Source organism: Psychrobacillus sp. OK032, assembly GCF_900111345.1.
Lineage (GTDB): Bacteria > Bacillota > Bacilli > Bacillales_A > Planococcaceae > Psychrobacillus.
This window is the reverse complement of sequence record NZ_FOGY01000005.1, coordinates 173,015-230,685: the sequence shown is the minus strand read 5'-3', so window position 1 is coordinate 230,685 and position 57,671 is coordinate 173,015. Positions and strand designations below refer to the sequence as shown.

General features: G+C 36.1%; 57 protein-coding genes and 2 pseudogenes (1 of these 59 cut by a window edge). 41 read left to right on the top strand and 18 right to left on the bottom strand.

Annotation, left to right across the window (positions count from 1 at the left end):
* Window positions 1-10: 10 nt before the first annotated feature.
* From BMZ04_RS11790 to BMZ04_RS22015, 5 genes and pseudogenes are all read left to right on the top strand, one after another.
* Window positions 11-1,492 (top strand): alanine/glycine:cation symporter family protein, encoded by a 1,482-nt coding sequence (locus tag BMZ04_RS11790; protein WP_093270353.1) that lies wholly within the window; start codon window positions 11-13, stop codon window positions 1,490-1,492.
* Between the two features lie 211 nt (window positions 1,493-1,703).
* Entirely contained in the window at window positions 1,704-2,222 is a 519-nt protein-coding gene (locus BMZ04_RS11785; RefSeq protein WP_093270350.1) for a TRAP transporter small permease, read from the top strand.
* Window positions 2,223-2,246: 24 nt separating this feature from the next.
* A complete protein-coding gene (locus BMZ04_RS11780) occupies window positions 2,247-3,530 on the top strand; it encodes a TRAP transporter large permease (protein WP_093270346.1) in 1,284 nt (427 codons plus the stop codon).
* Between the two features lie 27 nt (window positions 3,531-3,557).
* Window positions 3,558-4,580, top strand: a complete 1,023-nt coding sequence (locus BMZ04_RS11775; RefSeq protein WP_093270340.1) for a TRAP transporter substrate-binding protein — start codon at window positions 3,558-3,560, stop codon at window positions 4,578-4,580.
* A gap of 198 nt (window positions 4,581-4,778) precedes the next feature.
* Window positions 4,779-4,948 (top strand): annotated as a pseudogene (locus BMZ04_RS22015) (aldehyde dehydrogenase family protein); the annotation flags it as partial.
* A 126-nt stretch (window positions 4,949-5,074) separates the two neighbouring features.
* Here BMZ04_RS22015 and BMZ04_RS11770 read toward each other — a convergent pair.
* The gene (locus BMZ04_RS11770; protein WP_093270338.1) at window positions 5,075-6,178 is read right to left on the bottom strand and encodes a M24 family metallopeptidase; all 1,104 of its coding nucleotides are present in this window, start codon (window positions 6,176-6,178) and stop codon (window positions 5,075-5,077) included.
* 135 nt (window positions 6,179-6,313) lie between these two features.
* Here BMZ04_RS11770 and BMZ04_RS11765 point away from each other — a divergent pair, with 135 nt between their 5' ends.
* The 6 genes from BMZ04_RS11765 (at window position 6,314) to opp4C (ending at window position 13,454) form a co-directional block, all read left to right on the top strand.
* On the top strand, window positions 6,314-7,390 hold the full coding sequence (locus BMZ04_RS11765) for a M24 family metallopeptidase (RefSeq protein WP_093270710.1): 1,077 nt from the start codon (window positions 6,314-6,316) through the stop codon (window positions 7,388-7,390).
* A 277-nt stretch (window positions 7,391-7,667) separates the two neighbouring features.
* Window positions 7,668-8,648 carry an ABC transporter ATP-binding protein gene (locus BMZ04_RS11760; protein ID WP_093270708.1) on the top strand — a complete coding sequence of 327 codons (981 nt, stop codon included), beginning with the start codon at window positions 7,668-7,670 and terminating at the stop codon, window positions 8,646-8,648.
* A gap of 41 nt (window positions 8,649-8,689) precedes the next feature.
* Window positions 8,690-9,709 (top strand): ABC transporter ATP-binding protein, encoded by a 1,020-nt coding sequence (locus BMZ04_RS11755; RefSeq protein WP_093270706.1) that lies wholly within the window; start codon window positions 8,690-8,692, stop codon window positions 9,707-9,709.
* An 87-nt stretch (window positions 9,710-9,796) separates the two neighbouring features.
* Window positions 9,797-11,446: a peptide-binding protein gene (locus BMZ04_RS11750; RefSeq protein WP_093270335.1), complete on the top strand. Its 1,650-nt coding sequence runs from the start codon at window positions 9,797-9,799 to the stop codon at window positions 11,444-11,446.
* Window positions 11,447-11,574: 128 nt separating this feature from the next.
* A complete protein-coding gene (locus BMZ04_RS11745; RefSeq protein WP_093270332.1) occupies window positions 11,575-12,525 on the top strand; it encodes an ABC transporter permease in 951 nt (316 codons plus the stop codon).
* A gap of 11 nt (window positions 12,526-12,536) precedes the next feature.
* Window positions 12,537-13,454: an oligopeptide ABC transporter permease gene (opp4C, locus tag BMZ04_RS11740; protein ID WP_093270328.1), complete on the top strand. Its 918-nt coding sequence runs from the start codon at window positions 12,537-12,539 to the stop codon at window positions 13,452-13,454.
* Between the two features lie 56 nt (window positions 13,455-13,510).
* On the opposite strand, the gene BMZ04_RS11735 is transcribed toward opp4C, so the two are convergent.
* Window positions 13,511-15,553, bottom strand: coding sequence for a prolyl oligopeptidase family serine peptidase (locus BMZ04_RS11735; RefSeq protein WP_093270325.1), 2,043 nt, complete (start codon window positions 15,551-15,553; stop codon window positions 13,511-13,513).
* A 162-nt stretch (window positions 15,554-15,715) separates the two neighbouring features.
* Window positions 15,716-15,958 carry a hypothetical protein gene (locus tag BMZ04_RS11730; RefSeq protein WP_093270322.1) on the bottom strand — a complete coding sequence of 81 codons (243 nt, stop codon included), beginning with the start codon at window positions 15,956-15,958 and terminating at the stop codon, window positions 15,716-15,718.
* Window positions 15,959-16,135: 177 nt separating this feature from the next.
* On the opposite strand from BMZ04_RS11730, the gene BMZ04_RS11725 reads away from it, so the two are divergent.
* Window positions 16,136-16,990 carry a DUF2268 domain-containing putative Zn-dependent protease gene (locus tag BMZ04_RS11725; RefSeq protein WP_093270318.1) on the top strand — a complete coding sequence of 285 codons (855 nt, stop codon included), beginning with the start codon at window positions 16,136-16,138 and terminating at the stop codon, window positions 16,988-16,990.
* Here the strand turns inward: BMZ04_RS11725 and BMZ04_RS11720 are convergent.
* The gene (locus BMZ04_RS11720; RefSeq protein WP_255367904.1) at window positions 16,971-17,594 is read right to left on the bottom strand and encodes a class I SAM-dependent methyltransferase; all 624 of its coding nucleotides are present in this window, start codon (window positions 17,592-17,594) and stop codon (window positions 16,971-16,973) included. The two genes, BMZ04_RS11725 and BMZ04_RS11720, sit on opposite strands and share 20 nt — an antisense overlap.
* A 591-nt stretch (window positions 17,595-18,185) precedes the next feature.
* The gene (locus BMZ04_RS11715) at window positions 18,186-18,293 is read right to left on the bottom strand and encodes a YjcZ family sporulation protein (protein ID WP_093270311.1); all 108 of its coding nucleotides are present in this window, start codon (window positions 18,291-18,293) and stop codon (window positions 18,186-18,188) included.
* A gap of 494 nt (window positions 18,294-18,787) precedes the next feature.
* Between BMZ04_RS11715 and BMZ04_RS11710 the strand changes: the two genes are divergently transcribed.
* The gene (locus tag BMZ04_RS11710) at window positions 18,788-20,326 is read left to right on the top strand and encodes a multicopper oxidase family protein (protein WP_093270704.1); all 1,539 of its coding nucleotides are present in this window, start codon (window positions 18,788-18,790) and stop codon (window positions 20,324-20,326) included.
* Between the two features lie 45 nt (window positions 20,327-20,371).
* Here BMZ04_RS11710 and BMZ04_RS11705 read toward each other — a convergent pair whose 3' ends face one another.
* Window positions 20,372-20,962 carry a hypothetical protein gene (locus tag BMZ04_RS11705; RefSeq protein ID WP_093270308.1) on the bottom strand — a complete coding sequence of 197 codons (591 nt, stop codon included), beginning with the start codon at window positions 20,960-20,962 and terminating at the stop codon, window positions 20,372-20,374.
* A 508-nt stretch (window positions 20,963-21,470) separates the two neighbouring features.
* On the opposite strand from BMZ04_RS11705, the gene BMZ04_RS11700 reads away from it, so the two are divergent.
* From BMZ04_RS11700 to fabZ, 8 genes and pseudogenes are all read left to right on the top strand, one after another.
* Window positions 21,471-22,775 (top strand): aspartate aminotransferase family protein, encoded by a 1,305-nt coding sequence (locus BMZ04_RS11700; protein WP_093270305.1) that lies wholly within the window; start codon window positions 21,471-21,473, stop codon window positions 22,773-22,775.
* 2 nt (window positions 22,776-22,777) lie between these two features.
* Entirely contained in the window at window positions 22,778-23,578 is an 801-nt protein-coding gene (locus tag BMZ04_RS11695; RefSeq protein WP_093270302.1) for a transporter substrate-binding domain-containing protein, read from the top strand.
* Window positions 23,579-23,668: 90 nt separating this feature from the next.
* Window positions 23,669-24,325: an amino acid ABC transporter permease gene (locus BMZ04_RS11690; RefSeq protein WP_093270299.1), complete on the top strand. Its 657-nt coding sequence runs from the start codon at window positions 23,669-23,671 to the stop codon at window positions 24,323-24,325.
* Window positions 24,318-25,040, top strand: coding sequence for an amino acid ABC transporter ATP-binding protein (locus BMZ04_RS11685; RefSeq protein ID WP_093270296.1), 723 nt, complete (start codon window positions 24,318-24,320; stop codon window positions 25,038-25,040). The genes BMZ04_RS11690 and BMZ04_RS11685 overlap by 8 nt, the downstream gene beginning before the upstream one ends.
* 569 nt (window positions 25,041-25,609) lie before the next feature.
* Window positions 25,610-25,756: a hypothetical protein gene (locus BMZ04_RS22400; protein WP_177184422.1), complete on the top strand. Its 147-nt coding sequence runs from the start codon at window positions 25,610-25,612 to the stop codon at window positions 25,754-25,756.
* A 207-nt stretch (window positions 25,757-25,963) separates the two neighbouring features.
* Entirely contained in the window at window positions 25,964-26,704 is a 741-nt protein-coding gene (locus tag BMZ04_RS11675; RefSeq protein ID WP_093270290.1) for a hypothetical protein, read from the top strand.
* Window positions 26,705-26,751: 47 nt separating this feature from the next.
* Window positions 26,752-27,243 (top strand): annotated as a pseudogene (locus BMZ04_RS11670) (GNAT family N-acetyltransferase).
* An 86-nt stretch (window positions 27,244-27,329) separates the two neighbouring features.
* Window positions 27,330-27,755: a 3-hydroxyacyl-ACP dehydratase FabZ gene (fabZ, locus tag BMZ04_RS11665; RefSeq protein WP_093270286.1), complete on the top strand. Its 426-nt coding sequence runs from the start codon at window positions 27,330-27,332 to the stop codon at window positions 27,753-27,755.
* A 65-nt stretch (window positions 27,756-27,820) separates the two neighbouring features.
* Here the strand turns inward: fabZ and BMZ04_RS11660 are convergent, their stop codons facing one another.
* Complete coding sequence (locus BMZ04_RS11660; protein ID WP_093270283.1) at window positions 27,821-28,456, bottom strand: GntR family transcriptional regulator; 636 nt, start codon at window positions 28,454-28,456, stop codon at window positions 27,821-27,823.
* Between the two features lie 243 nt (window positions 28,457-28,699).
* On the opposite strand from BMZ04_RS11660, the gene garR reads away from it, so the two are divergent.
* The 4 genes from garR to BMZ04_RS11640 are packed head-to-tail and all read left to right on the top strand — an operon-like array spanning window position 28,700 to window position 33,278.
* Window positions 28,700-29,593 carry a 2-hydroxy-3-oxopropionate reductase gene (gene garR, locus BMZ04_RS11655; RefSeq protein WP_093270280.1) on the top strand — a complete coding sequence of 298 codons (894 nt, stop codon included), beginning with the start codon at window positions 28,700-28,702 and terminating at the stop codon, window positions 29,591-29,593.
* Between the two features lie 3 nt (window positions 29,594-29,596).
* A complete protein-coding gene (locus tag BMZ04_RS11650; protein ID WP_093270701.1) occupies window positions 29,597-31,042 on the top strand; it encodes a four-carbon acid sugar kinase family protein in 1,446 nt (481 codons plus the stop codon).
* Between the two features lie 19 nt (window positions 31,043-31,061).
* Window positions 31,062-31,898, top strand: a complete 837-nt coding sequence (locus tag BMZ04_RS11645; RefSeq protein WP_093270277.1) for a class II fructose-bisphosphate aldolase — start codon at window positions 31,062-31,064, stop codon at window positions 31,896-31,898.
* Window positions 31,899-31,955: 57 nt separating this feature from the next.
* Window positions 31,956-33,278 (top strand): gluconate:H+ symporter, encoded by a 1,323-nt coding sequence (locus BMZ04_RS11640; RefSeq protein WP_093270274.1) that lies wholly within the window; start codon window positions 31,956-31,958, stop codon window positions 33,276-33,278.
* A 61-nt stretch (window positions 33,279-33,339) separates the two neighbouring features.
* Here the strand turns inward: BMZ04_RS11640 and BMZ04_RS11635 are convergent, their stop codons facing one another.
* The gene (locus BMZ04_RS11635) at window positions 33,340-34,026 is read right to left on the bottom strand and encodes a GntR family transcriptional regulator (protein ID WP_093270271.1); all 687 of its coding nucleotides are present in this window, start codon (window positions 34,024-34,026) and stop codon (window positions 33,340-33,342) included.
* 239 nt (window positions 34,027-34,265) lie between these two features.
* Here BMZ04_RS11635 and BMZ04_RS11630 point away from each other — a divergent pair, with 239 nt between their 5' ends.
* The 4 genes from BMZ04_RS11630 to BMZ04_RS11615 are packed head-to-tail and all read left to right on the top strand — an operon-like array spanning window position 34,266 to window position 37,682.
* Window positions 34,266-35,156: a DUF6282 family protein gene (locus BMZ04_RS11630; RefSeq protein WP_093270268.1), complete on the top strand. Its 891-nt coding sequence runs from the start codon at window positions 34,266-34,268 to the stop codon at window positions 35,154-35,156.
* Window positions 35,157-35,212: 56 nt separating this feature from the next.
* Entirely contained in the window at window positions 35,213-35,557 is a 345-nt protein-coding gene (locus BMZ04_RS11625; RefSeq protein WP_093270265.1) for a cupin domain-containing protein, read from the top strand.
* On the top strand, window positions 35,547-36,326 hold the full coding sequence (locus BMZ04_RS11620; RefSeq protein WP_093270262.1) for an HpcH/HpaI aldolase family protein: 780 nt from the start codon (window positions 35,547-35,549) through the stop codon (window positions 36,324-36,326). The genes BMZ04_RS11625 and BMZ04_RS11620 overlap by 11 nt, the downstream gene beginning before the upstream one ends.
* Before the next feature lie 27 nt (window positions 36,327-36,353).
* Window positions 36,354-37,682 (top strand): MFS transporter, encoded by a 1,329-nt coding sequence (locus tag BMZ04_RS11615; protein ID WP_093270259.1) that lies wholly within the window; start codon window positions 36,354-36,356, stop codon window positions 37,680-37,682.
* A 162-nt stretch (window positions 37,683-37,844) separates the two neighbouring features.
* Here the strand turns inward: BMZ04_RS11615 and BMZ04_RS11610 are convergent, their stop codons facing one another.
* Complete coding sequence (locus BMZ04_RS11610; protein ID WP_093270256.1) at window positions 37,845-38,732, bottom strand: LysR family transcriptional regulator; 888 nt, start codon at window positions 38,730-38,732, stop codon at window positions 37,845-37,847.
* 144 nt (window positions 38,733-38,876) lie between these two features.
* Here BMZ04_RS11610 and BMZ04_RS11605 point away from each other — a divergent pair, with 144 nt between their 5' ends.
* Together BMZ04_RS11605 and BMZ04_RS11600 are read left to right on the top strand one after the other, a co-directional pair.
* Window positions 38,877-39,857 carry a DMT family transporter gene (locus BMZ04_RS11605; protein ID WP_093270253.1) on the top strand — a complete coding sequence of 327 codons (981 nt, stop codon included), beginning with the start codon at window positions 38,877-38,879 and terminating at the stop codon, window positions 39,855-39,857.
* A 57-nt stretch (window positions 39,858-39,914) separates the two neighbouring features.
* On the top strand, window positions 39,915-40,796 hold the full coding sequence (locus tag BMZ04_RS11600; RefSeq protein WP_093270249.1) for a DMT family transporter: 882 nt from the start codon (window positions 39,915-39,917) through the stop codon (window positions 40,794-40,796).
* Between the two features lie 268 nt (window positions 40,797-41,064).
* Here the strand turns inward: BMZ04_RS11600 and BMZ04_RS11595 are convergent, their stop codons facing one another.
* A complete protein-coding gene (locus BMZ04_RS11595; RefSeq protein ID WP_093270246.1) occupies window positions 41,065-41,544 on the bottom strand; it encodes a GyrI-like domain-containing protein in 480 nt (159 codons plus the stop codon).
* 179 nt (window positions 41,545-41,723) lie between these two features.
* Here BMZ04_RS11595 and BMZ04_RS11590 point away from each other — a divergent pair, with 179 nt between their 5' ends.
* From BMZ04_RS11590 to BMZ04_RS11565, 6 genes are all read left to right on the top strand, one after another.
* Window positions 41,724-42,047 (top strand): DUF378 domain-containing protein, encoded by a 324-nt coding sequence (locus tag BMZ04_RS11590; protein WP_093270243.1) that lies wholly within the window; start codon window positions 41,724-41,726, stop codon window positions 42,045-42,047.
* Window positions 42,048-42,182: 135 nt separating this feature from the next.
* Entirely contained in the window at window positions 42,183-42,620 is a 438-nt protein-coding gene (locus BMZ04_RS11585; protein ID WP_093270240.1) for an NUDIX hydrolase, read from the top strand.
* On the top strand, window positions 42,617-43,558 hold the full coding sequence (locus BMZ04_RS11580; RefSeq protein ID WP_093270237.1) for a tetratricopeptide repeat protein: 942 nt from the start codon (window positions 42,617-42,619) through the stop codon (window positions 43,556-43,558). The genes BMZ04_RS11585 and BMZ04_RS11580 overlap by 4 nt, the downstream gene beginning before the upstream one ends.
* The gene (locus BMZ04_RS11575; protein WP_093270234.1) at window positions 43,542-45,002 is read left to right on the top strand and encodes an amidase family protein; all 1,461 of its coding nucleotides are present in this window, start codon (window positions 43,542-43,544) and stop codon (window positions 45,000-45,002) included. The genes BMZ04_RS11580 and BMZ04_RS11575 overlap by 17 nt, the downstream gene beginning before the upstream one ends.
* Before the next feature lie 257 nt (window positions 45,003-45,259).
* Window positions 45,260-45,862, top strand: coding sequence for a DUF5700 domain-containing putative Zn-dependent protease (locus BMZ04_RS11570; protein ID WP_093270231.1), 603 nt, complete (start codon window positions 45,260-45,262; stop codon window positions 45,860-45,862).
* A gap of 155 nt (window positions 45,863-46,017) precedes the next feature.
* A complete protein-coding gene (locus BMZ04_RS11565) occupies window positions 46,018-46,800 on the top strand; it encodes a class I SAM-dependent methyltransferase (RefSeq protein WP_369802658.1) in 783 nt (260 codons plus the stop codon).
* A gap of 49 nt (window positions 46,801-46,849) precedes the next feature.
* On the opposite strand, the gene BMZ04_RS11560 is transcribed toward BMZ04_RS11565, so the two are convergent.
* The 5 genes from BMZ04_RS11560 to BMZ04_RS11540 form a co-directional block, all read right to left on the bottom strand.
* A complete protein-coding gene (locus BMZ04_RS11560) occupies window positions 46,850-48,079 on the bottom strand; it encodes an MFS transporter (protein ID WP_304442098.1) in 1,230 nt (409 codons plus the stop codon).
* An 89-nt stretch (window positions 48,080-48,168) separates the two neighbouring features.
* The gene (locus BMZ04_RS11555; protein WP_093270226.1) at window positions 48,169-48,795 is read right to left on the bottom strand and encodes a LysE family transporter; all 627 of its coding nucleotides are present in this window, start codon (window positions 48,793-48,795) and stop codon (window positions 48,169-48,171) included.
* Window positions 48,796-48,905: 110 nt separating this feature from the next.
* A complete protein-coding gene (locus tag BMZ04_RS11550) occupies window positions 48,906-50,471 on the bottom strand; it encodes a YndJ family protein (RefSeq protein ID WP_177184421.1) in 1,566 nt (521 codons plus the stop codon).
* The gene (locus BMZ04_RS11545) at window positions 50,461-51,072 is read right to left on the bottom strand and encodes a DUF4166 domain-containing protein (protein ID WP_093270215.1); all 612 of its coding nucleotides are present in this window, start codon (window positions 51,070-51,072) and stop codon (window positions 50,461-50,463) included. Before BMZ04_RS11545 ends, BMZ04_RS11550 begins: the two co-directional genes overlap by 11 nt.
* Before the next feature lie 11 nt (window positions 51,073-51,083).
* The gene (locus BMZ04_RS11540) at window positions 51,084-51,986 is read right to left on the bottom strand and encodes a DoxX-like family protein (RefSeq protein ID WP_093270212.1); all 903 of its coding nucleotides are present in this window, start codon (window positions 51,984-51,986) and stop codon (window positions 51,084-51,086) included.
* Window positions 51,987-52,171: 185 nt separating this feature from the next.
* On the opposite strand from BMZ04_RS11540, the gene BMZ04_RS11535 reads away from it, so the two are divergent.
* The 3 genes from BMZ04_RS11535 to BMZ04_RS11525 are packed head-to-tail and all read left to right on the top strand — an operon-like array spanning window position 52,172 to window position 54,501.
* Window positions 52,172-53,200, top strand: a complete 1,029-nt coding sequence (locus BMZ04_RS11535) for a serine hydrolase domain-containing protein (protein WP_093270207.1) — start codon at window positions 52,172-52,174, stop codon at window positions 53,198-53,200.
* Window positions 53,201-53,222: 22 nt separating this feature from the next.
* Window positions 53,223-53,660 carry a GNAT family N-acetyltransferase gene (locus BMZ04_RS11530; RefSeq protein ID WP_093270204.1) on the top strand — a complete coding sequence of 146 codons (438 nt, stop codon included), beginning with the start codon at window positions 53,223-53,225 and terminating at the stop codon, window positions 53,658-53,660.
* A 37-nt stretch (window positions 53,661-53,697) separates the two neighbouring features.
* Window positions 53,698-54,501: a class I SAM-dependent methyltransferase gene (locus BMZ04_RS11525; RefSeq protein WP_093270201.1), complete on the top strand. Its 804-nt coding sequence runs from the start codon at window positions 53,698-53,700 to the stop codon at window positions 54,499-54,501.
* A 10-nt stretch (window positions 54,502-54,511) separates the two neighbouring features.
* Here the strand turns inward: BMZ04_RS11525 and BMZ04_RS11520 are convergent, their stop codons facing one another.
* The 3 genes from BMZ04_RS11520 to BMZ04_RS11510 form a co-directional block, all read right to left on the bottom strand.
* Entirely contained in the window at window positions 54,512-55,045 is a 534-nt protein-coding gene (locus BMZ04_RS11520; RefSeq protein WP_093270198.1) for an MFS transporter, read from the bottom strand.
* Entirely contained in the window at window positions 55,042-56,478 is a 1,437-nt protein-coding gene (locus BMZ04_RS11515) for an FAD-binding oxidoreductase (RefSeq protein ID WP_093270195.1), read from the bottom strand. The genes BMZ04_RS11520 and BMZ04_RS11515 overlap by 4 nt, the downstream gene beginning before the upstream one ends.
* Before the next feature lie 154 nt (window positions 56,479-56,632).
* Window positions 56,633-57,409 (bottom strand): enoyl-CoA hydratase-related protein, encoded by a 777-nt coding sequence (locus BMZ04_RS11510; protein ID WP_093270192.1) that lies wholly within the window; start codon window positions 57,407-57,409, stop codon window positions 56,633-56,635.
* A 158-nt stretch (window positions 57,410-57,567) separates the two neighbouring features.
* Here BMZ04_RS11510 and BMZ04_RS11505 point away from each other — a divergent pair, with 158 nt between their 5' ends.
* A protein-coding gene (locus tag BMZ04_RS11505) for an EAL and HDOD domain-containing protein (protein WP_093270186.1) crosses the window boundary here: on the top strand, window positions 57,568-57,671 show its beginning. 1,126 nt of this gene lie beyond the right edge of the window; 104 of the gene's 1,230 nt are visible here — the first part of the coding sequence; it begins with the start codon at window positions 57,568-57,570; its stop codon lies off the right edge, out of view.

The following is a 57,671-nucleotide window of genomic DNA, read 5'->3' as shown; positions in this document are numbered from 1 at the left end:
GGGGAAATAAGTGGAAGATATAGTAAATTGGTTAGTGGATCAAGTATGGAGTATAGGATTAGTCATCTTCGTATTGGGTGGGGGATTATTTTTCACGATTGCTACACGTTTTGTTCAATTAAGATATTTTAAGCAAATGATCAAATTGATATTTGAAGGAAAAAGCTCGGAGGCGGGAATATCATCTTTTCAGGCTTTTTGTTTAGCTCTTGCAGGTCGCGTGGGGATTGGTAATATTGCTGGGGTGGCCACAGCGATCGCATTCGGTGGTCCGGGAGCGGTTTTTTGGATGTGGGTAATGGCTATATTAGGAGGCGCAAGTGCGTTTATTGAATCGACACTTTCCCAAGTATACAAAAGTAAAATTGGAAATGAATATAGAGGTGGTACCCCTTTCTTTATCGAAAAGGGCTTGAACATGAGATGGTTCGCGGTAATAATGGCTGTTGTAGTTACCCTTTCCTATGGAATTTTAGTACCAGGAATTCAAGCAAATAGTATTGCGGTAGGATTTGAAAATGTACTTGGTTTGGATAAGAGTATTACTGGAGTTGTAATGATTGCTTTACTTGGTATCATTATTTTTGGCGGCGTGAAGCGAATTGCTAGTGTCGCGGACAAAGTCGTTCCTTTTATGGCGTTAGGTTATGTGGTTGTAACATTTATTGTTTTATTTGCAAATATTTCAGAAGTTCCTAAAATGTTTTCTTTAATATTCTCTAGTGCGTTTGGTGTGAATGAAGCGTTCGGAGGAATTCTTGGTTCAGCGATTGCTTGGGGAGTCAGAAGAGCGATTTTTTCCAGCGTTGCCGGAGTTGGTGAAGCAACATACAGTTCTGCAGCAGCTGAGGTTACACATCCTGCAAAACAAGGATTAGTTCAAGCTTTTTCAATCTATATCGATACAATTGTGGTATGTACGGCTACAGCCTTCATGATTCTTGTTACTGGCATGTATGATGTGATACCGATTGGAAAACAAGCCATTGTTCAAAAAATGGGGGATATTGAACCAGGACCCATTTATACGCAACAAGCAGTAGAAACAGTTTTTCCAGGTTATGGAGGATTGTTTGTTGCCATCGCCATTTTCTTCTTTGCGTTTACCACGCTAATGGCCTATTATTATATCGCCGAAACAACCCTTGTGTATTTGGATAGAAAACTAAAGGCACAGTGGTTAAAAACAGCTTTAAAAATAGTCTTTTTAACAATGGTATATATCGGTAGTGTCAAATCAGCAGCTTTTATGTGGGCTCTGGGAGATTTAGGATTTGGAAGTATGGCCTGGCTCAACATGGTTGCAATATTACTTCTGACAAAGCCTACGCTAAAAGTATTGAAGGATTTTGATGTACAGATGAAGGCAGGAAAAGACCCGGTGTTTGATCCATTAAAAGTAGGAATCAAAGGTGCGGATTTCTGGGAAGACAGATGCAAAGAGATGGAATTAGATTCGTTAAAAGAAAAGAGAGATGGGAAAGCTTCCTGATTGGAGAAGGGACATTAAACGCTCTTGAACTCATAACAAACTAATAAGATGGTTGCTGCCATAAAGGATTAAAAACTGTCGTTGTTTTTAATGAAGTGGAAGTGAAAAATATATTTGGAGTTTTAATCTAGCTTATTTCTGGGTTTCCCATATGGGACTATCAACTAGAATTTGATGCTCAAACGTGTTACTACAATGAAGGAGGGATACTTTGAGATTTGTTAAAATTATTGATAAAATCAATGTCCTCGCGGAAAGTTTATTAGCCATTATTTTGAGCATTATGGCAATTGTAGTCATGCTACAAGTACTGGTTCGATTTATTTTTGAACAATTTTCTGTTCCTTGGTCGGAAGAAATCGCAAAATACTTAATGATTTGGCTCACGTTTATTGGTAGCGCGATTGCAGCTAGAAGGGCTAAACTCATTGCAATCGAGTCTGTCATAATTGCCTTACCAGAGAAGGCAGGGAAAGCGTTAAAGTTTTTTGCCCACTTCGTAAGCTTAGTTTTCTATGCAATCTTATTTGTGATTGGTATTGATTGGTTCCAATTTGGTTTTACCGAAACAGCACCAGTCATGAAAATTAGTAAATCTTATGTATACGCTTCCATGATGGTAGGTGCTGCACTGATGATGGTAAACACATTGGCGTACCTAATCGAAACAATTCACAATAAAGAAGATATCAGGGGTGCAGTGAATGACGATGATGTTGATCTTATATAAAGGAAAGGAGATGAACATGAACCGATGATTCAAGTATTATTTATAACAATGCTTATTTTGTTCCTCTGTTCAGTTCCTATTGCAATATCATTAGGCTTTTCTTCAGTTATTGCTTTGAAAATAAATGATTTTTCATTAAGTGTACTGGCACAAAATATATTTGAAAGCTTAGATTCCTTTACTCTTATGGCAATACCTTTTTTCATTCTAGCGGGTAATCTAATGCAGACCGGAGGCATTGCAAAAAGACTAATAGCATTGGCAAACGCCCTAGTTGGATGGTTTCGTGGCGGGCTAGGATCTGTTGCCGTGTTAACGTCCATGTTTTTCGCAACACTTTCAGGTTCATCTTCCGCTACGACAGCAGCTATTGGTACTACACTAATACCCGAGATGGCAAAAAAGAAATATCCTAAACCATTTGCTACTTCTTTAGCAGCGGCATCTGGTGAGTTAGGAGCAATCATCCCTCCCTCGGTTCCAATGATTGTTTATGGGTTGGTTGCCAATGTATCCGTAGGAAGTCTTTTTATAGCAGGGATACTTCCAGGAATTTTTATCGGTCTTTCCTTAATGGTATCGGTCATAATAATTGCAAAGGTAAAGGGATACGATGAGGTTGAGGTCATATCTGTTGGAGAATGGGCAAAAAATTTATGGGTAGCATTTCGTCAATCACTATTTGCAATGCTCATGCCAGTCATTATACTCGGGGGTATCTATTCCGGACTTTTCACACCGACTGAAGCAGCAGTAGTCGCTGTGTTCTATAGCTTAATTATTGGTTTGTTTATATACAAGGAATTGAAGTGGAGTGATTTAAAGTCAATACTCATAAAATCAGCCATTTCTACTTCAATCATTTTAATCATTGTAGCTTTTGCTTCGGTTTTTTCTTATATCCTGACGATCGAACAAGTTCCACATAAATTAAGTGATCTAGTAGTCAGTCTTTCAGATAGTGCTTTAGTCTTTTTGTTATTAACTAATATATTTTTATTGATTACAGGCATGTTTGTAGAAACGTTAGCAGCTATCATTGTTTTGGCACCGATTCTAGCTCCTGTTGCAGTGATCTACGGTATCGACCCAATACACTTTGGTCTGATTATGATTGTAAACTTGGCGATTGGAATGGTTACACCACCGTTAGGTGTTAATCTGTTTGTCGCTTGTGAAATAGCAAATCTCAGAATAGATCAATTGATTAGACCGTTACTTATCTTTCTGGCTGTTCTAATTGTCGATTTACTGATTATTAGTTACTTTGCACCGCTGTCAACGTGGTTACCATCGATTATAGGATGAAAAATTAATGAATAGGAGAGAAGAAAAATGAAAAAAATATCGTCATTGATTTTAATGGTGCCCCTATTAATGCTTATGGTCGGAGGGTGTTCTGGAAAATCTAATAGTGCTGGCGCTGAAATTGGGAATGGTGAAGAGAAAAATGTGGAACTGAAAATTGGACATATTTTAACACCGGATAGTCATTATCAAGTGATGATTGATGAAATGACGAAAATAGCAGAAGAAAAATCGGATGGATCTATTAAAATTACATCTTTCCCACAATCACAATTGGGTGATGAAATCAAAATGATCCAAGCGACTCGCTCTGGAACAATTTCAATGTTTGTATCAGGTCAAGCTGCATTAGAAAACACAGTTAAAGAATATGAAATTTTCGACATTCCTTATCTTTTTGATAGTTTTGAACAAGCAAATGAAGTTTTGGCTGGAGAAATCGGCAGAAAGTATTTAGATATGCTTGAAGAGCATCAATTGGTTGGGCTTGGTTGGTTGACTGCTATGGAGAGAAATGTGTTCTCAACGAAAGAAATCAAAGAAGTAGCCGATATGAGGGGATTGAAATTACGGGTAATGCAGGCACCTGGATATGTCGATACGTATAATGCGTTTGGATCACAACCAACTCCCATGGCTTATTCTGAAGTTTATATGTCTTTACAACAAGGTGTTGTAAACGGCGGTGATATTTCACCGGATCAATTTATGAATGACCGATTTAATGAAGTAGCGGAGTATTATAACTTAACAAAAGCGCATTATCTTCCTGCCTTATTGGTCATGTCTCAAAAGCAATGGAATGATCTTTCAGATAATCAACAGAAAATCTTGCAAGAAGCTGCGGATGAAGGTTTAAAAAAAGGTATTGAATTTTACGCACAAGCTTATGAGGATTCATTGAAAAAAGCGGAAGAAAGTGGCGTTACAATTGTAGAGACAGACTTATCGGGGTTCAAAGAAAAGGCAGAAAAGACGCAAGAATCACTCATTAAAAGCATTCCAAATGGACAAGCACTTTATGATGAAATACAGGCGGCTAAAAAATAAGAGAGCAGAGTGGTAAGTGAAATCTTGCTCCCTGTAATGAACCAAAACTTAGGAGGAATTTATCATGACTAAACTAGAAGGCGTATTTCCAGTACTTGTTACACCCAATATCGAATATTTTATCAATTAAGACGTCACAGGAATTGGGGAGTTTGTTAGCAAGAACTGTTCAAAGCGGTTGAAGTGGCCGTTGCACAAGCCGGTAAGCTTAAAGCCGGAAGAGTTTGGATTAACGACTTCGGTCTAGAATGGGAAACAATGCCGTTTGGAGGATATAAGCAATCGCGAATCGGTCGCGAAATGAACGGGAATACGGATTGGCCAACTATACAGAAGTGAAAAGTGTCTTTGTGAATATCAAACATTAATTGTCTAAAAGTACTTTTACTTGATACCTAAGTAGTTACTTTTGGAAAAACTAGAAATAAAAAAACCTTGCAGCTGTATAGCGGTAACAATATATTGGTTGCCGCCATACAGTTGGAAGGTGAAAATTAAAGGACTTGAAGCTGTTTTGGGAAAGTAGTCAAAACTTCCGCATTACCATCTTCGTTGATGTAAACAATATCTTCTATACGGACACCACCGACATTTGGTATATAAATTCCTGGTTCAATTGTAAAAACTAAACCGGCTTCTGCAAGTTGTTCGTTGTTTTGATGGATGGAAGGTTCTTCATGTACTTCAATACCTAAGCCATGTCCAACACGGTTATTGAAGTAATCACCATATCCATTTTGATGGATAACATTTCTAGCTGCGATATCAAATGTCTTTAAGGAGACACCTTCTTGTACTGCTTGAATGCCAGCTTCATTTGACTGCAATACGATATCATAGATTTCTTTTTGCTTTTCAGATGCTTCGCCAATGATAAATGTTCTGGTAATATCGGAACAATATCCATCTTTCACGACCCCGAAATCGATTAATAAATAATCTCCTCGTTGGATTGTTCTTTCTCCAGGAGAACCATGCGGTAATGCAGCCTTTTCCCCGGACAATACAATGGTGGAGAACGACGGACCATCCGCACCGAACTTCCTCATGAGAAATTCCAATTCGCCCGTCAATTCGGACTCGGACATGCCAATTTTTACTTTCTTAATGCCTTCTTTCAACACTTTTTCAATAATTCTGATGGCATCTGATAACTTCTCAATTTCCTCTGCCGATTTTTTCATTCTTTGTTTGTTTACGAATGGTTGCACATCTACTACTTCTACATCTGGAAAATGGGCTAGTAGGCTAATATAACGATCATAGCTTAGGTTCTTTGCCTCAATTCCAACCGTTTTCGATAGTTTGCCAATCGACTTACTTACGACCTCCAATGGAACTTCCTCGTCTGAAATCGAGATAATCGTTGCTATATCAGCTTCCTGTAATGCAGCATCTTTGTCTAAAGCAGGTACAAACAAGTATGTCTGATCTGTTGAAACGTTAATAATCAAAGACATGAATCGTTCGTGAGGATCTGAATTGAACCCCGTATAATAATAGACATTTGCCGGTGCAGTGATCATGACAGCACCGATATCATTCTGAGCAAGATAAGCCGTCAAATGCTCCCGTCTTGTTTCATATAAATTACCCAATATAATACCCTCCTAAGTTTGTCGTTATTACTGATTATGCAAGAGTGATGCCATATTGGCAATAAGAGTTGGTATGGTAATTGCATTATGGTTTATGCAGAGGTAGTTACGAACAAAAATATTGGAGGCGGAAAAATGGATAGGATTGCGAAGTTACAAAAACAATTAGAAGAATTAAATATGGATGGTTTGATGATTAACGGAGACTGGAATCGACGATACATATCCGGATTTACAGGAAGCAATGGAGTTGTTCTGATTACCAAAAATGATGCGAGATTTATAACAGATTACCGTTATTTGGAGCAGGCAAAAAGTCAAACGGGCTTGGATGTTGTTTTACATAAAGAGCATACGGGTCACAAGCATAAAATTTATGATGAAGTAGCTAGGCAAGTCAAACAAATGAACATAAAACGGCTTGGATTTGAGCAACAACATTTGAATTTCGGAAACTACTCTAAGTTAAATGGACTAATCGATTCAGAGTTAGTCCCTACATATGATGTAGTGGAAAACATGCGTATGGTGAAATCAATAGAAGAAATTGAAAATATTAGAATCTCTTCTAAAATTACAGACGATGCGTTCGTGCACATCTTGGATTTCATTCGTCCAGGATTGACAGAGCTTGCAGTCGCAGAGGAATTAAAAAATTACATTCAAAAGAATGGTGGGATCACTTCTACATTTAGTCCGATTGTGGCATCAGGGCAAAGAGCATCACTACCTCATGGTCGGGCAAGTGACAAAATAATTGGACATGGTGATATGATCACCATCGACTTTGGTACTAATTATAATGGCTATTGGTCTGATATTTCCCGCGTTGTGTCAATGGGAGAGCCAAGTGCAAAAATGAAAGAAGTCCACCAAGCCGTTTTTCAATCATTCACAAACTGCGTTACCAATATAAAAGCAGGCCTAACGGATCGGGAAGTAGATAAGTATATGAGAGAGATCCTAATCGAAACTGGTTTCAATGAATTCTCCGGTACAGGAACAGGTCACGGAATTGGTCTTGAAGTCCACGAAAAACCGTTATTCTCCGCAGACTCAGAAAAGATTTTATTACCTGGAATGGTAGTCACGATAGAACCGGGAATCTATTTACAGGACATTGGAGGAGCGAGAATCGAAGATATGCTACTTATAACAGAAGATGGCTGCGAAGTATTATCACCATCACCCAAAGAATTAGTTATTTTATGATAAATAATAATCGGTTGAAATGTAAAAGAAAATGGACACATATAACGAATACCTGTAGATATTTTAGACACTTTTCTTAAATAAACAATTAAAAATTCGTAGCTTAGAATTAGGAATAATAAGCTACTAAATTTAATTTCTTCATTTCAGTAAAGCTACCTCTATAATTATCTGAATAAAAAGAATATTTGGCATGAATATTGCAATAAATTTATTATGCATGGGGTTTTGATAGTAAAAGTTTTATAGAGAAAGATAAAAAATGGGGTGAAACATGTTGTCTACAATATTGGAAGTAAATAATCTTAAAACATATTTCAAGAAAAATAAACGCATTGTTCGTGCAGTCGATGGAATTGATTTCAAGATAAATGCAGGTGAAATTGTTGCACTTGTTGGAGAATCAGGATGTGGGAAAAGCATGACATCCCTATCTATTATGGGACTTGTACCATCTCCAGAAGGGAAGGTAGTAGAAGGGGAGATTTTGTTAGATGGGGTTAATCTAGCAGAATTAACCGAAAAGAAAATGTATAAAATTCGCGGGAAAGAGATTGCAATGATTTTCCAGGAACCGATGACATCCCTTAATCCAGTTCTTACAATTGGCGATCAATTATTAAGTGTTATTATTTATCATTTAAAGTTGCCAAAAAGGGAAGCAGAACAAAAAGCGATTGAAATGCTAGAGTTAGTTGGATTTTCTGATCCAGAAAAATTACTAAAAAGTTATCCGCACCGGTTATCTGGTGGAATGCGACAACGTGTGATGATTGCGATGGCAATGTCTTGTAATCCAAAGCTATTAATCGCAGATGAGCCGACAACTGCATTAGACGTTACTATTCAGGCACAAGTTTTGGAATTGATGAAAGAGATTAGTATAAAGTTTTCTACTTCAATCCTATTGATAACGCATGATCTTGGTGTTGTTTCTGAACTAGCAGACAGAGTCATCGTTATGTATGCAGGGCAAATTGTTGAAATTGCAAATATCGATGATTTGTTTGACTATCCCCTTCATCCTTACACAGTTGGACTCATCAACTCCGTTCCAAAAATAGAAGGTGAAATAGAAAGGCTTCAAGCGATTAAGGGAAATGTTCCTGCACCTGGAACTATTATAGAAGGCTGTAGATTTGCAAAAAGATGTAACAAAGTATTTGAACGTTGTACAAAAGAAATGCCTGCTCTAAGAAAAATGGACGGGACTAGATCTGTTCGTTGCTTTTTATATGATGATGTGGGGGGAGAATAATGGGTTCGACAAGTTTATTAGAATTTACTTCACCTCTTAACATGGAAGAGGTAAACAAAGTAATCGAAGAAGAAACGTTATTAGAAGTACAAAATTTAAAAATGTATTTTCCCATCAAAGCAGGAATTATTCAACGAGTAGTTGGTCATGTAAAAGCAGTGGACGATATTAGTTTTCGTGTGCGAAAAGGAGAAACACTAGGAATTGTCGGGGAATCAGGTTGCGGAAAGTCTACGATGGGCAGGGCACTTATTAGGCTATATGAACCGACTGGAGGAAGCGTGCTATATGACGGTATTGATATTACAAAATTGCCAGAAAGAGCATTAAGGCCGCTCATTCGAAAAAAAATACAAATGATTTTTCAAGATCCTTATGCCTCATTGAATCCAAGAAAATCGTTAGGGAATCTTTTGAAAGAACCATTAAAGGCACATGGGTTATACGCTAATTCAACAGAACGAAATGAAAAAATAAAAGAACTACTTGAAGTAGTAGGCTTGCATTCATCTTCCATGAATTATTATCCAAACGAATTTTCAGGAGGACAGCGTCAAAGAATTGGAATAGCACGGGCGCTCGTATTAAATCCCGAGTTAATCATTGCCGATGAGGCTGTTTCTGCATTGGATGTATCTATACAGGCGCAAATTATTAATTTATTGGAAGATTTACAATCGCAATTTAATCTTACGTATATTTTTATCTCTCATGATTTAAGTGTTGTAAGACATATTGCAGATCGCGTAGGAGTGATGTATTTAGGAAAACTCGTTGAATTGGCTGATAAAAATGATATATATTCAGAAGCCCTTCATCCTTATACCCAAGCTTTACTCTCTGCCGTACCAACTATACGACAAAAAGGAACTATAAATAGAGATAGAATTATCTTGAAGGGCGATATACCAAGTTCGTCCAATCCGCCTACAGGGTGTGTTTTCCATACAAGATGTCCAGCAAAAATAAAAGCTTGTGAAACAATCGTTCCACAGTTAAAAGAAGTGCAGCCAAATAGATTTGTTGCCTGTCATTTATATGATAATCCCCAAATAGTGTAATAGGTTGTTCGTTAACTTATTTGGAAGGGGGGATTTATACAAAAATACTGGTTTTAGTTGAATATAAAAACAGAGGGGGAAAATGAAATGTTAAAAAATCGTTTTTTATTATTCATCGTCTTTATGTTCGTGCTAATTGTCACAGCATGTTCAGATGGAACAGTGGAAGAAAGCAGTAATGAGGCGAATAGCGAAAAAGAAGATAACCAAACAGAGAATACGCAAACAGAAGAGAAGTCTGGCGGTAGTTTAGTTTTAGGAACGACAGCGGCACCGACTTTATTTAATCCATATTACTCAACGGATACTTCTAGTTCAACGATTGAAGGTTTCATTTTTAGTGGACTGGTAACGGTGGATACGGATTTCAATCCTGAAGGAGATTTGGCTGAGAGCTGGGAGTTCACTGAAGATGGGTTAAGATGGACTTTTCATTTACGAGAAAATGTGAAATGGCATGATGGAGCTGACTTTACGGCGGATGATGTCGTCTTCTCATACGGCATCCCATTACACGAAGACTATATCGGACCACGTGGATTACCGTTTGAAATTATTGAGGAAATAAACAAGGTTGATGATTATACAGTAGAATTTGTCCTTTCCGAGCCGTATGCACCATTCATCACAATTACAGCACAATTTGAAGTACTACCAAAGCATATTTTAGGGGAAGTTCCTATAGCAGAACTTGGTATGAACAAGTTTAATACGAAGGAACCAATTGGAACAGGTCCTTTTAAATTTCAACAATGGAAAGAAGGAGAATATATCGAACTTATAGCCAATGAAGATTATTATCTAGGCGCACCAAAATTAGATTCTATCATTTATAAAATCGTTCCCGATATGAATACATTAATGGCACAGTTGCAAGTTGGGGATATAAATCTGACAGGTATATCACCACAATATATTGAGACGGCTAAAAAACTAGAGGAGCAAGGAAAGGTTGTCGTAACTTCAGGACCTTCTAATGCTTTTGAATATATTGGTTATAACTTACGCAACGAACTATTCCAGGATAAATTAGTTAGACAAGCCCTAACGCATGCGATAGATAAAGAAGCAATAGTCCAAGCTATTTTGGACGGATCGGGAGTAGTAGCACATGGCCCAGGTAGCCCGGCAAACTGGGCGTTTAATCCAGATGTACCAAAGTTCGAATATGACCCTGAAGAAGCAAAAAGAAAGTTGAAAGAGGCAGGATGGGAGCCGAACAAAGACGGAATATTAGAGAAAGATGGTAATAAGTTCGAGTTTGTTTTAAAAACTACATCCGCAAATGAAATACGTCAACAAATTGCAGAAGTTGCCCAACAACAATTAAGTGAAATTGGTATTAAGACATCGATTGAATTGCTTGAATGGAGTGCATATGTAGAGCAAACAAGTCCTCCATTATGGAATTTTGATGCAATTGTTGCTGGTTGGTCTATTGGAAGTGACCCGGACCCAACTTGGTTCTGGCATACTTCAGAAATTGAAAATGGTTTGAATTATAACGGTTTTTCAAATGAGCGCGTGGATGAACTTCTATCCGAAAATACAAAAATATCGGATATAGAGGAAAGAAAGAGAATTATTGCTGAAGCAGATGCAATTGTTGCTGAAGAACAGCCAGATACTTTCTTATACTATGTAGAAGGTAGTTTAGCAAATGCACCTAACCTTCATGGTCCGAAGTTTAATGCAGCTAACACTTATTACAAAATACATGAATGGTATATAGATTAATATTAGAAATCTTTTTAGTATCAAAGGTGGCGAGCATTTCCCGTACTTCGTTTCGTGGAGATGTTCGCATTTCTCATATTTCAAACTTTAAAAGGTACTAATTAATTCCCTTAAGGAGTGGGCTAGAAATGACTACATATATAATAAGACGAACATTAATGGCTTTCCCATTACTTTTTCTTATAACAATCATTTCGTTTGGCATGATGCAAATGGCACCTGGGGATCCGACTGCGTTAATGATGGATCCCATGATAAAGCAGGAAAATCTAGCGGCATATAAAGAGGCTTATGGTTTAAATGATAATGTAATTGTGCAATATGTCAGATGGTTAGGAAATATGATTCAAGGAAACTTTGGAGAATCACTTATTCGTCAAGGTGTTCCTGTCAGTGAGCTAATATTGGCCAGGTTACCAAATACGCTTATATTAATGATTGTATCGTCGGTTATAGCTTTTTTAATCTCCATTCCACTTGGCGTCATTTCTGCAACTAAGCGTAACTCCTTAACAGATTATTCCATTACCTTTGTATCCTTTTTAGGGGTTGCAACACCTAACTTTTGGATTGGGCTTGTATTAATCATGTTTATGTCCGTGCATATGGGGTGGTTTCCAACCGGTGGGGTAGCTACACTTGGTGAACCATTTAGTATTTGGGATCGAATACACCATTTAATACTTCCCGCTTTTGTACTTGCAACAGCAGATATGGCTGGTTTAACAAGATACTCCCGGTCTAGTATGTTAGAAGTGCTTCGACAAGATTATATTAGAACTGCGAAAGCAAATGGTTTTAAAAATGGAACCGTGATTTTTAAACATGGTCTTCGAAATGGGCTTATTCCCATTATTACAATTATAGGATTAATGTTGCCATCGTTTATTGGAGGTTCTGTCATCATTGAAAGTATATTTGCTTGGCCCGGGATTGGCTTGCTCTTTGTGGAAGCGGCATTTCAAAGAGATTATCCTGTCATAATGGCGGTAGTAGTTATTGCAGCTTCGTTAGTAGTAATTGGTAACTTAATTGCAGATATACTTTACGCTATTGTTGATCCAAGAATTGAATATTAGGGGGAGATGAAATGACACTTTCAGGGCGAAATTTAACGGTAAACGAACCATTACTTATAGAAGAAAAACAAGAATTTGCTCACGAATCTATTTGGAAAGTCATGTTACGTAAATTTCTAAAAAACAAATTAGCTGTTATTGGAGCAATTATACTAGTTATTATTATTGCATCTGCCATATTTGCACCATGGTTAGCGCCACAAGATCCAAGTAAACAAGTATTGCTAGATAAGCTGAGTCCACCAGGAGAAAAATATATTCTAGGTGCAGATAATTTAGGTCGTGATGTATTAAGTAGGTTACTTTATGGAGCTAGAGTATCTCTCCTTGTTGGTTTTACCTCTGTTGCGGGTTCTATTTTTATTGGGACAATGATCGGTGCGATAGCAGGTTATTACGGAGGAAAGCTCGATGCCATACTTATGCGTTTTGTTGATGCGGTTATTTCATTTCCATCATTATTTCTTCTAATAACACTTGTTACAATCTTTGATCCGAGTCTAATGACATTAATTTTCGTTTTCGCAGTCTTTGGTTGGACTGGGACTGCTCGATTAGTTCGAGGAGAATTTTTGGCACTTCGATCATCGGAATTTGTATTGGCTGCAAGAACATTAGGTATAAAAAATTCAAGAATTATCTTTTCGCATATACTACCAAATGCTATGGGGCCGATAATTGTTTCTGCGACACTTGGGGTAGGGGGAGTTATTTTAGGGGAAGCTGCACTAAGTTACCTTGGTCTTGGTATACAACCACCTATTCCGAGCTGGGGAAATATGTTGCAAAGTGCGCAAAACCCTCAAATCATGCTTGGTGCATGGTGGTACCCACTTCTTCCAGGGTTTATGATTTTAATTACTGTATTGTCCTTTAACTTTGTAGGAGATGGACTTCGTGATGCGTTTGATCCTAAAATTAATGAATAAAGAAGACTGTCTAAAATGTTCATCATTTTAGACAGTCTCCTTATTTTTAATACATGTCAATTCATCCCTAGGAATTTATAAATAAATGTATAAATATCTGTATGTTCTTCGATAATCTTGGAAGTTGGTTTTCCTAGACCGTGACCCGCATCCTTTTCAATTCTTAATAGAATAGGAGCTTCTCCAATTTTAGCCTCTTGAAGTGTGGCCGCATATTTTTTAGCGTGTAGTGGCACAACTCGATCGTCTGTATCAGCTGTTGTGATTAATGTAGCTGGATAGTTCCGATTAGGCGAAATATTATGGAGTGGAGAATAGGCATAGATTGTTTTGAAGTGCTCTGCATTTTCTTCTGCGTTTCCGAATTCCGACGTCCAAAAGCGTCCAACTGTAAAGTGTTGATATCTAAGCATGTCCGTTACCGGCACTTGGCAAATGACAGCATTATATAATTCAGGGCGTTGGTTCATACAAGCCGAGACTAAAAGTCCTCCATTACTTCCTCCCATAATTGCTAGTTTAGAAGAATTCGTATAATCACTACTAATTAACCATTCCGCAGCTGCAATAAAATCATCAAACACTTGTTGCTTTCTTTCAAAAGTTCCTGCTTGATGCCAATCTTCTCCGTATTCACCGCCTCCTCTGATGTTAGCTACGGCGTAAATGCCACCATCTTCTATAAACATCGCATTAGAAGCAGAGTAGGAAGGGGTCATGCTAATATTAAAACCACCATATCCATATAACAGTACAGGGTGATCTGCAGTTAGCTGAATGCCTTTTTTATGAGTGATAAACATCGGAATATTCGTTCCATCTGTAGAAGGATAAAAAACTTGAGTTGTCTCAAAGCGAGAACTATCCAAACTCACTTTCGATGAAAAAACGGTATCTAGAGATTTTGTATGAAAATCATATCGTACAACTGTCGTTGGTGTTAAATAAGAAGTATAACTAATAAACATCTCTTTTTCTTTCTTATTAGTGCTAATATTCGTCACTGTAATCATATCGGGAAGATCTAATATCCTATCAAATACACCGTCAAGGTCATACAACTTTATTTGATCTTTGGCGTGATGCATATACGTAATGGCTATTTGATCATCTATTAGTTTAATAAAGGACATAACATCCTGTTGCTCTGGAATAGTTTCTTTCCATTGGTTCATCTGTGGTTCATTAAGGTTAATTGCAACTATTTTTCCATTTGGTGCATCTTTATTTGTATAAATATAAAAGGTAGTACCATTATTACCGATAAACGAATAGTTGGCATCACCGGCATCTGCTAGGGGAATGAATGCATCATCACTTTCAATCGCTCGATAATAGAGGCGACTCTTGTTTTCTGTTCCTTTCCATGATTCGAGTAAGAGATACTTGTAGTCATCTGAGACGATGGGACGGAACGCTAGCTCTTTATCATCTGGTCTTTCATGGATTAATTTATCCTCCGATTGAGGCGTATTTACGATGTGAAAATAGAGACGATTATAGTTACTTTCATCTACAAGTTCTACCGTTCCTTGATCAGGAAAGCGGCTATAGTAGAATCCCGTGCCATTTTCGATCCAAGCAAGACTACTAAATTTACATCTGTTGATTATTTCTGGGTATTCAAAACCTGATTCCATATTTCGAATTTTTATTTCTTGCCAGTCGCTGCCATTCTCGGAAATTGCATATGCCATCAATGTTCCTTCTTTATTGAAGGAAATGTTTGTTAGTGCAGTTGTTCCATCCGAATTCAACGCATTTGGATCAATTATTACTTCTGGTGTAGCATCTGTAAGTGCATGAGCACGATAGAACACCGGCTGATTTTGTAAGCCATCATTTTTATGATAGTAGTAATACGATCCTTCCTTTTGAGGGATAAAATATTTTTCGTAATTCCAATGCTCCATAAGCTTGTCTTTTATGGTCACTCTATTTTGTATTTTGCTGAAATAGGCATGCGTTTGTTTGTTTTGGTTGTCTTCCCAGTTTTTTGTTTCTATACTTTTATCATCTTCTAGCCATCTGAAAGGGTCTTCCACAAGTGTGCCGTGATAGTTATCTACTACAATTCCTTTTTCATTTTTCGTTTGCATCGGATTCGTTCTCCTTTATCGTTTATTTAACATTAATAAATATATGCAAGTTATATGCCAATACAATAAAAAACAAATAAGAAAGGGAGTATGAAAATTCCCTTTCTTATTTCCCCTACAAAAAAGCATTATGGAATGTATTTGAATAGGATAGGATATGTCTTACCAAAAAAATACGGATGCTAAAGCAATTCCGGTAATAGCACCGAGCGCAATACCAAAGCCAACCCCAAATCCTTCACCAAACCAACCTAAGCCATACCCACCAAATTCTGCATCTGGTCGAATCCAAACTCTATTTCTGCTAACTCTAGTAATTTCACCTACGTGAACACTGCCATCACGACAATTTATTCTCACTCTTTGCCCATGATATCTACAACATTGATTGTATAAATTATTCATATTCGTCCTCCTCTCATGACAAATTACATACATGTATGTCCTATTAACATATGCGGTTCATAATATTTCACAAAAGACAAACGTCTAACGAAAAATGGAATGTAAAAATATTTCATGATTCTAAAAATAATTTGACATGTAAACATAGAATAAAGAAAAAAGAAAAGGAAGAGATGCATGCCAGTAATTCAAACACAAAATCTTCTTAATAAATTTGTGGAACTGTGTGAAGAGCAATCAGGAAGAGGGGTAACTAATATACATTCTGAAATAATTGGTGGACCTCTCAAGAAGTTATTCCCCACAGTAAATCCTGAAATCGTACAGTATGAACTTCTCAGGAATGGTTTATTTCAGCCCGGGGAGTGGAGGAATATTAAAGATACTGTCAAACGAATGGAAGCACAAAATGTGTGGCAAATTGTGAAACAGGAATATAAACTATTAAGAAAACGGTGGAATGGACCAAAAGTTTCCATCTATATTCTCCCGATAAAAAATGCAAATGCAAAATCAAGAAAGGAAATACCTAAAAAAAATGGCATAGCTTATAGAGGCGCATTATTTTTGTTCTTGTCTCCTGATCTCCATACGGAAGAAATAAAGGCTCTGTTTGCACATGAGTATAATCATGTGTGCAGACTAGATTATTTGAATCTAGCTCCAAATCAGATTTCTTTATTGGATTCGTTAATTATTGAAGGACTTGGTGAATATGCGGTAAAGGATTTGTATGGTGAAAAGTGGTTAGCACCTTGGATAAATCTTTATGCATTTGATGAAGCTGTAGATATATGGAAAAAACATTTTATACCTTCATTACATGTTACAGGAGTTAAAAATCATCAGGTTTTTTTGTTTGGTAAAGTGGGAAGTCGCTTGCCGAAATGGATTGGTTATCATATAGGTTTTCAAATTGTAGATAGTTTTCAAAAGAAGCATGGACCTTTTCCAAGTAACGCAGTATACAATAAATCTGCTAAGGAAATAATCACAGGTTCTGACTTTCCTATTAAGATAAATGACATTTAAATACCCGGAAGCCAATGAAATGATTGTTTTGAAGGACAAATTGATCGTGCTTCTCCCATAGATCGAAGAATTTTGAATGGATATTTTTGGATTGATTGACGTCATGAAGTTCACTTGGTATTAGTGCAGATGGTGTTTTTATCGTTTCAATTTTAGTGAATCCAGCTTGCTGTAGTTTAGCTCTCCACTCTTCTTCCGTTAGAACTTCGCGTATTCCGTATAAACTAAATATTTCTCTTTGCAATGCTTCTGTTGGATTTTGCTCAGCTGTCATTTCGATGATAATCATCCTACCAGTATTTTTTATTACTCGTGCAAGTTCATCTAATGTTTTCGAAATATGAGTGAAGGCGATTACTGACTCGGCAATGACTAAGTCGAATGAATCATCCGCAAATCTTAAATTTTCAGCGTCCCCTTCTATCAATTGGATGGGGGGATTATTATTTTTGAGTCGTTCTTTCGCTTTTTCAACCATGATGGGATGTTTATCGATCGCTGTAAGTTGGCAATGAAACCTTTCCGCTAAATAAGCTGCGGTTTGCCCCGTCCCACAACCTAAATCAAGTACAGCTTCCGTTCGTTGAATGTTTTCGTCTTCCAATATAGATTGGGTTAAAGCAAATCCCCCAGGATGTGCGCCACCAATACCAAAATAAGCTAATAAATCTAAATAATCATTAGACAGTGATAATCCCTCCTAATCGTAATACAGATATAATATGCTTGTCATACACTTTGGAACTGTATGAGGACAAAGATACAGTGCATATATTATTGCATGTATATTAAAGAAGATAATCCCACTTTTTGAGAATATGATACAAAAGCGGGGAAGATATAACAGAATATGTTTACCATATGGTTCTAAACAAAATGATGAACTTTATAAGGAATAGGTTAAGAAATATACTGATTAACGAGATCGAGTGAATCTGTTGGAACGAAGAATGCATGCAAAATTACTGATAACCTAAATTTATTCTATTGAAAAAATCGACCGACTCACTTAAGAGCAGGTCGATTTTTAAGAGGAGAAGGTACAGGAGGGGATTGTATTAATATTATTTTTTCCTACTTAATTATCTCTCTAAAAATCGTTCGATAAAACAGACTAAATGCCATACGACTAAGGAGTGATGCTTGTCAGAGCAAAGATTTCTCTCGTTAATTCAAATAATCAACATATTTGTTTTTAATACATAAAAGATGTTCCTACAATGATAAGTAGGATAAACAAAACTACAATCAGCGCAAAGTTCGATACTGGTCTACCGTATCCTCCGCCTTCATATTCAGACATCTTACATCCCTCTTTTCTAATACTATTTATAGATTATGAAAAGATTACGTGATGAATAAGGTAGTTTGTCTTATATCAAAGTAACAAAGCTTCTAGCAAATGAAAAACTCCTAACCACAGTCAAGTAAGAAGGGGTTGATGGTTACTTTAAAGATTGAATTTGGTTTTGATACTAATCAACAGTTTATTAAAAGGATGGAGTTATGATTCTCTTTAAGTTTGAAGATGATTTTCCCATTCCACCTATATAAAAATTCAATCGAAATATCTCACAAGTTTTAGAACGCTAAATAAACCTTCTAATAAAGTAGCGTATATATACAAAAAAAGGAGGAATATGAATGAACGTTAATGACGAATTTTCACAAAATCTACAACCCTTTCCCAAACCCTGTCCGAACCCGTATTGCCAAAATCTGAGTTGTACATGTGGAGATCAATGTAAATGTACCCCTGATAAACAATGTGGAGAGAGCAAGACAAAGCCAACAAATATGATTCTATCGAAATTCATCGATGAACTTCCCATTCTCCCTGTTTTAAAACCACGTCGAAAAGATCATTTTTTCACTTATTACAAAGTTAATATGACAGAATTTAAGCAATCCCTCCATAGTGAATTACCAAATACAACGGTTTGGGGGTACGAAGGCAGCTATCCAGGACCTACCATTGAGGTGGAAAGCGGAGAAAAGGTATTTATTAAATGGAGCAATAATCTTCCCAAAAAGCATCTTTTACCTATTGATCATACTGTACATGGTGCCCATATGGATGTACCAGAAGTAAGAACGGTTGTACATGTACACGGCGCTAGTGTTGAATCAGAAAGCGATGGTTATCCAGAGGCTTGGTTTACAAAAGGATTCGAACAAGTAGGGCCATATTTTAGGAAAAAAGTGTATCAATATGATAATATCATGCAAGCTTGTACCCTTTGGTATCATGATCACGCACTTGGAATCACAAGACTGAATGTATATGCGGGTTTGGCGGGATTTTTTCTAGTAAGGAATCAGCAGGAACGTTCGATGAATTTACCATCTGGTGATTTTGAAATTCCGCTTATTATACAAGACAAATCCTTTAATAAGGACGGTTCTCTGTATTACCCGAAACAACCAGAAAAACAAGTCTCGGAATTAGAAACGTCAGTGATTCCTGAATTCATTGGGGATACTATACTTGTAAATGGCAAGGTATGGCCCTATTTAAATGTGGAACCACGGAAATATCGGTTTAGGCTACTAAATGGATCTAACACCCGTTTCTATAGGATCAAACTTGATTCAGGTCAACTTATATATCAAATCGGAACAGATGGAGGCTTAATGGAATATCCAATAGGCATTAAAGAAATTAAATTGGCTCCTGCTGAAAGAGTGGATATCATTATTGATTTCACAAATCTTGAGGGAAGAAATATCATCATGAAAAATAGTGCCCCTGCTCCTTTTCCAAGGGGAGAGACACCAAATGATAATACGGTTGGTGAAGTGATGAAATTTAGAGTAATCCTTCCACTCTCGAGTGTTGATACGAGTGTTATCCCAGCTTATATGATGCCTCTTCCAGAAATAATAGAACAGTCAGCTTCAAAGATAAGATACCTAACATTAAAAAATAATATGGATCAGTATGGACGAGATTTCATGCTATTAGATAATAAGCGGTGGGATGACCCTATTACAGAGAAGCCAGAATTAGGTTCAACCGAATTATGGTATCTTATCAACTTAACGGCCGATACACATCCTATCCATATTCACTTAATTGATTTTCAAATATTAGACCGAAGAGATTTCGATGTAGAAAAGTATAAAAAGGAGAAAATTATTCATTATACGGGTCCAGCAATATCTCCCGAACCACAAGAACGAGGATTGAAGGATACAGTAAGAGCAAATCCAAAACAGATAACTCGTATTATTATGAAGTTCGATGGTGCATATAAAGGACTGTATGTATGGCACTGCCATATCTTGGAGCACGAAGATTATGAGATGATGAGACCGTTTATTGTTATTGGATAAAACTATTTTCAGTCTATTTATCAATCTGTAATCGATTATTTTCCTTTAATGATGATTATGCTCATTCAACTGGTTTTCAACAGGTCGATCATTTATTTGCTTTTCAGTATGATTAACTTCATAAAAAGTAGTAAATAATACGATAGCAATTAATATAACCATTATGAAGATTGAAGTGTAGGTGTGATTAATAGTGGGTGCTTTATCACTACTTTTCCTTAAAATATCTCTGATTTGAAGTAAGATTAAATATACAACTATGATATACAGGGCATCCATAAACGCTAACATAATCTGAAAGTTCTCTGATGGTAACATTTCCCCCAACATTGCTCCCATCATGCTACCCATTAGTGAAGCTGCCATTCCTTCAATTATAACAACCAAGCCCAATCCTTTACCTAAAAAATAACCAACAAATAAACTTAGAACAATGGCAAGAATCGTTGAAGAAGTTAAATCATTTTTATAAATTATTCCTGAGATTAATCCAATAACCAAACTTGACATCATTCCCAATGACATCACTATTATCATGGCTGTCATGCCTGCCAATTTCTCTGTATTGAAAGAAATTTTGAAGATCAAGAATGTAGTATAACCTAATACTATTAATATACTTAATATTAATAACATCCACAAACCCCCTTAATAAACTAGCATTCACAGGCAGAGCCAAATTTTCAGTATGGATAACAATTATTGACAGAAGTGTGAATATCTTCATTTTATGTTTATTTTTTTATTTTATATTATGAAGAATGGATTGTACAAATGTCTTAGTTCTTGAATTACCAAAAGGTTATTATTAAAAGCAGAGCTGCTTTGTAATGAAGCAAGGAATATGGTATTAGAAATGTTTAAGAAAAGAAGGAGTCTTATAGTATGAATGTCGGTACTCATGGGAATGATAATACATTCATAACTGAAATTTTTAAAGGTTGGAACACTGAAAATTCTACTAATTAAAACTTTAATATTCACCAAAAAAAGTTGTTGAATATTTATACGTGGGGGTCTATATTATATACATGTCAAAAAAACAGTCAAAGTACGAACGAAGCGTTTCCTACTATTACGAATAGTTAGTGTTTAACTCTTTGTTATCGATAGAATAACATACGGAAAAGTGAAGGTGAGCAGTTTGAGTAACTGGTTAGAATTATATGATAATATGGGGGATTATTTAGCGCCAAGTATGGCAAAAGATCACCCAAATATTCCGATTGTGAAGGAAGAGGGTTGCTACTACTACGGTGTAGACGGCAAAACATATTTGGACTTTACATCAGGGATTGCGGTAGCTAATACAGGACATCGTCATCCAAAAGTTGTACAAAGCATTAAGGATGCGGCGGATCAACTTGTACATGGTCCATCTGGCGTTATTATGTACGAATCTATTTTAAAGCTTTCCAAAAATCTAGGGGAAGTCTTACCAGGGGATTTAGATTGCTTTTTCTTTGCAAATAGCGGAACGGAGGCAATTGAAGGTGCGTTGAAACTTGCGAAATTCGTGACAGAGCGCCCGTATGTTGTATCATTTACTGGTTGCTTCCACGGTCGTTCTCTTGGGGCATTAGGTGTAACAACATCTAAAAGTAAATATCGTAAGTTTTTACAGCCATCTCATTTGTCCTATCAAATTCCGTATGCAGACGTAAAAGGTTGCCCAGCCGGAATAGATCCAGAAATTTACTGTGTAGAACAGCTAGAAAAAGATTTTACACGTCTTTTTAAACACCAAGTTACACCAGAAGAAGTTGCTTGTGTCATTTTAGAACCAGTGCTTGGAGAAGGTGGATACATTATTCCTCCGAAGGCTTGGGTAAAGAAAATTAGAGAAATCTGTGATGAGAATGGAATTTTATTAATTTTTGATGAAGTACAAACAGGTTTCGGTCGTACTGGCGAATGGTTTGCTTCACAATACTTTGGCGTAACACCCGATATTATGGCAATTGCAAAAGGCATTGCATCCGGTCTTCCATTAAGTGCGACAGTAGCTTCGAAGGAATTAATGAAAAAATGGCCACTTGGCATGCATGGTACAACATTCGGCGGTAATCCAATTGCATGTTCAGTTGCTTTAACGACTTTAGAAATATTTCATGAAGAAAACCTTGTGGAAAACTCAAAAGTTGTTGGAGCATATGCAACAGAACAATTAAAAAAACTTCAAACGAAATATCCTATTATTAGTGATATTCGCTCAGTCGGTTTAATGATAGGAATTGAAATCTCCAATCCAGAAACGGGTAAGGTTGATGGACAAGCGGTGATGAAAATTCTTGACTATGCGTTAGAAGAAGGCGTACTTTTCTATCTATGTGGTAACGAAGGGGAAGTTATTCGAATGATTCCACCTTTAACAATAACAAAAGAACAAATAGACGACGGTTTAGGAATGCTGGAAAAGGCAATTAATCGTTATATGGAGGAGAATTAATAATGAAGAATAAATTATTTATGTTCATGCTAGTACTGGTTATCGCTGTATTAGCAGCTTGTGGTACTAAGACAGAAAACGAAAAATCATCCGGTAGTGAAGGAACAACAACAGAAGATAAAAAGGTATTAGTAATGGGTACGTCTGCTGACTATCCACCATTCGAGTTTGTTGATACAGCAAAAGGAGAAGAAATCATTGGTTTTGATATAGATCTTGCCAATTTAATTGGTGAAAAATTAGGTTTTGAAGTTAAAGTGGAAAACATTGATTTTAACGGCTTAATCCCAGCAATACAAGCAGGCAAAGTAGATTTCGTATTAGCAGGTATGACTCCAAACCCAGAACGTGACAAAGTAGTAGACTTCTCCGAACCATACAACGAAACGCAACAAATGGTTGTTACGAAAAAAGATAGTGGCATTAAAACATTAGAAGATTTAGCAGGCAAAACAGTAGGTGCCCAAATTTCTTCCATTCAAGAAGATCTTGCAAAAGAAGTGGCAAAAACGGTCGATATGAAAGTGGAGAGCCGTAACTTAATCCCAGAAGTAGTACAAGAATTAATGACGAAACGATTTGACGCTGCAATTATTGAAGATATCGTAGCTGAAAACTATGTAGAGCGAAATCCAGATTTAACGTATTTCCCGGTAGCAATAGACGATGTGGACTATAAGGCAGCTGTATTCCCAGAAGGCAGCGAACTAAAAGCGCAATTCGACCAAGCAATTAAAGAATTAACCGATAGCGGGAAAATTGAAGAATTAAGACAGAAATGGTTTGTAGTCGACGCAGAATAAAATCAACCTGACTCTGCAAATAATAACTGCTGATTCTCGAGGAACTCTGGCTAAGATTTAAATAGTTCGAATAGAAAGGAGGGTAACGATGTGTTAGATTTTACTGCTGTCGTTCCCTCTATTCCTTATATATTAAAAGGGATAGGTGTTACGCTTCAAATTGTTATCGGAGCAACAATTATAGGAATGGTGCTTGGTATATTACTAGCGCTTTGCAAAATTGGGAAGATTACCGCACTAAAGTTAGTAGCGGATTTTTATACATCTATATTCCGAGGGACTCCGCTTGTCCTACAACTAATGATTATTTACTATGCAATTCCTCAGCTTTTTGACGTTAATATCGACCCGATGCCAGCAGCTATTCTTGCATTTGGATTAAACTCTGGTGCATATATTTCTGAGATTATTCGTGGTGGTATTAATGCGGTTGATAGAGGTCAGCAAGAAGCATCTCTTGCATTAGGAATTTCCTATGCAAAAATGATGAAGGACATCATTTTACCGCAGGCAATGAAAAATATTATGCCAGCATTAATGAATGAATTTATCACATTAAATAAGGAATCTGCTATTGTAACAGTAATCGGGGCGCTTGATATTATGCGTCGTGCTTATGTTGTTGGCGGTTCTAGTTATCATTATTTAGAGGCATTAATGATTGCCGGTGTAATTTATTATATTATGACGCTCATTTTAACATTCCTTGGTAAAAAGCTAGAAAAGAGGATGAGTAGAAGTGATTAAAGTAGAGAACTTGCATAAATCATTCGGTAATAATGAAGTGCTAAAGGGCATTTCAACTGAAATTAAAGAAAAAGAAGTAATTGCAATCATCGGTCCATCCGGCTCCGGAAAGTCTACATTTTTACGCTGTATAAACTTGTTGGAAGAGCCTACAAATGGCGTCATTACGATTGGCAAAGATATTGTAACGGATAAGCGCACAAACATTATGAAAGTGCGTGAAAATGTCGGCATGGTGTTCCAACATTTTCATTTATTTCCCCATAAAACAGTACTTGAAAATTTAATTTATGCACCAATGAATGTACAAGGCGTTTCCAAGAAGCAGGCGATCGAAATAGCGGATGAGTTATTACGAAAAGTAGGTCTTTTTGAAAAACGTGATGAGTATCCAAATCGTTTATCTGGCGGTCAAAAGCAGCGTGTAGCGATTGCTCGTGCGTTAGCGATGAATCCATCTGTTATGCTATTTGATGAGCCAACTTCTGCGCTAGATCCTGAAATGGTAAAAGAAGTGCTAGCAGTTATGAAGACACTTGCAGACTCTGGTATGACAATGGTAATCGTGACGCATGAAATGAACTTTGCACGTGAAGTAGCAGATCGCATTCTTTTCCTTGATGCGGGTCAGCTTGTAGAAGATACGCCACCTGCACAGTTTTTCACGGAGCCAAAATCGGCTAGAGCGAAAGAGTTTTTAGAGAAAGTTTTATAAATGATATGATGAAGAGCAATCCCTTTTATGAAGGGGTTGCTTTTTTACATTTTCTCAACCTAATAAACATTTACACAAAGTTCAAAAATATGAAACAGATTACTAAATTAATACGTAGATAAAGTGTGAAGATCCAAAGAAGGGGGAGGTAAAAACTGGCTACTTTAAATGTCCACGGTTCTCGCTTTTAAATGTTAATTTATTTGATTTTTGGTTTTATTTTAGCTGAAAATGTATTGTGAGTAATTTACGAGAGCTTTGGCATTTCTTACAGTGGGGATATTTGGGTTAATTGGTTTGGGGTATCGTTTCTGTTGTATTTTATCCATACAATGACAAGTAGATTAATCAATAAAAGTATTAAGAAACAATATGAAGTACGTACAAATTCTATTATTTTTTGGTTACTTTTAGTCATTTCAATTTATGATATACCAAAGAATCTAACGAACACTATTATCATTTCACTTTTGCAATTTGGACTCCGATTCTTCTAAAACTTGCTTTTCATACGACGAAAATTTTAGTGGGATAAACTTGTTAGTAGAAATGGAATTGAGGATGAAGGAATGAAAGAAAAGCAAACGAAGAAAGAAGATGGATTTTTTAAAAGTATACTGAAGGAAATCCGTGACTCTGTCATTGTGGAACTAATTTGGAACATAATCATTTTCATACCAAGAATGATAATTCGTATGTGGAAATCCTTTGATTGAATAATAAGAAGAGAGTGGATGGATTGTAAAAAAATGGTTGTATACTTTATATTTTATAATACTTGGCATTATTTCGTTTATTACAGGTGAAGTTGTTACTTTTGTAGTGCTAGGCCTTATTTTAATTAGCCTAACGAATATACATTCTACGTTAAAGGAAATGTTAAAAGTTAATAAGAATAAGATAAATGAAAGAAGAGATTTCAAATGACTCGTAATAAAATGGTTATACCTATTTTACTACTAGTGATTTTTGCCTTTATGATGGCAGGGTGTACTAACAAACAAGATGAACCTACTTTAAAAAAGGTTAAAGGGGAAGGTCTAACATATAGTGAGTATTTTAAGTCAGTTGACGAACTCGATGAGAGGGAAAATATAACGCATTATCAACCTTTGCCAATTGATGAGATGATGATTGTTGCACCTGTTTCTATAAAGAAAGCAGTTCATATTGTGGATCCAAAAAAATTGCCTTTCGAAGTGAATGAACAAACTGCATATCTCGTTACTTCAAAAGGTGAAAACAGTATTGTACAAAATCAAGTGCAATATACGTATGTTAATACGAATGAATACAATCAAAAAGCTGAATTTTATATAATAACAGTTACAGAACTTGAAGAAAATCCACTGGAAAAATATGATTTTACAAAACAACAAACGGATAATATGGGTAACGAGTTAAGAAACGAACTGTTAATCGACGATATCCCAATTTTTCACCAAGTGATTACAACCGATGGTGCACTAGCATATAGATATTATTCGTACGATGAAGAGAAAAAGCGTATATCAACTGTAGTTACTGCAGCAAATGAATTGTACGCATACTATAGGGGCTATCTATATCATGTGGGGTATTCAACAGAAAACAAAAATAAAAAAGAAATACAAGAAGAAATACTTCATCTAACGAGAGAGTTTATTTTAGGGGAATCGTTGTGAAGTGAAGGTAATTATAATGAGGTTTTTATTGGAAGGGGGAAATGAAATTGACTATCACTCTTCAGAAAGTTTTAGAAACAGAAGCACCTATATTGCGAAACTTGTATTCATTATATTTGCACGACCTTTCAAAATTCACACCAAATATTGATATTGGTGTAGATGTTTTTTTTCATTATGAAGATCTAGAGTTGTTTTGTAAAACGGAAGGATTATCACCTCATTTTATTAAGAATGATAATATCATTATAGTTTTTCTTCTACTTTTAGAGCGACCTCTTTTAAAAAAAGCAAATGATTTTAGCGTAAACGATATTTTTATTTTGAATAAGTATAATGATCAAGGATTAGGTAGCAAAGTGTTGGGGAAATTGTTTGAAGAAAAACATGGGAAATATTTTGTTATTGAGCTGGTTGAAAACCTACCTGCCGTGTCATTTTGGTAAAAGACATATGCACAATTAAAAATTGAATTTGAAGAAAAGCATGAAATAGTAGATGATGAACCGTGTTTAATTCAGACGTTTACAATTAAGTAAATAGTGATACTTTTTTGATTTACATATCGAGGGCTTATTTTGAAAGATCAAATAGAAAAAGTAATAACTAATGGAGGAGTTCCTATATGTTAGACACGCAAGAATTGAAAGCAATTATTAAACATCGCTATCCGTTTCTATTAGTAGATAGAATTCTAGAATTAGAAGAGGGAAAAAGAGCAGTTGGAATAAAAAATGTGACTACAAATGAAAAATTTTTTAACGGACACTTTCCTAATTACCCAGTTATGCCAGGTGTATTAATTGTGGAGGCGCTAGCCCAAGTAAGTGCAGTTGCGATGCTAACGAAAGAAGGGAACGAAGGACGGTTAGGGCTATTAGCGGGAATAGATAAATGTCGATTTAAGCGACAAGTAATACCTGGTGACCAACTTCGTCTAGAAATTGAAATCACTCGGATAAAAGGACCAATTGGAAAGGGAAAAGGAATCGCGACTGTCGATGGGGAATTAGTTTGCGAAACGGAACTAATATTTGCATTCGGTGATTAATAGGAAGGCAAAACAAAAGAGGTAACAAATAATAGTTATAAATTATCTTATTTGTTACCTTCTTCTTATTTAGTTCTGGCACTATTTAAAATATGTAAGCAAAAATCTAAATCCTCTTTAAGATGGTCTTCCATAAGCTTCTTCGCCGTTTCGGAATCTCTTGCTTTTATCGCTTCATAAATTTCCTCATGCTCGTCGATTAACCTTGGACGATTGTATAGTACTACGGTCTTTCGAAAAAGATAAATGATAGACTTCATACGATTTATTGTGTCTATCATAAGAGCGTTGCCACTAGCTTGTACAATAATTTCATGAAATCTTTCATTTGCATCCATTATTTCTTCCACTGTGCCTTCTCTTCCCATTTTTATGCAACTATAAAGAGTGTTTAAATCTTCTTTTGGCAAATAGGTTGCAGCTGCGTTCGCTGAGAATCCCTCTAATAGACTTCTAACTTGAAACAAGTTTCGTAGATCTTTTTCTGTAGGCTGTACGACCTTTTTATTAACGATAAGCCCTTCATAACTTAATTGTTTCAGTGATTCTCTAATAGGGGTACGGCTAAATCCTAGTTCTGTCGCTAATTTTTCTTCCACAATCTTTGTGCCGCCTGGCATATCTCCGTTTAAAATTCGATCACGAATCACTTCATATGCTTGTTTGGAAGCGAAGCGAGAATTTTTATCGTGCTGAGTCATTGCTTTCACTCCAATTTTTCAATCTCATTACTATCAAATTTATCAAAAATCATAAGAGAAAGAAAGTACAAAACTATTAAGTGTGTAGTTTGTGTACAAATTAAATAAAATTGTGTACAAACTTCAAAAGAAGGTATACAATATGAAATGTAAAAGTTTTTGAAAACGGTTTCAGTTAAAGGTTATTAAAACGTATGATACATATTTAAACAAGGAAGACTAATATAAATAGGAGGAATAATTATGTCAAAAAAAATTGGTTTTATCGGATTAGGAATCATGGGGAAACCTATGGCACTGAATTTATTGGCTAAAGGGTACGAAGTAATGGTGAACGACCTGAACTTAGAGGCAGTTCAAACTCTAATAGATGCTGGTGCAACAGCTGGAGATTCTGCCAAAATAATCGGCGAAAACAGTGACATAATTATTACAATGCTTCCTGCTTCTCATCACGTACAACAGGTTGTTTTAGGAGAAAATGGTGTGCTTAGTGGCGCGAAAAAAGGTGCAGTTATTATCGATATGAGTTCCATTACACCAGTTGTTTCAAAAGAAATTGCTGAGATTGCTGAAAAACAAGGTGTTGAAATGTTAGATGCTCCTGTAAGTGGAGGAGAACCAAAAGCAAAAGATGGTACGCTTGCAATTATGGTTGGCGGTAAAGAAGAAGTATTTGAGCAAGTGAAAGATGTACTTTATGCGATGGGTGCAGAAGTAACATTAGTTGGGGGCAATGGAAGCGGAACTACTGCGAAGTTAGCGAACCAAGTAATCGTAAACTTAAATATCGCCGCTATGTCTGAAGCGTTAGTATTAGCTGCAAAAGCTGGTATTGATGTGGAAAAAATGTATCAAGCAATTCGCGGTGGACTTGCAGGAAGTGCAGTACTTGATGCGAAGGTTCCTTTAATCCTAGATCGTAATTTTGTAGCTGGTGGAAGAATTGATATTAATATGAAAGACATCACAAACGTAATGGATACAGCACATAGTATTGGTGTGCCAATGCCGTTATCAAGCCAACTGTTAGAAATTTTCCATGCATTAAAAGTAGATGGGAAAGCGGCAGACGATCATGGTGGTATTGTTCAATACTTTGAAAAACTTGCTAATGTTGAAGTTGGGAGAGTTTAATTGATGACTACAATTGATAGTACAGAAAATAGACTAGCCAAGGAAGTTTTAAATAATATCCAAGCAGTGGATACACAAACTGTAAAAGATATGGTAAAAGCTGAGTTAGCTAACTTGAATAAAAAAATCATCGTGCTGGACGATGATCCAACAGGTGTACAAACAGTGCACGGTGTTTCCGTATACACAGACTGGTCAGTAGAGAGCATCGAAAAAGGATTTCAAGAAGAAAATGTGATGTTTTTTATCCTAACTAATTCTCGCGGATTTACTGCTGACGAAACAGAAAAAGTACATACAGAAATTGCTACAAATATCGTAGCCGCAGCAAAAAAACAAAACAAAGAGTTTATCGTAATTAGCCGTGGTGATTCTACTTTAAGAGGTCACTACCCGCTTGAAACTGAAGTATTAAAAGGTACAATCGAAACAGCTTCTGAAATCAAATATGACGGCGAAGTGATTCTTCCATTTTTCAAAGAAGGCGGTCGTCTTACAGTAGATAATATCCACTATGTACAATACGAAGAGTATTTGGTACCAGCTGGGGAGACTGAATTTGCGAAAGACAGAACATTTGGTTATACAAAATCACATTTAGGGGAATATGTTGAAGAGAAATCGGCCGGCAAATTCAAAGCGGATAACGCAACGTATATTTCACTAGAAAGCTTACGATCACTTGATATAGAAGGAATAACAAATCAATTGCTTCAAGTAGCAGATTTCAACAAAGTAGTCGTGAACGCAGTAGATTACGTCGATGTAGAAATCTTTGTAATTGCACTAGCTAAAGCAATGAAGGTTGGAAAACAATTCATGTTCCGAAGTGCAGCTGCTCTGACAAAAGTAATTGGCGGAGTTAGCGATAAAGCACTTTTAACAAGAGAAGAATTAATCCAAGATGAAACGAATCATGGTGGTTTAATCCTAGTTGGATCGCACGTTAAAAAAACTACGGAGCAGCTAGAAGTATTGAAAACTAGTGATTTTATCGAGTTCATCGAATTTGATTGCCATCTTGTATTGCAACCTGACCAGTTCCAAGAAGAAATAGATCGAGTGATTTCAACAACTGAAAATCTTATTCGTGAAGGTAAAACAGTTACTGTTTATACGAAACGAGAAAGACTTGATCTTGGAGAAGGTAAAAAAGAAGAAGAGTTAAAACTATCGGTGAAAATCTCAGATGCGGTAACAAGTATCGTTCAACGTCTAAAAGTACGACCAAATTACATTGTTGCTAAAGGTGGTATTACTTCTAGTGATATCGGAACAAAGGGACTTGAAGTAAAACGTGCAACGGTAGCAGGTCAAATTCAACCGGGTATTCCTGTTTGGTATACAGGAGAAGAAAGTAAGTTTCCTGGTATTGCGTATATTATTTTCCCAGGTAATGTAGGTGCAGTTACAACTTTAAAAGATACAGTGGAAATCTTAAATAAGTAATCATCAAGGGGAGACTTATATGTTAGTAAACACTATAGAAATATTAAAGAATGCCCAAGCAGGTAAATATGCGGTCGCAGCATTTAATGTATACAACCTGGAAACAGTTCAAGCAGCCATTCGTGTTGCGGAACGAGAAAACCAACCAGCCATTATCGCATTAGGTGAACGTTATTTTCCAACCGTTGACGTAGAAGGTTTTGCTGCACTTGTGAAAGCAATAGCAGAAAAGTCTCCAGTTCCTATTGCACTTCATCTTGATCATGCATATGAAAAAGAGTCCATTATTCGTGCCATCCGCTCTGGATTCACATCTGTTATGTTCGACGGGTCTGCCTATGAAATAGAAGAAAATATTCGTCGCACAAAAGAAATTGTAGAAATCGCACATATGGCTGGTGTATCAGTAGAAGCAGAAATTGGTTCTTTAGCAAAAGGTGATTTCTCTGATGAAGAAGAAGGAGATGGCACACTAACTGATCCACAGTCTGCGAAAGATTTTGTTGCAGAAACGGGAGTGGACTTTTTAGCTGCTGCAATCGGAACGGTTCACGGTATGTATAAAGGGGAGCCGAAAATTGATTTACCGCTTCTAGAGAAAATCCAGCAAGCTGTTGACGTACCACTTGTACTTCACGGGGGATCGGGAACTCCCGATGCAATTGTGAAACAAGCAGTTCAACTTGGAATATGCAAAGTGAATGTGAATACGGAAGTATCTATGGCTGCCGTTTCTTATTTGCAAAACGCCTTTGAAAATAAACAAATGCCACATCTTTCTACCGTTATGGAAGAAATGCAACAAACAATGGAATCAGTCATGACAAAATTTGTCCGATTATTTGCAAATAAATAAGAACTGTCCCTATGTCATACATGGGGACAAGCTTCTAAATCGAAATGGGGAATTCGAATGCCAATAGTATCTGTTTGTATAGGGGTTGCACTCTTACTAATATTAATGATTGTGTTTAAGTTAAATGCTTTTATCTCATTAATTCTTGTTGCCTTATCAGTAGGAATTTTAGAAGGTATGTCACCGCTTGATGCAATGAAATCTGTCCAAGCTGGTTTAGGTGGAACACTTGGTAGTCTAACAATGATTATTGTTTTTGGAGCTATCCTTGGTAAGTTGATGACTGATTCGGGGGGAGCTCAACGAATTGCGACGACGCTTATTCGTGTTTTTGGTAAAAAGAGAGTTCAACTAGCGGCTGTTTTGACAGCTTCTGTAGTAGGGATTGCGCTATTTTTTGAAACAGGAGTTGTTGTATTAATTCCATTAGTATTTACGATTGCGGCTGCAGCTGGAGTACCAGTATTGTATATAGGGATGCCGGTTATTGCAGCACTTATTACGATGCACGGTTTTGTTCCTCCTCACCCAGGACCAACAGCTGTTGCAAGTGTATTTGAGGCAAATATAGGAAAAACATTATTATATGGAATTGTTATTGCTATTCCTGCCATTATTATTGGTGGACCGTTATTTACGAAGTTGTTCAAGAAAGAAGATTTAGAAGTAGATATTCCTAAGGGTCTATTTAATCCAAAAGAATTTACAGAGGAAGAAATGCCTGGGTTTGTTACGAGTCTGTTAACATCTTTAATGCCTGTTATTTTGATTGCTTCTCAAGTGGTAGTTCAAATCACTATGCCGAATTCAGCAATCATGCCGTTCTTTGATTTTATCGGTAATGCGAATGTTGCATTGTTACTATCAGTTATTCTTGCATTCTTTACTTTTGGTTTAAACAGAGGTATTAAAATGAAAGAAGTTATGCAATCGGTTACAGATGCGGTTAGCGGAATTGCAATGATTCTATTAATCATCGCTGCTGGTGGTGCATTTAAGCAAGTACTAATCGACAGTCATATTGATCAATACATCGCAGACATTATGGCAGGCTCAACACTTTCTCCATTACTTCTAACTTGGTTAATCGCCGCTATTTTACGAGTAGCAGTTGGATCAGCTACTGTAGCTGGTATGACGGCTGCGGGTATTGCAGCACCTCTTGTTGGAATAACGGGAATTAGCCCAGAATTAATGGTGTTAGCTGCCGGTGCTGGAAGTATTACGTTCTCCCATGTGAATGATGCAGGATTCTGGATTTATAAAGAATACTTCAATCTTACTATTGGGCAAACGATTAAAACTTGGTCTGTCATGGTAACGATTCTTTCGTTAGTTGGACTTGCTGGTGTGTTACTCCTTAATATGATTATTTCTTAAATGAAAAGCGTTTTCTTTTACAGTGTGATTGTAAAAGAAAACGCTTTTTTATGTTCTCAAATTAGTTTTCTCCCCAAAATTGGCTAGAGACTTTTAAGGCATTGAGTACGACTTTAAATCCATGTTCTTTTTGTGCAAAGATTAATTTGGAGGCGTTTTCTTCGTCTTTGTTTTTTAACGCATTAACTATAGCTAGGTGCTCCTCATTGGAAGCTAATAATCGATCGGGATCATGTTGGAAAATCGACTTTGAATTTTCACTTCTAAGATATAGATTTTCGATGATTTCTATTAAAACTGGTGCGTGCGACGAACGATATAATTGCTTGTGAAATTCTCGATTGGTATGTGTATATTCCTCAATGTCATTATTCTTTAGATGTTGTTCCATCTCTAGAACAAGATTTTCTAAAAGCATGATCTCTTCATTTGTTGCCGATTTTGCAGCTAAACGAGTGGCTAACGGTTCTAGTTCTAGTCGAATTAGAAACATTTCTTCTAAATTCTTTATATTAAATGGTGCAATTCTAGCTCCGCTATGCGATTTAATCTCCAGTAAGCCGTCCGCAGTTAGTTTTTTTATCGCTTCTCTCACGGGAATATCACTCACTTCAAGTTGTCTTGCAATCTTTCTAATAATGAGACGGTCCCCCGGTTTGTATTCTGCTGCTAATATTTTCGCTCGGAGGAACTCGTATACTTTTTCAGATTTCGTCTTCCCATCGAGCGTATCAATCTTCTTTACCATGGAATCTCTCCTTTCTCGGATATATATATAATTTTTCTCTAATTAAATACCATTCTAGTCCAAATGTGATACTTATACAACTAAAGGAGTAAATTGTTTGGTAATTATTAGTACTATTAAATTTATTAAAAAGACTTGAAAAAATGAGATTATTAGAATAATATATAAATAAATATAAATCATATATAATTTAAAATTTATTATATCTTTTTTATATAAGATTAAAAGGAGCTGATTTTATGAATGTAGATTTACTAGAGGGTGCTTATGATCTTCATGTTCACACGGGTCCTGATGTAAATGAGCGAAAGCTTGATGACTTTGAGATGGCAGAACGTATTCAAAAGATAGGTATGAAAGGCTTCGGTATTAAATCGCATTATTTTTGTACTGCAGAAAGAGCAAGACTAGTGAAGAAAATATATCCGGCGGTGGATCCAATTGGCGCTATTTGCTTAAATTATCCGTCCGGTGGTATTAATCCGATAGCTGTGGAGATGGCAGCGCGAGATGGTGCAAAAATCGTTTGGATGCCAACATTCGATGCAACAAACGAATTAGAATACACTTTTAGCCAAAGTAGTTATGAAGAGCTACCACCTTGGGCAAAAGTTCAACATGAATTAAAAGAACAAGGTAAAACACAAGCAGGTATTTCAATCCTTGAAGATGGAAAGTTAACTAAAAAAACTCTTGAAGTATTAGAAATTATTAAGCAAAACGATTTAATACTATCTACTGGTCATTTAAGTAAGCAGGAAGTATATGCATTAGTTACTGCAGCAAAGGACTTGCAACTAAAAAAAGTCGTAGTAACTCATCCGACGTTTTCATCTGTTAATCTTTCTAAAAAAGAACAAAAAGAATTAACTGAGCTAGGTGCTATTATGGAACAGTGTTTCGGTGTTATTACACCTACATATGGTATTGATTGGCCAGAACTGTATGAAACAATTAGGTATGTAGGGCCTGAAAACTGTATCTTATCAAGTGATTTAGGACAGACAAATAATCCATATCCAGAAGAAGGCATGCTTACATTTGTAAATAACTTACTTGAAAATGGATTTTCAAGAGAAGAGATCAAAACAATGACAGTAACAAATACAAACTTTTTAGTTGAAGGATAATTGTCAAAAAACATTAGAATGAAAGCGATATCATTAAAGAAAACTTGGAGGGTAAAATGGAAAAGTTAAAATTGAAATCTAATAATTGGGATCTAATGGAAGAAATCTTAGTGCGCGAGGGAGTTACTCGTAAAGCTTTTAGCGGAGAAGGAGCTACTTTAGCGCTACATGTTTTACAACCAGATCATGAGCCAAAACCACATAGTCATTCATATGAACAAATTGTTTATATTCTAGGTGGGAAAGTAAATTTCCATGTTGGTGAAGAAGTAGTCGTATTAGAAAAAGGTGGTCTTTTGGTTGTCCCACCGGATGTAGAGCATTATGCGGAGGTTGTGGGGGATGAACCAGTATATAATTTAGATATTTTTACTCCGAAGAGAGCGGAATATGATGCTTAATGAAAATGTAAAACGATCATTTAAAAAGCGCTTGGAAAATGGACAACCTCAACTGGGAACGTTTGTGAAGATAAATTCTCCAGAAATGATTGAACTATTAGGGATGGCCGGTTTAGATTTTATCATCATCGATATGGAGCATACGACACTTGCTTTCCATCAGGTGGAACAAATGGTAAGAGTTGCAGATTTACATCAGATGAGTACAATTATTCGTCTTCCTGATTCCAGTCGGAGTAGTATTCTTCGGGCATTGGACTTAGGAGCTACAGGTATTCAAGTTCCCCAAATTGAACATGTTGATGAGGTAAAGGAAATTGTAGACAAATCAAAGTATCATCCACAAGGTTCAAGAGGGCTAACATTTGCACATCGAGCAGCTAAGTTTGGAAACACACCAAGTAATTATTTGGAAGAAGAAAATTTAGCAACTACGATTGCTGTTCATATAGAAACAGTAGGTGCTTTTGAAAATGTAGAAAAGATATGTGAAGTAGAAGGATTAGATGTGGTATTTATCGGTCCTTTAGATTTAAGTGTTTCATTGGAATTAGATGCGAATTATCTGGATGGAAGCCTCGCAGATCCAGTGATGAAAATAGTAGACGCTTGTAGGGAGAATAATAAGATTCCTGGAATTGCAGTATCGAATGAAGAGCAGTATAAGTTCGCAATTAAAAAAGGTATTCCATATATTGTATGGTCTTCAGATGTTGCACTGTTTAAACAAGCAATAGATTCAGTTATTCGTCTAGCAAAACAGAACTAAACCAAAGGGGAAAAAAGGGGTGTACAAATGGTAGAAATCATGAGCAATCCAGTTTCAACAAAAGTAAAGAATGATGAAAAGTTAAGTAAAGATGGTAAAAAGACTGTTACAACTGCGTTTTTAGGGTTTACGGTAGATATGATTGATGTATATTTACCGATCATTGCATTGGCACCAGCAATGATTTATTTCCAACCGGCAAATATTTCACCAACAATTGCTACAACATTGTACTTTACAATTTTTGTATTATCGCTTATTGGTCGTCCGATAGGATCTTTCATATTCGGGTATGCAGGGGATAAGATTGGTCGGAGAAAAACAACGTTAATTGCTATTTTTGGACTTTTCGTTACAACTTTTTTGATAGCACTTTTACCAGGTTATAGTGTTTGGGGACTGGGAGGAATTATAGCTATTGCAGCACTGAGATTTTTGTCGGGAATTTTCATGGGTGGAGAATATACATCAGCTAACCCGCTTGCAATGGAAATGAGTCCAAAAAGTAAACGGGGATTATTTGGGGGCTTTATAAATGCAGGTTTTCCATTAGGTACAATTATTGTATCTGTATCAACATTAATCACATTGAGTTTTTTACCGGCAGGAGATGCTAGTGCTCCATATTCAGTTTGGGGTTGGAGAATACCATTTCTATTAGGTGCCTTACTTTCATTGGTATTGTTTATTTACTCCTATTTTGAATTACCAGAATCTGAAGTATGGAAGACCTCTAAGAAAACGACAAACCCATTAAAAGCATTATTTAGTAAAGAGCATTTTGGCCAACTTGGACAAGTATTTTTACTAATGAGTGGTGTTTGGTTTGTAACGAATGCCATTATTTCTTCTTTACCAGGGATGTTGAAAATGCTAAATGTTAGTAGTACAACTTCTACTTATTCACAGCTTTTTGCAAATATAGTTCTGTTCGGTCTCTTTATATTAGCTGGGGCTGTAAGTCAAAAAGTTGGTAGAAAATCAGTATTGATTATATTTGGTATTTTGAGCTTTACAATAGCACCAATTGTCTACTTCTTCTTATTGAAAAGTGGATATCAAAACCCGGTACAATTAATGATTCTTGTTATTGCTGTGCACGCACTAGTTGTACCTGTGTTTGGCGTACTAACTTCCTATATTACAGAACGATTTGATACGAGTGTTAGGGCTTCTGGATACGGGGTAGGATACAGTCTTGCATTAGTTATTCCGGCACTTACACCATTCATTATGTTAGGATTACAGAATTTCATGCCTTATGTATATACTCCTATTGTTATTTTAATAATTGGGGGAATATGTATTACAGCTGGAGCTCTTCTTGGTCCTGAAACAAAAGATGTAGATTTTTAATTTACTATATTGAAAACCAACCTTTCAGACGGAGGTTGGTTTTTGGCTTTTAGGAATATGAATTAAAATTGCTTGTATACGAGATAATTGCTCGGATAGAGCTTTGCATTGCTCGTTCGATCTTAATTGCTAATAAAGTTGTTCAATTTTCTAGGGAGTAACTTAATTGATAATGAAAGATAGTGGCTCTGTCTGTTTCTCTTTTGTATGTTCAATCGTTTCAATAAACTTTTCGATAGTCGACGTCAGATAGGCATTGGAACGTCTAATGAAAACAGTTTTGATCTTACTATATTTTTCGGGAAGGATATGGCATTGGATAAGTTCCTTCTTTTCTAAATAAGAAACAGCAGATCTAGGAACGTATGTGACACCAAGACCAACTGCAACACTACTTAAAATTGTTTCTAGTGTCCCAAACTCCATTACTTTTTGAGGAGTAATATTTTGATCTTTGTACCATGCTTCTAGTCTTGCACGATATCCACATCCTTTGCTAAAACAAAGGAATGGCTCCTGTATTAATTGTTCTAAGGAGGTTGCTCTCATATCTGAAATGAGGACAAGCTCTTCTTGAAAAACATCATGAGATATAAGGTCTGGATGTACAGCTGTTTCTGTGACAAAGGCTCCATCTAAACGATGATTCAACACATCTTGTTGCAATTGATCTGTTACACCGGTTATTAGGGATAGATCCACATTTTTATACTTTTTCGTATAGGCAGATAATATATACGGTAAGTTAATGACTGTTTCTACTGATCCTATTTCTAACTTACCAGATGGATCCTCACCGCTTTGTACCACTTTTTTCATTTCATTCGTTAGTGTTAATATTTTCTCGCAATAGACTAATAGTTTTTTTCCTTCTGGCGTTAAACTCATTCCACGATTATGACGATTGAAAAGTGGTGTATTTAGCTCAGTTTCAAGCTTATGTATTCTAGAGGTAATATTTGATTGCACATAGTTTAATGCTTTTGCCGCTTCTGTAATCGTTCCCTTTTGTGCAACCATTTGAAAAATCTCTAAGTCTTTAAACTCCATTTTCCTTCCACCTCATAACACTTCCATTCTATTAATGATGATATCACTAAAAATGATATTAAGCATCAGTAATATTCATTTTACATGATGGCTGATGTTGATGTTTAATAGATATGGCTAGTAGATGAAGGAGTTTGATGTTTTGTGAAAGGGAATGTACTTTTAGGTGCTATATTATGCCTTGTTGCAAGTGTGTCTTGGGGAGCAATGTTTCCTGTCGCGCATGATGCTTTTCAATATATAGATCCATTTTATTTTACTATTATCCGCTATGGTGTAGTGACAGTTATTTTAGTATTACTTCTATTATGGAAAGAAGGAAAACAGGCATTTCAATTAGAAGGTAAGGGATTGTCGCTATGGTTTTTCGGTACGATGGCTTTCACCGTTTATAATTTACTTATTTTCTGGGGAGAGGATTTATTAGGAGAGCCAGGGGTAATGGTCGCATCGATTATGGAATCTTTGATGCCAATGATTTCGATTGTGATTGTATGGATGCTTTATAGACGTAGACCATATACGTTTACATTAATATGTGTGTTAATCGCATTTATTGGTGCAGCGCTGGTTATTACAAGAGGTAATTTTGGTGCTTTTCTATCCGCCACTGATAATATTGTACCTTCCATCCTCATCTTTATCGCGGTTATTGGATGGGTTGTTTACACAATGGGTGGGAGTGAGTTTCGTGGGTGGTCTGCGTTACGATATTCTACATTAAGCTGTTTACTTGGAACCATTTCAGCCGGTGTTATTGTTTGGATACTGACACTTTCCGGTTATGTGAGTATACCTAGTATGGAAACAATTTCGATTGTAAGTCCGCATTTATTGTTTATGATTATTTTTCCGGGTCTAATAGCATTAATTGGCTGGAATGTAGGTGTTAGTATTTTGACTCCATTAAATGGTCTGTTATTTATTAACTTTGTTCCTGTTACAACGCTTGTGATTTCACTTGTTCAAGGAAATGAAGTAAATTATGTTGAATTAATTGGAATTACATTTATTATATTCTCATTAATCGCGAATAATATTTTTCTGCGAAAGCAACAGCAGAAGAATGTACAAGCTGAAACAAATAATATAAAAGCGTCTGCTTCTATGAAAGAAATTTTGTAGAAGCCAGACGCTTTTTTGCGCTATACTAGGATTATTGAAAAAAGGCTGGTGGTTTATGTGCAAAAGTATATCGGTGAAATATTACTTGTAGTAACAGCAATAATATGGGGAAGTGGATTTGTTGCAAGTGCCGTATCACTTGAATATTATACACCCTATCAAATTTTGGCAGGAAGATTTTTAATTGGTGCTATTATTTTATGCATTGTATTCCATAAAAAATTGAGAAATATGAAGAAAAGTACGCTATTAAGAGGAACAGTTTTAGGGCTCTTTCTATATTTAGCTTTTGCTCTTCAAACAGTTGGATTACAATATACAACACCTTCCAAAAATGCATTATTAACTGCTGTAAACGTGGTCATTGTTCCTTTTATAGGGTTTTTACTATATAAGCGAAAAATGGATATGTATGAGTTGGGTGGAGCAGTTTTAGCAGTAATTGGTGTGGCGGTATTATCGCTCAAATTTTCTTCGGAGATCAATATAGGAGATTTGCTCACACTTTGCTGCGCAGTTGGGTTTGCATTCCATATATTTTATACAGCTAAGTTTGTAAAAGAAGAGGATCCAGTGGTTATAACAATTATTCAAATGATCGTCGCTGCTATTATTGGCTGGATTGTTGTTGGTCTTAGAGGAGAAAGTGCATTTTCTGTGGAGACAGAAGGGGTGTTGAACCTTCTTTATCTTGGTGTTTTTTCTACAACGATTGCTTATTTAATGCAAACTGTTGCGCAAAAGTACATAACCGAAACAAAAGCTGCCATTATACTTTCGACAGAATCTTTCTGGGGGATGGCGTTCTCGGTTATCATTTTAAGTGAAGTGATGACTTTTAAAATGATCATCGGTGCGGTTCTAATACTTTTTGCAATAGTTTTATCTGAAACGAAGCTTGGTTTTTTGAAAAAGGATAAAATGAAGTCTCTAGTTTAGATTCTTAGATAAAAAGCGTTTCTACAATTGTAGAGACGCTTTTTAGGAAAAGTGCGTCAAAGTGGAATACCGCAAGGTCAGTTGATTTCCGCTCCAGGCGGACGCGCAGCGTCGGCGATGGTTCATCGCTCACCCGGCGGAAAGCGTCCGCCCTGCAGCGGAAATCCCAGCGGTAATTTTCTTTACAACGTATTATCTCTATTATGCGCAGAATTTTAGTGCATACTCGCAGTATTAAAGGATAATTTATGAATAGCGAAGTGAAACTTTACTTTATTGCTACCCAAATTTCATTATAAGCCTTTGGATTTTTCGGATCCGTTTCTATGTATACTTCAAACGGTTGTATTTCAGTCGGTACATATCCGGTAGAAGGAAACCATTCAGAATAAATTCGTTCCCAAGTAGTGGCTAAAGCAGATGGGAAGGGACCTTGTACTTCAAAAACGACCCATTTAGAAGCGGGAAAGTCTAAACTTTTTAATCCTTCTGGCACGTCGCCACTATATTCTGCAGCAACATAATAGTCCATTTTATTTTCTTCTTTATTCACTTCTGCCCAAATGCCTAAAAGTCCTTTTGTTTCTCCACTTCTCAACTGCTCTAATTGATCGAAGATTCCATTTTCATGGATGGTATTCCAAAAGTTTTGAAATGCTTGTATGCCCCCATCTTCTACTTCGAATGGAAATTCTCGATTTACTCCAATTACTTGAAAAGCTTCTCTTTCAACAATACGATATTGCATTTATTTTGCTCCTTTCCTTTAAAACAATTCTTCTTGTAGCATGTTTCCTTATTTAAATTATATTCTAACATTATGACACACTCCAGTTTTTTGGGTAAGCCTCCTTTTATGTATGAAAGTTTGATTTTAGCGAAAGATAAGGGAGCATTTTAATGAAGTTTAAGGAGGTGTTAATTACAATGAGAACAATACATCGTATTGCTTTAGTACTCGTAATAATTGGTGCAATTAACTGGGGGTTAATTGGCTTTTTTAGATATGACCTAGTATCGTCTATATTTGGAGGAGAAACAACAGGTATTTCGAGACTCATTTATGCGCTAGTTGGATTAAGTGGACTAATTTGTTTACCACTTTTATTTGAACCAGCACGAGATGTTGAAGTGGATAGAGATCCTAGAGGCTTTAGAAATGTGAATTATGGTACGGAGTTTGGCGAAGAGACCGACTTAACCGATATTAAGGATTATTCGGAGCGAAAAAAGGCAGAGGAAAAGAAATAACTTTGCTGTTCATGAACGAAAAACTGGCGACCTTTTATAGGATCGTCAGTTTTTTGATTTTGTTGTAATTTGGAAAGGAGAAATTGTAACGTATCACGAAGTTTACATGATGATGATTTTAAGGGAGTGACTAATATGTTTTTAATAAATGTGGAAGGTGCTGTATTTAATAATGATAAGTGGCTTCTAATAAGAAGAAGTACAAAGGAAGCGCACGCTGGAGGCGAATTGGCTTTAGTAGGTGGAACTGTAGATCGTGAAGGAGATTCTACCGATATTTTGGAAAGAACATTGCGTCGAGAGCTGTCTGAAGAAGTGGGAATCGAAGTGAAAGAACCAATACAATATGTTCGAAATACTTCTTTTTTATTGGCAGATGGACGAGAAGTGGTGGATATTGTTTTTTTATGTGAATTGCATAAAGGGGAACCATACGCAAAAAGTCCGGATGAAGTTGAATCGATTCACTGGATGACAACAGCTGAAATTATCCAACATGAAGAAATTCAATATTATTTGCGAGACAGTATTTTAGCAGCGGAGGCTTTGAGGATAAGGAGTGCTTATGTATGAAAACACACACATTTTTTGGAATCCAGAAAAAGGTATTTAATGCTTTTGAAAGAAGTGAATTTGACGAAGTACTTAAACTGATTGATGAAGCGGAGATAGAATTACCGAAAAGAAGGGAAAAGTATTGCTTTTGGAGGGCTTGCGCTTTTGCAAGAATGGGCGAAAAAGAGAAAGCGATTTCTGTTTTACAAGAGGCTTTAAGTTTGGATGTTTGGTGGAATCCAAACACATTAATGCGCGATAAAGATTTAAGTTCCCTACATGAAGAGGACGAATTTCAGCTAATTATACAGCGATGCCAATCCATTTTGGAAACGCAAGAACTGAAAGAGGCTCTGTTTGTCCCTTTTGGTAATGAACATGCCAAAACAGGCATTTTTTCTATACATTGGCGCGGTTCCAATATAGAAGATTTTGCTCCTTTTTGGCTAGAGGAAAATGATTATCTAATTGGGTTCCCGCAGTCGTCACAGTCATATGCATCTAATTCATACTGCTGGGACAATCATGAGAAGGCAATTGCCGAAGTTAAAGATTCTGTGGAGAAATTCTATGAGCAATACGAATTTGATAATTTTATTGTAGCAGGTACTTCCCAGGGTGGAAAGTTGTCGATTGAACTTGCTCTGGACAAAAAATATACAAATGTAAAGGGCTTCATTGCCGTAATTCCTGCAATTGAAAACATAACTACATTTGAATCATTGATTGTAAACGCAAATAAACCGAACTTAAAAGGTTGTATTATCACAGGAGATCAGGATCCTTTTTATGAGAAGACAATGGAGCTTGTAGAGATTTTTAAACAAAACGGAATCGAGTGCAGTATTTTCGTGACGGAAGGGTTAGGACATTTCTTTCCAGACAATTTTTCACAACAATTAAAGAAAGCTGTAGATTTCATAAATAAAGGAGAATTTAATGGAAATCAAGTTTAATACATTTTTCAGAGACGAATTAACGATTCAAGATATACAAAAAGGTATGGAAAGCGGAGAAATAACATCAAAAGAATTAGTCATGTACTATCTATTCAGAATTGCAAAGTATGATCAAGAAGGGCCGAAAATCAATTCCATTTTGGAAATAAATCCAGATGCTATTTTTATTGCAGAAGCATTGGATTATGAAAGAACAGTAAAAGGAACAAGAGGACCTTTACATGGTATTCCTGTTTTACTAAAAGATAATATTGAAACAAAGGATTCTATGCACACAAGTGCGGGAACATTAGCATTGGAAAACTACGTTAGTCCTAGCGATGCATTCTTTGTGGAGAAACTACGAAAAGCGGGGGCAGTTATTTTAGGAAAAACGAATATGACAGAGTTAGCCAATGCGATGTCCTCGGAAATGTGGGCAGGATACAGTGCAAGAGGGGGACAAGTAAGAAATCCATATGGGGATGCTGACCTTTTTGTTGGCGGTTCTAGTTCAGGATCGGCAGTAGCGGTTGCAGCGAATTTCACTGTTTTATCTGTAGGCACAGAGACAGACGCATCTATTCTTAGTCCAGCTATTCAAAACTCAGTAGTTGGTATTAAACCAACTGTCGGTTTAGTGAGCCGAACAGGTATTATCCCTTTTACATATTCTCAAGATACGGCAGGACCGTTTGCAAGGACTGTCACAGATGCGGCTATATTATTAGGAACGCTAACTGGTGTAGATGAACTCGATCCTGCTACTTTTAAAAGTAAAGGAAGAGCACAACAAGATTATTCAATTTATTTAGATCCTAACGGTTTAAAAGGTGCAAGAATTGGTATATTCAATACTGTTTCAACTGAATCAGATGAGTATGATGAAGAGTTATTTAAGAATTCCGTTCAAATACTTAGCGACAAAGGAGCAACTGTTATTGAAGATATAGATATTCCATCTTTCCACAGAGACTGGAGTTGGGGAGTCTCGCTATATGAATTGAAACATAGCTTAGATAATTATCTTTCTAAATTACCACCCCAATTGCCGGTTCACTCAATTAGTGAATTAATTCAGTTTAATAAAAGCTTAGGAGAAAAAGCATTAAAATACGGCCAAGATAAGCTGGAGAAAAGGGAACAGTTTCCTAATACTTTAAGAAATCCAGCATATCTAAATGCAAAATTAGAAGATTTATATTTTTCACAAGAACAGGGAATTGACTATGCTTTAAGCAAATATGATTTGGATGCCATTCTTTTTCCATCCTATATCGGCTCAACCATCAGTGCAAAAGCCGGATACCCATCAATCGCGATTCCGGCAGGATATATGAAAAGCGGAAGATCATTTGGTGTAACTTTTACAAGTACTGCTTTTAGTGAAGGAATATTAATCAAACTTGCTTATGCTTTTGAACAAGCTACAAAGCATCGTAAAAGTCCATTTATGTCTTAGAATTCAATTAAAGAATAGAAAATAGGAGGGATTAATACATTGAGAATAGTTGATACAGTTCCACACTTTCTTCTTAATTACGAACCTTCTATTCATATCCAACTATTTTTGCAGATTATTTTGCTATGCATTGTAAAGACACAGAGGAAAGACATGCTGAATCGATAAAAAAATACCCTCAGCACTTAGCTGCAATTAAACAAGTGCATGAAAACATACTACCCATCATTCAGGAAATAGCAACAGAATAGGAAAAGTTGTACCAAGTTAATTTTCCTGTTGATATAAACATAATTGTTGGTGGATTTGGATCAAATGCTTATACAAATCAACAGATCATTCCAGACATTACGTTTGCTTTAGAAAAGTTATCGCCAGAGCCAGATCATTTACGCGTTATCGTTGCACATGAATTTGGTCACGCAGCTCAAAATATTCTTTCTGATCGTGCGGGGATGGATTGGCCCACCGTCCATTGGACAAGCTTATTACTTGGGCTTTACCGAGAGGGAGTAGCTACACACTTCTCGCGACAAACAGTTCTAAATGTACATCCTTCTATATACTTTTCCTATAATGATGAAGGATATGAATGGTTATCTTTCGCTGAAGAAAATGCTGAAGCTATAAAAATAGCATTTGCTGATGACTACAAAGTATTAACACGAGAAGCACTATATTATGAATGGTTTTCCATCAATGGTGGAAAAAAATCTGGTTATAGTAGATTAGCTTATTTTATAGGGGACATGTACTTTCAGTTCAAAGTGAAAGAAATGGGGGAAACGGCAGCTATTGTGGCCTGGCGAGATGGAGGGTTTGAAGAACAGGTGGAACAATGGTTGTTTCAAGAAGAATAATACCGACTACTTTAAAAGGAACAAGAATATGAATGTATAAATTAAAACTTTACCTGAATACGAAGTAGCATTTGTTCGAAATATTTATAAAATGTAAGGTTGATTTATATGTTGCTAAAAAAAAATAACGACAATGACTAAGGAGATTTTGATTGATGACCGATCAAATGTTTACTGAAAATCTAGAAGAATATGACGATCCAGTTTCATATGATATCGAAAATAATGCCTATCTTGGAGAACTTCCATTTTTAATGGAGTGGGCTTCAAGTAAAGGTGGTCCCATAGTTGACTTGGCTTGCGGCACAGGAAGAATAACGATTCCTTTAGCAAGCAAAGGATTTAAATTGATTGGGGTAGACCTACATGCAGGTATGCTTGAACAAGCGAAGAAAAAGGCACAAGAGCTTGACCTACAAATTGAATGGGTAGAGCAAGACTGTACACAATTAGAATTAAATTTAACAAGTCCGTTAATCTATATGGTTGGAAACTCTATTCAACACTTCCATTCGAATGAATCACAAAATATGCTTTTGTCCTCCATTCATAAACATTTAGTAGAAGATGGAGTATTCATTTTCGGGACTAGGTTTCCAAATGCTGAAGAGTTGCTGCAACCAAGTACCGAAGAGTATTGGAAGACGTATTTTGATACGACTTGTGATAAAAATGTCGATGTCTATACAATTAGTAACTATGATGCTTTAAACCAAATTCAACACTATACGACGATTCGGAAATATAAAAATGGTTTAGGTAAAATTGTAGATGAAAAAAGAACGAATATAAGCTTGCGGTATACATACCCAAAAGAGATGGAAAGGGTATTAACAGAAAATAGATTTGATATTTTAAGTGTATACAAAGATTGGAACGGAACACTAATTAGTAATGACAGCTATGAGATGATTTATGTGTGTAGAAAAATGGGATAAAAAAGACGGAATCAGTCAATATTGATCGGTCCAATTAATTATAAGTATTTTATGCCTGCTCTATTTCTTCCACTTTTATGAACTTGGTTACAATAAATAAGAGAATAACCCCTAGAACACCAGCTGTAATATAACTTACATTAAGATAGTTATACATCACAAGTGACATCACAGGAGGACCTGCAGCAACACCGATAAATCTGGCAGAACTGTAAAAAGAGGAGACAGTTCCTCTTTGTTCTTTTTCTATGTTTTCGGTTATTATGGCATCTAGCGCAGGTAGTAATGCACCAATGGAAATTCCTAGGATGCTTGTGACTACTAACAAAAGGATTAGTTTTTCACTCGTATATCCGACAAATATGACACTTGCGGAAGTACCAATTAGACAAGCAATCATCATTCTTTTTATAATCTTTAACCTACCTTTAATATTTCGGCCAGTGATATAAGATGCAATGCATAGCAATAAAAGAGGAATGGCGAGAACGAATCCTTTTTTTATACCTTTAATATCATGTGTTTTCTCCAGATTTTCAGACAGAAAAAATAATACACCAAATAAAATAAGCATAGCAAACAGACCATTTAGAAATACGGTGAATAACCATTTACCTTCCTGCTTGAAGGTTTTCTTTAAGTTGGATAAAAAATCACTTAGTTTAATCGGTTCATCTTTTTCTTTTGGCACCTTCACAAAGAAGAAGATAAGTACAATAGAGATTAAACTAAAGACAGATATAGAAAAGAAAGGTAAAAACCATAAAAAAGCGGCAAATACAGATCCGAGAATTGGGCTTAACACTTTGCCAAACGTATTGGATGTTTCAATAATTCCTAAGCAGGAGCTTGTTTTTTCATCGTCATCTTTATACAGATCTCCGACAAGTGGCAATACAATTGGCATTGCACCAGATGCCCCTATTCCTTGTAAAATTCTTCCCATTATAATCCATGTAAATGGACTATCCAGTTTCCAGGAAGCAAAACCTGCAATTAGACCTCCTATTAATGCAAGAATCAGACTCGGTAAAATAACCACTTTTCTGCCAAAACGATCGGAAAGATAGCCAGCTACTGGTATAAGAAATATAGCGGCGACGGAATAGCTAGTAATAATCATACTTGATTGAAAAGAAGTAATACCAACTTTATTTTCCAATATCGGTAGGACTGGAATTAGCATGGAATTGCCAAGTGTCATAACGAGAGGGATTGAAGCCATACTTACAATACACCAAATACTTACTTTATTCTCTTGATTGTTCACTGTTTCCATTCGCACACCTCAAATGATCTTTTGATTGTCCTCAATCATTAAAGGTAGGGTTTCCTTGGGTCTTCTTATTATACTTTTAGTGAAGATGGTTAAAACAGGGAGTGGTATGCTTGGATGCCAAAGTATATCCCGAAACCAATCATAGAAACAGATGAAATAAACGAAACAGTTTTTAAAAATGAAGTGGATAATACCTTTCGTGAACCACTTGATATAATGGACATTGTTAAATCTACTAGGGAAATACCAAGTAAAATAGTCATGCTAAAAATAATAATTTCGACTTCTGTTGAGGTTCCACCACCACCGACTAATAAAGAGCCATATATACCTAACCAAAAAAGGATAGTCAATGGATTCAATAATGCCATTAGAAGCCCTGATAGAAGAGATTGTCTTAGACGTACTGTTTTGCGGTATTTGGCATCCATTGAAATTGTGTGTAATGTTAGTAAGTTTTCAATTCCTGTATACATGAGAACAAAGAAACCAAATGACCAAAGGAATGTTTTCATAAACGGAGAATCTATAAACTGAGCTACACCGAAGTATACCATTAGCATGTACAAAATGTCGGTAGCTATAGCTCCAAGACTAAAAAACCAGGCATGAAAAAATCCATCCTTAATACCCTTATTTAATAAGGTTGCTTTCACAGGGCCAATTGGTGCTGCTAATGAAACACCTAAAAAGAAGTATGTAAATATTGAATTCATAAAAAATAGCCCTCCATTAAAATGATGTCTTTGCATCATATTCATAGCGGACTAATTGTACAACTTCCTATAAAATTAAATTTTCTTACATATATTTTTTCTTCGTCTTGTTATTTTCCAAAGCCATTTTTTAAGGTAATAGCATAGTTAATTGTTAAAAATCGTATAGAGAATATCCGCATCTGATGCTTGGCACGAAGCTGACCTTCCTTTATTTCTTCAATTATAAACTGTTCCTGCAATGGCAATTTAAATACGTATTTACTCACTGCTAAATAAATTCCTGCATCCGATTCAACTGTTCCTTTACTTGTTAAAAGTAGCTTTTCTCCACGTCGATGTAGTTCAAGAATTCCAATCATCGATGACCAGGGAAGTGGTAGGGCAATATTCATATACGATTGATCGTTTGTTTGATGAGATGAGTAGAGAGCGACAAAAATTACATCTTTGTCAATTTTTCGTACCCATGCTCTTGTTTTTATACGGCCATCTTCTATCGCGATTATATCTCCTGTCATTTCCATTTGTTTATTAGAAAAAGGAAGATTAAGTTGTTGGACTTTTTTACTGATTATTCGATAGACAGCTGCAAATGGCTTAAACCAATTATGCCAGCGTACTTCAGAATATAATTTATACTGAATCGTGTTTTCATAAAAATGGACGATAGTGGATGGCAGGCTTTCTTTTTTCACATATATACTCATATCATCTACAAGCCCTTTATAAGTCTGCGTCCTTGAACTTTTTGTTAAAATATGCTCTCCAATTATATGTTTTCCTCGAATATTACTAAGTGGGAATCCCCAACCTTTTTCATTCGATGCCGGTGTAGATAAAGCCCAACCTATTAATCCACAGAAAGCGAATAATACACAGTTGAAAAATCCATGAAAACGCAACATAAAGTCAATGTTTACAGTAGGAACTCTTGCTGCATACAGCAATGAAAAAATTATCGTAATACCTAATGCCCCAAATGATATTAGAACCAAAAGTTTTTGTAAGTTGTTTGGAAATGGTGCCTTAAAAGCCAAATAGATTAAACCATAAATCCCAAATATATAGAGAAGCACGGAAATAACTTCAATCCATGGGAAGAAAGTAATACCAATTGCTACGATAATTGGTGATATTAAAATGATAGTACAAACAATTTTGTATAAAGTTGTTTTATATAAACGACCGAGAAAACCAACAAAAACAGGCAATAAAAACGAAGAGTAATGAAAGTGAATTCCTGTTAGCCAAGTGATTATTGGAGAAAATCCAGTATCAATTTCAGCTATATGTGCAAAGAACCACATACCACCAATGAATAAATACATTAATCCAACATCAATTGAAAATTCCTCTAAATGTACAAACCCACGACGGATAAATCTCCCGAAGCCATATAAAGCAATTACAAATGTGAAAAGTAAATAGATGGCTGCAAGTAGTATATCGAACTGTGTATTTGTCGTCGTTTGAAGGATAGAGACAGCTACAAAAGCTGGAATGGCAAAATAATGATAAAGGCGATTTTCCTTTTTTAAGATTAATTGTAAAGTAAGTGGCACAAATAATAGCTGGGCAACGGTTAACATTAAAAAATACCATGGAGTAACACTAAAAAACATAACAGTAAGAAATAATATTATATGTAATAACGCAATTCGCTTAAAAGTCATCGGCTCGAAATTCTCCTTCATACTCAAATAAAGTACCGATTATTGGATTCGTAATGAAAACATGTATAAAAAATACTTCGCTTTCTTCTATATAATATTCGTCTACCCGAACGATGCCTTGAAATATTTTTGGCAAGGGAATTTCAATTGATCCAAGGACAAATCGCTGCTTTCCTGAGTCAATTCGCATATGCCCCTCTTCCGAAACACTGAAAATTAATTCGGAGTAAAACAAACTCGGCTCTCCCAAATAATCTTTCACGATCTTTTTATTAGTATCTAAGCTCATAAGTGCATTAAAATATCTTTTCTTTGTAGGAAACTGAAAAGTTCTTTCCCAGTTCACTTGTTTCTCGCCATTCGGTCCACATCGAGTTGTATTAATAATCTTAAAAGGGATGTTCTCTCCTTGCTCTGGAAATAGAAACTTCCAACGAGTTCCAAGTAAAAATAAGGGGTATAGCCATTTAGGTCCTCCACTTATTTTTTTCATCATGCCACTAGCTTTAAAAGAATTCCCTTCAGGAAGTGCATATCTCTTTTGAAGCATTGGTTGAAGGTTTTCAAACTGTTCTCCTAATATCTTTTTGTATATTGACATTCATTTAACTCCTATCTCGATCGTTTACAGCTTTTAGCAGACGGAATATCACTACTCATGATATATCCAATAATGGAGAGAACAAATAAAACGATGTTAAAAGTTATTGGATTAAATGGATGACTAACGATAGCTGGCTCAGCAATTATGGCTGAAAGGGTGAGCAGCGGGAAAAGGATTAACTGTATTGTTAGTAATCTTTTTTTATGATGATAGAGTAACCAAATGAAACCGAAGATTATTTCCACCATGCCAATTGTTGTGACAAGGCTAGATGCTTCACTAACAGTTATGGATAGCAAGTTTTTCGTCATGCGGACCTCTTCGGGATGCATCATTACCAATTTCGGTATTAAACCTTGATATACCCATATAAAAAAGAACAGGAAAGTGATCATCCAATGGCAAAAAAAACGTCGGTATTGTGTAAATGGTGATTCCCCTTTTTCAAGCCATCTTTTTAATACATCAAAACTTAATGCTGTCGCCCATCCAATGAGAGGGCGGAAAATAAGATGGTCAAAAAATCTACCTATTGCACCAAAATTCGTTTCATAATCGTATTGTGTAAGAAATTTAATAGAATTCGGTTCGGGCTTATATTTCCAGTATCCTTTTCCCTCGCGAATGATAGAAATTGATTGGTCTGTTCCAAAATGTAAGGAAGACGTTCTCGAACCATCCTCCGCATGAAAGGTGCCAACACTTTTTCCCCACCCGGCAATGTTTAAACCAAAACCAATATTCGTTTTATATTCAAAATGCTGCGGTTCATTTTCTTGTTTCGGTAAATAGGTAATAGATGAAAAACGGAGATCCCATTGCTCATGCTGCTCTGGTTTTTGCGTAGCCTCCCATAATTCTTCCATTTCGGTATTGATAGTTGTTTCAACATAGATTGATTTACGCTTCATTCGATACACCCCTAGTTTAGCTTATCACAAGTTAAAGGAGTTTTAGCTAGTATAAGAGAATAGAATAGAGGACCAAAAAAGTGTGAAATTTAGGGGGTATCTTATCTCTGATTATCCACAAAATTTGGATGTATTGTTATTAGATACAGTCGAATAAAATAGTACTTTTGAAATGAGGTCTCCACATGTTTATAAGTAAAAAATTAAACGAACAGTTCAATGCCGTTATATCACATGTAAATAATACGTACAATTCAGTAGACGCATCAGGTGCAGCTATTGTTATTATACATAATAACAAGGTAGTAACAGAAAAATATTGGGGGAATCACTCGAAGGAACTAGATGCAAGGCATGTTCAAGAAGACACTCAATTTCATATTGCTTCTGTGAGAAAGAGTTACATTGGATTTGCTGTTGCTTTTGCTATTCATAACGGGTACATTGCCTCCATTGATGACGAGGTAACCAAATATTTACCTGCACTTGATTCCACTCTTTTAAATGGGACTACTCTTAGACAATTACTCACACATACACATGGATTACGGGAAAATGATGGAGAGGTTTGTCGTGAATTTACACCAGGACAGAGTTGGGCTTATCGTGGCATCAATATATCACTGCTAACGAACATTATAAAAAAAACAACGGGTAAAACAGTAAGTCAAATATTATCTGAATACGTATTTCAACCGATGGGATTCAAGGAAACTGGTTGGTATGGACAACCAAATGACAAACTCGCTGAAGTAATTAGAGACATGGATGATCCTATTTGGAAAACTCATTTAAGTACTGATGGTGATCAAATGAACATGTATGTATCAGCAAGAGAACTAGCACAATGGGGTTATCTTCACCTTAAGCAGGGCTTTGTAAATGGCGAACAAGTTGTACATAATGAAATAATAGAGTTGGCCACATCTATTCGAAGTCCTAAAACGATAGATGCTGACTTCCCGCAAAACGGTTTTTTATGGTTTGTGAAAGATTTGCCCGCCAAAAAGACAGAGATTGGAGAATTAGTTCCGAAAGGTTCCTATCAAATTTTAGGTTATACAGGTGTCGCACTACTAGTTATTCCAGAGCATGAGATTGTAGCAGTTCGAATGTTTAATAGCTTCGGTTCTCCAGATGGGTTCGATTATTTATCGGACATCCGATCATTTGGGGATACGGTCATGGAGAGCTTGTTAAAGGACAAAATATAATTGAAATTAGGGGGTTTTAAGATTGGATATTCAAAAGGCAACATTAAACGATCTAAATGCATTAACTGAACTATTTGATTTGTACAGAATGTTTTATAAACAAAAATCGGATTTAAAAGGTGCAAGGGAGTTTTTAGAAGAAAGACTTACAAAAAAAGAGTCTGTAATTTTTATAGCATACGAAGATGGAAATCCTATTGGCTTTACTCAGTTATTTCCATCATTTTCATCCGTAAGTATGCAAAAGTTGTGGGTGTTAAATGATTTATATGTGAAACAAACGGCTCGTAGAAAAGGAGTAGCTAAAGAGTTAATAAATAAAGCGATTGCTCTTGCTAAGGAAACGAGTGCAAAAGGAATTTTACTGGAAACAGGGAAGGAAAACGAAAACGCTCAAAAACTATATGAACAGATTGGTTTTACGAAGGACTCCAATTATTATTACTATTTTTCTCTTTGACTTATTCACGTTTGTAAGAACTATGGGAGGTTGCAAGATGGAACAAAAAACAGTTAGCTATGTAAACCAATCAGGTTGGAATCAATCTGCTTACCAAGCTTGGACGAATCGACATGGATCACCAAAAGAATATGCAAAAAAATTAGTAGAAAACCCTACCGATTCTGTATCCCATTATTTGAAGTTCATGGGAGATGTGGAGGATAAAAAGATTGCTAATTTTTTAGGTTCAAAAGGAAATAAAGCAGTATCGTTCAGTCTGTTAGGAGCAAAGGTTTGCGTAGTTGATATTTCAGATGATAATAGGAAATATGCGATGGAATTGGCGAAAGAAGCAAAAGTAGATATAAAATACATAGTTTCAGATATTTTAGAAGTTCCGGAAGATGAAGGATTAGTTGATTTCGATTTCGTCCTTTTGGAATTGGGAGTATTACATTATTTTGTTGATCTAATGCCATTATTTAAAGTAGTCTGCAACACCCTTAAGCCAGGTGGACATTTTATATTAAGGGATTATCATCCTGTGGTTTCAAAATTACTGAATGTCGAAGCAGGAAAACTAACTGCTAATGGCGATTATTTTAGTAAAGAAGTGATAGAAGAGGACATTGCATATAGTTTTCTACTTTCAGAGGAAGAGCAGGTTAACTTGAAAAAAGTTAATATTAGAAGATGGTCTTTAGGTGAAATTGTTACAGCTATTTCAAATGCAGGTTTCCGTATTAATTATCTTGAAGAAGAAGCAGGGGTTAGATGGGCGTTTCCAGCAGGTTCTCCTAAAGGAATTGAGAGTAGCGTACCTGGGGTATATACGTTAATTGCTAAGAAAGAGGGATGAATTCATAGTTTCATCCCTCTTGTTTCATTATATAAAACCCGCTCCATGCGAATATTACGGAAGCCAGGTAGAAAATACTGCCGATCGTCAAAAAATCCACTAAATATCCCGTCCCGATAATAGCAATTGCAGCACTGACAGATGTCCAAATATGGTAGCGTCCGATTTCCTTTCCTGCCGACTCCTTTTGAACTGTTCGGGCAAGGACTGTTTTTTCAGAGTTTTTCTGAATTGCACCAAGTAGTCCCATGACAATTTGCAGAATATAAACATGCCAAATTTCGTATGCGAGCGGGAAAACGAGCAAGACAAGTGCCATTCCCCAAGAATATAGGACCAACAGAATCTTATCTCCTGCTTTATCCGCAAGTTTACCGATTACTGGATAGCTTAATGCCGCCGTTAGCGCAAATATTCCATATGCCCAACCAAATTGTGAGTAACTGCTGCCCACATTTTTTAAAAGCAGCACATAAAATGGGAAAATCATGCTAGATGCCATTCCTATAATACCTTGATAGATTATAAATCTTCTGTAATTCATTTATGATACTCCTCATAGAAAAGATTCATGAACCGTTCCTCTGAATCATATTTTTCCTTCATATTAAAGAATTCCTCTGTTCTAGGATATGCTTTCTCTAATTGCTCTCTTGTAGGAAAGTTGTAGTAGGGAAGATAATAGCTTCCATCATAATCCAAGGTAATATCAATCATTTTTCGTATGACTTTTCTAGTTTCCTCGATGCTTTCTTCACTTGTTCCTTGATTTATGAGCATAACGAGCGCAAACATATCCTCTTTGGCATAGGACATGACCGATTCTTCGTTTTTCTTCACATAACGTACAGTAATATTGAGCAGGTTAAAGTCTTTTTCATCTTTTAATGTTTCTCTTAAGTCATCCATATAAGCAGTGAACTGATCAATTGGCACGAAGTATTCCTGAAGTACTTCTGTTTTGCTTGTATTTTCATATTCCATAAAGACAGAATTTGAACGCATAACATTATTTCTAGAAATGTAAGAACCGTCAATCTTCTGATTATATGCTTCTTGGATTTCCCAAAGCATATTTTTTCCTCCATCGTTTATTCGTGAAAGACCGAGAAAGAACTTAGGAATAGCGATGAGTGCTTCACGTTTTAATGTACTATGATTTTTCAGTTGTGATTGATCATCCGACATGTAGTAATCAGTTGTGTACATTTTTGTGAAAAAACTATCCGGTGCAACTGAAATTCTTGCCAAATGCATTTTAACAGTATCGTCTTCGATGACGTTAGTTGTAAAATAAGAACTGTATTCATCATAAGATAATGATGTCGTACGAATTTGATAAAGTTCATCATCCGTTAATTGCAAGGTTACATCCAGAATGACTCCAAATAATCCATACCCCCCAATGACGAGCTTGAAAAGTTCGGTATTTTCCTCTCTACTGACATGAATGATATTTCCTTCTGCATTTAGTAATCTAAATGATTCTACGGAGTCAATTAAAGAAGTAAACTGAATGTCACGACCATGTACATTCACGCTTAATGAACCACCGACAGTGAAAATATTTTGGGACTGGCTAACCTTTAAGGCAAGTCCATAAGGGTTGATATAGGATTGAATTTCAGCCCAGGTTACTCCACTTTGTACAGTAAGCAGCTTTTTTTCTTTATTTAGCTCTAGAATTTTATTGTAGTTTTTCATGTCAAGTAGAATACCGTTAGGATAGAGTGTTTGACCGCCTTGGCTATACTGCATTCCTGCTATAGAGATAGGATCATTATAAACATTTGCATCCTCAATGATTTTTCGGATTTTATCTTCCTTATCGCTTGATATGATTGCTTTCATTTTGGTCGGCAAGAGGCGTCCGTGATCTTCAACAGTGGGATTGGTTAGTTGGAATTGAAATATTTGATAGGAACTAATAAATATCAATAAGTAGAAAATAATAGCGAAATAACGATAACGATGAATTTGTTACTCCTCCTTTCAACTACAACTATACTTTATCATTTTGATAAATATACTGAAAGATGATAGGGGAAATAATCTTAAACGAGACATAAGCAATCCGGAATGCGACAAAAAAAAGAGACTACCAAATAACTAATCGGCAGGCTCTTCTAGTTTATTTTCCTCTAAATATAGGTTTTCGTTTTTCGCTAAATGCATTCAAAGCTTCCACTCGATCTTCTGTTGGAATGGTGATTTCATATGCTTTGCGTTCGATATGTAGTCCGGTTTGTAAATCGGCATTCATACCGTGTTTAATGGCGAATTTAGCTTGTTGCAAGGCAATCGGTCCATTAGCAAGCATGAGTGCTGCAAAACCCTCTGTTTCCGATATCAATGTTTCGCGAGAGGCAACCTTAGTTACTAAGCCGTATGCTAATGCTTCATCTGCCTTTAATCTTTTGGCGGTTAGGATTAGCTCCATTGCTTTCGCTTCCCCGATGAGTCTTGGTAGTCTTTGTGTACCCCCAGCACCAGGAATAATTGCCAAGCTTGTTTCGGTTAGGCCTAGCTGAATGTCATTCGACGCAATTCGGAAGTCACAAGCAAGTGCAAGTTCCGTTCCTCCTCCGAATGCATAACCATTTAGCATAGCAATAGTTGGTTGTGGTAAGTTTTCAATGGCTGAAAATACTTCGCCAATTTTATAAATATTCCGCTTCACCTGTTGATCGGTCAGTGTTTTTCGTTCTTTTAAGTCTGCCCCAACACTAAATGATTTTTCACCAGCGCCTGTAAAAATAACTACACGAATATCTGGATTAATACGAATCGATTCCACAATATCCCCAAGCTCTCTTAGCATCTCATAGTTAAATGCATTTAGCGCATTAGGTCTATTTAATGTGACATATGCTATATTCCCATGCTGTTCATAACGAATTGAGTCCATTATTTCTCCCTCCATACTATATAATTACTCCCCATACAAAACATATCATTTTAATAATAGTCTGTCATCTTTAGATAACCCTTATAATATAGATCGATTTTCAATTTCTGATTTGATACAATTGTATTATTGAAATTTTATAGATTTGAGGTATTCACTTGGACATTTTTGTTGCGAGACAGCCTATTTTTACTAAAGATGAACATATATTTGGGTATGAATTATTATATAGAAACGGTGAAAACAATTCCTTTCCATCTAT

What these genes read in the sequence shown, in the direction of transcription:
- BMZ04_RS11780 (WP_093270346.1), top strand. Translation starts at nt 2,247, where the DNA reads ATGATTCAAGTATTATTTATAACAATGCTTATTTTGTTCCTCTGTTCA.
- BMZ04_RS11775 (WP_093270340.1), top strand. Translation starts at nt 3,558, where the DNA reads ATGAAAAAAATATCGTCATTGATTTTAATGGTGCCCCTATTAATGCTT.
- BMZ04_RS11765 (WP_093270710.1), top strand. Translation starts at nt 6,314, where the DNA reads ATGGATAGGATTGCGAAGTTACAAAAACAATTAGAAGAATTAAATATG.
- BMZ04_RS11755 (WP_093270706.1), top strand. Translation starts at nt 8,690, where the DNA reads ATGGAAGAGGTAAACAAAGTAATCGAAGAAGAAACGTTATTAGAAGTA.
- BMZ04_RS11750 (WP_093270335.1), top strand. Translation starts at nt 9,797, where the DNA reads ATGTTAAAAAATCGTTTTTTATTATTCATCGTCTTTATGTTCGTGCTA.
- BMZ04_RS11745 (WP_093270332.1), top strand. Translation starts at nt 11,575, where the DNA reads ATGACTACATATATAATAAGACGAACATTAATGGCTTTCCCATTACTT.
- opp4C (WP_093270328.1), top strand. Translation starts at nt 12,537, where the DNA reads ATGACACTTTCAGGGCGAAATTTAACGGTAAACGAACCATTACTTATA.
- BMZ04_RS11735 (WP_093270325.1), bottom strand. Translation starts at nt 15,553, where the DNA reads ATGCAAACGAAAAATGAAAAAGGAATTGTAGTAGATAACTATCACGGC.
- BMZ04_RS11730 (WP_093270322.1), bottom strand. Translation starts at nt 15,958, where the DNA reads ATGAATAATTTATACAATCAATGTTGTAGATATCATGGGCAAAGAGTG.
- BMZ04_RS11725 (WP_093270318.1), top strand. Translation starts at nt 16,136, where the DNA reads ATGCCAGTAATTCAAACACAAAATCTTCTTAATAAATTTGTGGAACTG.
- BMZ04_RS11715 (WP_093270311.1), bottom strand. Translation starts at nt 18,293, where the DNA reads ATGTCTGAATATGAAGGCGGAGGATACGGTAGACCAGTATCGAACTTT.
- BMZ04_RS11710 (WP_093270704.1), top strand. Translation starts at nt 18,788, where the DNA reads ATGATTCTATCGAAATTCATCGATGAACTTCCCATTCTCCCTGTTTTA.
- BMZ04_RS11705 (WP_093270308.1), bottom strand. Translation starts at nt 20,962, where the DNA reads ATGTTATTAATATTAAGTATATTAATAGTATTAGGTTATACTACATTC.
- BMZ04_RS11695 (WP_093270302.1), top strand. Translation starts at nt 22,778, where the DNA reads ATGAAGAATAAATTATTTATGTTCATGCTAGTACTGGTTATCGCTGTA.
- BMZ04_RS22400 (WP_177184422.1), top strand. Translation starts at nt 25,610, where the DNA reads ATGAAAGAAAAGCAAACGAAGAAAGAAGATGGATTTTTTAAAAGTATA.
- BMZ04_RS11675 (WP_093270290.1), top strand. Translation starts at nt 25,964, where the DNA reads ATGACTCGTAATAAAATGGTTATACCTATTTTACTACTAGTGATTTTT.
- fabZ (WP_093270286.1), top strand. Translation starts at nt 27,330, where the DNA reads ATGTTAGACACGCAAGAATTGAAAGCAATTATTAAACATCGCTATCCG.
- BMZ04_RS11660 (WP_093270283.1), bottom strand. Translation starts at nt 28,456, where the DNA reads ATGACTCAGCACGATAAAAATTCTCGCTTCGCTTCCAAACAAGCATAT.
- garR (WP_093270280.1), top strand. Translation starts at nt 28,700, where the DNA reads ATGTCAAAAAAAATTGGTTTTATCGGATTAGGAATCATGGGGAAACCT.
- BMZ04_RS11650 (WP_093270701.1), top strand. Translation starts at nt 29,597, where the DNA reads ATGACTACAATTGATAGTACAGAAAATAGACTAGCCAAGGAAGTTTTA.
- BMZ04_RS11645 (WP_093270277.1), top strand. Translation starts at nt 31,062, where the DNA reads ATGTTAGTAAACACTATAGAAATATTAAAGAATGCCCAAGCAGGTAAA.
- BMZ04_RS11640 (WP_093270274.1), top strand. Translation starts at nt 31,956, where the DNA reads ATGCCAATAGTATCTGTTTGTATAGGGGTTGCACTCTTACTAATATTA.
- BMZ04_RS11635 (WP_093270271.1), bottom strand. Translation starts at nt 34,026, where the DNA reads ATGGTAAAGAAGATTGATACGCTCGATGGGAAGACGAAATCTGAAAAA.
- BMZ04_RS11630 (WP_093270268.1), top strand. Translation starts at nt 34,266, where the DNA reads ATGAATGTAGATTTACTAGAGGGTGCTTATGATCTTCATGTTCACACG.
- BMZ04_RS11625 (WP_093270265.1), top strand. Translation starts at nt 35,213, where the DNA reads ATGGAAAAGTTAAAATTGAAATCTAATAATTGGGATCTAATGGAAGAA.
- BMZ04_RS11620 (WP_093270262.1), top strand. Translation starts at nt 35,547, where the DNA reads ATGATGCTTAATGAAAATGTAAAACGATCATTTAAAAAGCGCTTGGAA.
- BMZ04_RS11615 (WP_093270259.1), top strand. Translation starts at nt 36,354, where the DNA reads ATGGTAGAAATCATGAGCAATCCAGTTTCAACAAAAGTAAAGAATGAT.
- BMZ04_RS11610 (WP_093270256.1), bottom strand. Translation starts at nt 38,732, where the DNA reads ATGGAGTTTAAAGACTTAGAGATTTTTCAAATGGTTGCACAAAAGGGA.
- BMZ04_RS11595 (WP_093270246.1), bottom strand. Translation starts at nt 41,544, where the DNA reads ATGCAATATCGTATTGTTGAAAGAGAAGCTTTTCAAGTAATTGGAGTA.
- BMZ04_RS11590 (WP_093270243.1), top strand. Translation starts at nt 41,724, where the DNA reads ATGAGAACAATACATCGTATTGCTTTAGTACTCGTAATAATTGGTGCA.
- BMZ04_RS11585 (WP_093270240.1), top strand. Translation starts at nt 42,183, where the DNA reads ATGTTTTTAATAAATGTGGAAGGTGCTGTATTTAATAATGATAAGTGG.
- BMZ04_RS11580 (WP_093270237.1), top strand. Translation starts at nt 42,617, where the DNA reads ATGAAAACACACACATTTTTTGGAATCCAGAAAAAGGTATTTAATGCT.
- BMZ04_RS11575 (WP_093270234.1), top strand. Translation starts at nt 43,542, where the DNA reads ATGGAAATCAAGTTTAATACATTTTTCAGAGACGAATTAACGATTCAA.
- BMZ04_RS11565 (WP_369802658.1), top strand. Translation starts at nt 46,018, where the DNA reads ATGACCGATCAAATGTTTACTGAAAATCTAGAAGAATATGACGATCCA.
- BMZ04_RS11560 (WP_304442098.1), bottom strand. Translation starts at nt 48,079, where the DNA reads ATGGAAACAGTGAACAATCAAGAGAATAAAGTAAGTATTTGGTGTATT.
- BMZ04_RS11555 (WP_093270226.1), bottom strand. Translation starts at nt 48,795, where the DNA reads ATGAATTCAATATTTACATACTTCTTTTTAGGTGTTTCATTAGCAGCA.
- BMZ04_RS11550 (WP_177184421.1), bottom strand. Translation starts at nt 50,471, where the DNA reads ATGACTTTTAAGCGAATTGCGTTATTACATATAATATTATTTCTTACT.
- BMZ04_RS11545 (WP_093270215.1), bottom strand. Translation starts at nt 51,072, where the DNA reads ATGTCAATATACAAAAAGATATTAGGAGAACAGTTTGAAAACCTTCAA.
- BMZ04_RS11540 (WP_093270212.1), bottom strand. Translation starts at nt 51,986, where the DNA reads ATGAAGCGTAAATCAATCTATGTTGAAACAACTATCAATACCGAAATG.
- BMZ04_RS11535 (WP_093270207.1), top strand. Translation starts at nt 52,172, where the DNA reads ATGTTTATAAGTAAAAAATTAAACGAACAGTTCAATGCCGTTATATCA.
- BMZ04_RS11525 (WP_093270201.1), top strand. Translation starts at nt 53,698, where the DNA reads ATGGAACAAAAAACAGTTAGCTATGTAAACCAATCAGGTTGGAATCAA.
- BMZ04_RS11520 (WP_093270198.1), bottom strand. Translation starts at nt 55,045, where the DNA reads ATGAATTACAGAAGATTTATAATCTATCAAGGTATTATAGGAATGGCA.
- BMZ04_RS11510 (WP_093270192.1), bottom strand. Translation starts at nt 57,409, where the DNA reads ATGGACTCAATTCGTTATGAACAGCATGGGAATATAGCATATGTCACA.